At 49.8% G+C, this 57,671-nt stretch carries 45 protein-coding genes; 26 read left to right on the forward strand and 19 right to left on the reverse strand.

All coding sequences use genetic code 11. The annotated features are described in order from the left end of the window. Positions 1 to 19: 19 nt before the first annotated feature. Genes ACR9Y8_RS21245 through ACR9Y8_RS21255 form a run of 3 tightly spaced genes read right to left on the reverse strand, consistent with a single transcriptional unit; the run spans position 20 to position 5,794 of the window. Positions 20 to 1,330: a DoxX family protein gene (locus tag ACR9Y8_RS21245; protein WP_481215262.1), complete on the reverse strand. Its 1,311-nt coding sequence runs from the start codon at positions 1,328 to 1,330 to the stop codon at positions 20 to 22. A 23-nt stretch (positions 1,331 to 1,353) separates the two neighbouring features. After that, positions 1,354 to 2,703, reverse strand: a complete 1,350-nt coding sequence (locus tag ACR9Y8_RS21250; RefSeq protein ID WP_481215263.1) for a RagB/SusD family nutrient uptake outer membrane protein — start codon at positions 2,701 to 2,703, stop codon at positions 1,354 to 1,356. 22 nt (positions 2,704 to 2,725) lie between these two features. Then, positions 2,726 to 5,794 (reverse strand): SusC/RagA family TonB-linked outer membrane protein, encoded by a 3,069-nt coding sequence (locus ACR9Y8_RS21255; RefSeq protein ID WP_481215264.1) that lies wholly within the window; start codon positions 5,792 to 5,794, stop codon positions 2,726 to 2,728. A gap of 532 nt (positions 5,795 to 6,326) precedes the next feature. Between ACR9Y8_RS21255 and ACR9Y8_RS21260 the strand changes: the two genes are divergently transcribed. Further along, a complete protein-coding gene (locus ACR9Y8_RS21260; protein WP_481215265.1) occupies positions 6,327 to 7,874 on the forward strand; it encodes a right-handed parallel beta-helix repeat-containing protein in 1,548 nt (515 codons plus the stop codon). Positions 7,875 to 8,077: 203 nt separating this feature from the next. Here the strand turns inward: ACR9Y8_RS21260 and dusB are convergent, their stop codons facing one another. Continuing rightward, positions 8,078 to 9,115 (reverse strand): tRNA dihydrouridine synthase DusB, encoded by a 1,038-nt coding sequence (dusB, locus tag ACR9Y8_RS21265; RefSeq protein ID WP_481215266.1) that lies wholly within the window; start codon positions 9,113 to 9,115, stop codon positions 8,078 to 8,080. A gap of 44 nt (positions 9,116 to 9,159) precedes the next feature. On the opposite strand from dusB, the gene ACR9Y8_RS21270 reads away from it, so the two are divergent. Then, positions 9,160 to 9,672 carry a class I SAM-dependent methyltransferase gene (locus tag ACR9Y8_RS21270; RefSeq protein ID WP_481215267.1) on the forward strand — a complete coding sequence of 171 codons (513 nt, stop codon included), beginning with the start codon at positions 9,160 to 9,162 and terminating at the stop codon, positions 9,670 to 9,672. Positions 9,673 to 9,688: 16 nt separating this feature from the next. Here the strand turns inward: ACR9Y8_RS21270 and ACR9Y8_RS21275 are convergent, their stop codons facing one another. The 4 genes from ACR9Y8_RS21275 to ACR9Y8_RS21290 all read right to left on the reverse strand — a co-directional run bounded on the left by ACR9Y8_RS21275 (position 9,689) and on the right by ACR9Y8_RS21290 (position 14,239). Beyond that, positions 9,689 to 10,216 carry an RICIN domain-containing protein gene (locus tag ACR9Y8_RS21275; protein WP_481215268.1) on the reverse strand — a complete coding sequence of 176 codons (528 nt, stop codon included), beginning with the start codon at positions 10,214 to 10,216 and terminating at the stop codon, positions 9,689 to 9,691. A 12-nt stretch (positions 10,217 to 10,228) separates the two neighbouring features. Beyond that, a complete protein-coding gene (locus ACR9Y8_RS21280; RefSeq protein WP_481215269.1) occupies positions 10,229 to 10,978 on the reverse strand; it encodes an SDR family NAD(P)-dependent oxidoreductase in 750 nt (249 codons plus the stop codon). Positions 10,979 to 11,050: 72 nt separating this feature from the next. Continuing rightward, positions 11,051 to 13,192 carry an alpha-glucuronidase family glycosyl hydrolase gene (locus ACR9Y8_RS21285; protein WP_481215270.1) on the reverse strand — a complete coding sequence of 714 codons (2,142 nt, stop codon included), beginning with the start codon at positions 13,190 to 13,192 and terminating at the stop codon, positions 11,051 to 11,053. Positions 13,193 to 13,210: 18 nt separating this feature from the next. Then, positions 13,211 to 14,239: a LacI family DNA-binding transcriptional regulator gene (locus ACR9Y8_RS21290; protein ID WP_481215271.1), complete on the reverse strand. Its 1,029-nt coding sequence runs from the start codon at positions 14,237 to 14,239 to the stop codon at positions 13,211 to 13,213. Between the two features lie 403 nt (positions 14,240 to 14,642). On the opposite strand from ACR9Y8_RS21290, the gene ACR9Y8_RS21295 reads away from it, so the two are divergent. Next, positions 14,643 to 14,900 carry a hypothetical protein gene (locus ACR9Y8_RS21295; protein ID WP_481215272.1) on the forward strand — a complete coding sequence of 86 codons (258 nt, stop codon included), beginning with the start codon at positions 14,643 to 14,645 and terminating at the stop codon, positions 14,898 to 14,900. A gap of 93 nt (positions 14,901 to 14,993) precedes the next feature. After that, complete coding sequence (locus ACR9Y8_RS21300; RefSeq protein ID WP_481215273.1) at positions 14,994 to 15,497, forward strand: DUF5597 domain-containing protein; 504 nt, start codon at positions 14,994 to 14,996, stop codon at positions 15,495 to 15,497. A gap of 20 nt (positions 15,498 to 15,517) precedes the next feature. Here ACR9Y8_RS21300 and ACR9Y8_RS21305 read toward each other — a convergent pair whose 3' ends face one another. Next, positions 15,518 to 16,018 (reverse strand): DinB family protein, encoded by a 501-nt coding sequence (locus ACR9Y8_RS21305; protein ID WP_481215274.1) that lies wholly within the window; start codon positions 16,016 to 16,018, stop codon positions 15,518 to 15,520. A gap of 220 nt (positions 16,019 to 16,238) precedes the next feature. Between ACR9Y8_RS21305 and ACR9Y8_RS21310 the strand changes: the two genes are divergently transcribed. From ACR9Y8_RS21310 to ACR9Y8_RS21320, 3 genes are all read left to right on the forward strand, one after another. Continuing rightward, a complete protein-coding gene (locus ACR9Y8_RS21310) occupies positions 16,239 to 16,685 on the forward strand; it encodes a hypothetical protein (RefSeq protein WP_481215275.1) in 447 nt (148 codons plus the stop codon). Between the two features lie 149 nt (positions 16,686 to 16,834). Beyond that, the gene (locus ACR9Y8_RS21315) at positions 16,835 to 17,077 is read left to right on the forward strand and encodes a hypothetical protein (RefSeq protein ID WP_481215276.1); all 243 of its coding nucleotides are present in this window, start codon (positions 16,835 to 16,837) and stop codon (positions 17,075 to 17,077) included. Continuing rightward, a complete protein-coding gene (locus ACR9Y8_RS21320; RefSeq protein ID WP_481215277.1) occupies positions 17,074 to 17,487 on the forward strand; it encodes a putative toxin-antitoxin system toxin component, PIN family in 414 nt (137 codons plus the stop codon). The genes ACR9Y8_RS21315 and ACR9Y8_RS21320 overlap by 4 nt, the downstream gene beginning before the upstream one ends. 207 nt (positions 17,488 to 17,694) lie before the next feature. On the opposite strand, the gene ACR9Y8_RS21325 is transcribed toward ACR9Y8_RS21320, so the two are convergent. The 4 genes from ACR9Y8_RS21325 to zwf all read right to left on the reverse strand — a co-directional run bounded on the left by ACR9Y8_RS21325 (position 17,695) and on the right by zwf (position 23,018). Then, on the reverse strand, positions 17,695 to 19,866 hold the full coding sequence (locus ACR9Y8_RS21325) for a carbohydrate binding family 9 domain-containing protein (protein WP_481215278.1): 2,172 nt from the start codon (positions 19,864 to 19,866) through the stop codon (positions 17,695 to 17,697). 233 nt (positions 19,867 to 20,099) lie between these two features. Continuing rightward, positions 20,100 to 20,870, reverse strand: coding sequence for a 3-keto-disaccharide hydrolase (locus ACR9Y8_RS21330; RefSeq protein ID WP_481215279.1), 771 nt, complete (start codon positions 20,868 to 20,870; stop codon positions 20,100 to 20,102). Positions 20,871 to 20,940: 70 nt separating this feature from the next. Further along, the gene (locus ACR9Y8_RS21335) at positions 20,941 to 21,459 is read right to left on the reverse strand and encodes a DsbA family protein (protein ID WP_481215280.1); all 519 of its coding nucleotides are present in this window, start codon (positions 21,457 to 21,459) and stop codon (positions 20,941 to 20,943) included. Between the two features lie 44 nt (positions 21,460 to 21,503). Then, positions 21,504 to 23,018 carry a glucose-6-phosphate dehydrogenase gene (zwf, locus tag ACR9Y8_RS21340; RefSeq protein WP_481215281.1) on the reverse strand — a complete coding sequence of 505 codons (1,515 nt, stop codon included), beginning with the start codon at positions 23,016 to 23,018 and terminating at the stop codon, positions 21,504 to 21,506. A gap of 104 nt (positions 23,019 to 23,122) precedes the next feature. Between zwf and ACR9Y8_RS21345 the strand changes: the two genes are divergently transcribed. From ACR9Y8_RS21345 to ACR9Y8_RS21370, 6 genes are all read left to right on the forward strand, one after another. After that, a complete protein-coding gene (locus tag ACR9Y8_RS21345) occupies positions 23,123 to 23,701 on the forward strand; it encodes an RNA polymerase sigma-70 factor (RefSeq protein WP_481215282.1) in 579 nt (192 codons plus the stop codon). A gap of 82 nt (positions 23,702 to 23,783) precedes the next feature. Further along, the gene (locus ACR9Y8_RS21350) at positions 23,784 to 24,755 is read left to right on the forward strand and encodes a FecR family protein (protein WP_481215283.1); all 972 of its coding nucleotides are present in this window, start codon (positions 23,784 to 23,786) and stop codon (positions 24,753 to 24,755) included. A 260-nt stretch (positions 24,756 to 25,015) separates the two neighbouring features. After that, the gene (locus ACR9Y8_RS21355; RefSeq protein WP_481215284.1) at positions 25,016 to 28,258 is read left to right on the forward strand and encodes a SusC/RagA family TonB-linked outer membrane protein; all 3,243 of its coding nucleotides are present in this window, start codon (positions 25,016 to 25,018) and stop codon (positions 28,256 to 28,258) included. A 6-nt stretch (positions 28,259 to 28,264) separates the two neighbouring features. Then, positions 28,265 to 29,890: a RagB/SusD family nutrient uptake outer membrane protein gene (locus ACR9Y8_RS21360; protein ID WP_481215285.1), complete on the forward strand. Its 1,626-nt coding sequence runs from the start codon at positions 28,265 to 28,267 to the stop codon at positions 29,888 to 29,890. A 31-nt stretch (positions 29,891 to 29,921) separates the two neighbouring features. Next, positions 29,922 to 31,328, forward strand: coding sequence for an alpha-L-fucosidase (locus ACR9Y8_RS21365; protein WP_481215286.1), 1,407 nt, complete (start codon positions 29,922 to 29,924; stop codon positions 31,326 to 31,328). A gap of 313 nt (positions 31,329 to 31,641) precedes the next feature. After that, entirely contained in the window at positions 31,642 to 32,262 is a 621-nt protein-coding gene (locus ACR9Y8_RS21370; protein ID WP_481215287.1) for a CPBP family intramembrane glutamic endopeptidase, read from the forward strand. Here the strand turns inward: ACR9Y8_RS21370 and ACR9Y8_RS21375 are convergent. From ACR9Y8_RS21375 to ACR9Y8_RS21385, 3 genes are read right to left on the reverse strand one after another with little or no spacing between them, the layout of a single operon-like run. Then, positions 32,238 to 33,677, reverse strand: coding sequence for an MFS transporter (locus ACR9Y8_RS21375; RefSeq protein WP_481215288.1), 1,440 nt, complete (start codon positions 33,675 to 33,677; stop codon positions 32,238 to 32,240). The genes ACR9Y8_RS21370 and ACR9Y8_RS21375 overlap by 25 nt on opposite strands. A 60-nt stretch (positions 33,678 to 33,737) precedes the next feature. Then, positions 33,738 to 34,310, reverse strand: a complete 573-nt coding sequence (locus tag ACR9Y8_RS21380; protein ID WP_481215289.1) for a dihydrofolate reductase family protein — start codon at positions 34,308 to 34,310, stop codon at positions 33,738 to 33,740. 55 nt (positions 34,311 to 34,365) lie between these two features. Continuing rightward, the gene (locus tag ACR9Y8_RS21385) at positions 34,366 to 34,782 is read right to left on the reverse strand and encodes an iron chaperone (RefSeq protein WP_481215290.1); all 417 of its coding nucleotides are present in this window, start codon (positions 34,780 to 34,782) and stop codon (positions 34,366 to 34,368) included. Positions 34,783 to 34,991: 209 nt separating this feature from the next. Between ACR9Y8_RS21385 and ACR9Y8_RS21390 the strand changes: the two genes are divergently transcribed. Next, the gene (locus tag ACR9Y8_RS21390) at positions 34,992 to 35,972 is read left to right on the forward strand and encodes a GlxA family transcriptional regulator (RefSeq protein WP_481215291.1); all 981 of its coding nucleotides are present in this window, start codon (positions 34,992 to 34,994) and stop codon (positions 35,970 to 35,972) included. Here ACR9Y8_RS21390 and ACR9Y8_RS21395 read toward each other — a convergent pair whose 3' ends face one another. Next, positions 35,973 to 37,211, reverse strand: coding sequence for an NAD(P)/FAD-dependent oxidoreductase (locus tag ACR9Y8_RS21395; protein WP_481215292.1), 1,239 nt, complete (start codon positions 37,209 to 37,211; stop codon positions 35,973 to 35,975). Positions 37,212 to 37,375: 164 nt separating this feature from the next. After that, positions 37,376 to 38,572 (reverse strand): NAD(P)/FAD-dependent oxidoreductase, encoded by a 1,197-nt coding sequence (locus ACR9Y8_RS21400; RefSeq protein ID WP_481215293.1) that lies wholly within the window; start codon positions 38,570 to 38,572, stop codon positions 37,376 to 37,378. An 82-nt stretch (positions 38,573 to 38,654) separates the two neighbouring features. Between ACR9Y8_RS21400 and ACR9Y8_RS21405 the strand changes: the two genes are divergently transcribed. From ACR9Y8_RS21405 to ACR9Y8_RS21455, 11 genes are all read left to right on the forward strand, one after another. Next, entirely contained in the window at positions 38,655 to 39,197 is a 543-nt protein-coding gene (locus ACR9Y8_RS21405) for a sigma-70 family RNA polymerase sigma factor (protein ID WP_481215294.1), read from the forward strand. Positions 39,198 to 39,371: 174 nt separating this feature from the next. Continuing rightward, positions 39,372 to 40,538 (forward strand): FecR family protein, encoded by a 1,167-nt coding sequence (locus ACR9Y8_RS21410; RefSeq protein ID WP_481215295.1) that lies wholly within the window; start codon positions 39,372 to 39,374, stop codon positions 40,536 to 40,538. Between the two features lie 243 nt (positions 40,539 to 40,781). Then, positions 40,782 to 44,159, forward strand: a complete 3,378-nt coding sequence (locus ACR9Y8_RS21415) for a TonB-dependent receptor (protein ID WP_481215296.1) — start codon at positions 40,782 to 40,784, stop codon at positions 44,157 to 44,159. A gap of 11 nt (positions 44,160 to 44,170) precedes the next feature. Continuing rightward, the gene (locus ACR9Y8_RS21420) at positions 44,171 to 45,856 is read left to right on the forward strand and encodes a RagB/SusD family nutrient uptake outer membrane protein (RefSeq protein ID WP_481215297.1); all 1,686 of its coding nucleotides are present in this window, start codon (positions 44,171 to 44,173) and stop codon (positions 45,854 to 45,856) included. A 24-nt stretch (positions 45,857 to 45,880) separates the two neighbouring features. Beyond that, positions 45,881 to 47,692, forward strand: a complete 1,812-nt coding sequence (locus tag ACR9Y8_RS21425) for a DUF4091 domain-containing protein (RefSeq protein ID WP_481215298.1) — start codon at positions 45,881 to 45,883, stop codon at positions 47,690 to 47,692. Between the two features lie 10 nt (positions 47,693 to 47,702). After that, complete coding sequence (locus tag ACR9Y8_RS21430; protein ID WP_481215299.1) at positions 47,703 to 49,505, forward strand: DUF5107 domain-containing protein; 1,803 nt, start codon at positions 47,703 to 47,705, stop codon at positions 49,503 to 49,505. Positions 49,506 to 49,526: 21 nt separating this feature from the next. After that, entirely contained in the window at positions 49,527 to 50,411 is an 885-nt protein-coding gene (locus ACR9Y8_RS21435; RefSeq protein ID WP_481215300.1) for a TolB family protein, read from the forward strand. 23 nt (positions 50,412 to 50,434) lie between these two features. Then, positions 50,435 to 51,304 carry a CPBP family glutamic-type intramembrane protease gene (locus tag ACR9Y8_RS21440; RefSeq protein WP_481215301.1) on the forward strand — a complete coding sequence of 290 codons (870 nt, stop codon included), beginning with the start codon at positions 50,435 to 50,437 and terminating at the stop codon, positions 51,302 to 51,304. Positions 51,305 to 51,330: 26 nt separating this feature from the next. Continuing rightward, positions 51,331 to 52,443, forward strand: coding sequence for a serine hydrolase domain-containing protein (locus tag ACR9Y8_RS21445; RefSeq protein ID WP_481215302.1), 1,113 nt, complete (start codon positions 51,331 to 51,333; stop codon positions 52,441 to 52,443). 72 nt (positions 52,444 to 52,515) lie between these two features. After that, on the forward strand, positions 52,516 to 53,289 hold the full coding sequence (locus ACR9Y8_RS21450) for a carbonic anhydrase family protein (protein WP_481215303.1): 774 nt from the start codon (positions 52,516 to 52,518) through the stop codon (positions 53,287 to 53,289). A gap of 149 nt (positions 53,290 to 53,438) precedes the next feature. Continuing rightward, positions 53,439 to 55,241 carry a hybrid sensor histidine kinase/response regulator gene (locus ACR9Y8_RS21455; protein WP_481215304.1) on the forward strand — a complete coding sequence of 601 codons (1,803 nt, stop codon included), beginning with the start codon at positions 53,439 to 53,441 and terminating at the stop codon, positions 55,239 to 55,241. A gap of 9 nt (positions 55,242 to 55,250) precedes the next feature. On the opposite strand, the gene ACR9Y8_RS21460 is transcribed toward ACR9Y8_RS21455, so the two are convergent. Beyond that, on the reverse strand, positions 55,251 to 56,384 hold the full coding sequence (locus tag ACR9Y8_RS21460) for a terpene synthase family protein (protein WP_481215305.1): 1,134 nt from the start codon (positions 56,382 to 56,384) through the stop codon (positions 55,251 to 55,253). Positions 56,385 to 56,626: 242 nt separating this feature from the next. Here ACR9Y8_RS21460 and ACR9Y8_RS21465 point away from each other — a divergent pair, with 242 nt between their 5' ends. Continuing rightward, entirely contained in the window at positions 56,627 to 57,586 is a 960-nt protein-coding gene (locus ACR9Y8_RS21465) for a hypothetical protein (RefSeq protein WP_481215306.1), read from the forward strand. The last annotated feature ends 85 nt before the right edge of the window (positions 57,587 to 57,671 follow it).

The following is a 57,671-nucleotide window of genomic DNA, read 5'->3' on the forward strand; positions in this document are numbered from 1 at the left end:
ATATTTTTTGATGGTGGCATTATAATTTTATGGACCTGCTCCGGCCTTTGTTCGCTACTTCTTCCAGCAGGTATTTTTTATTGATCCTGTCCAGCACTGCATATATGGAATCATTACGCTGATTGGCGCCAGACAGTACGATAGTAGAATCATTGGGCCTTTCATAGCGCAGCACCCACTGTTCTTCGCGATGATGCTTATTACGGTTCTGCAGGGTCAGTAAGTGGCGTGCAGTATCTGCCTGGTAGCTGTAGTAATGCCGGGCAGCAACACCTTCCAGTTCAAAGGTCCTGTCATGGTCTGCTGTGTAAATATGATCGGTATTGGTGGAGTCCAGCACTACCGGGCGGTTGGAGCGTATACTGATGGTAGACCATTTTTCAAAGACCACATCCTGCCAGCGGATACTGTCTGTATCACTGTAAGGTAATACCTGCCTGTTGATCCGGAACTCCCGCACGTTGTAGATGCCACTGGCCTTTGCTAACCCCGGTGTGCGGGGGTACTGGTAAGGATCATGATGAGCTGCGGCATATACCTGTGCACCATAGAATCCTGCAAAGAAGATCCATACAAAGGTTTTGAGCGCCAGCCTGCCGGTTTTCAGCCAGGGCTGTGTGAATACAGGCTTGTAGGCATCAGGCGCAGTGGGACGGCCAAAGGCCAGCAAATTCACAAGCCTCGGCACATCATGTGCAAACAGCGCCAGTGCGATCAATACCAGGAAGAAACTATATACCGCTTCACCGCCTCCATAGGCCAGGTTAGACATGAACACATTACCGGTGAACAATAGCACGATGAAGGCGCCAATGCTGACCGTTTTGCGGTTCAGCAGCAATACGGCCGCCAGTATCTCTACCAGGCCCAGGAAGGTTTCATAGCCGGGAACGATGCCGAGGCTCAGGGAAAATAGTTTCCATTCGTTAAAGTCACCGTAAGGTGTATTTAAGTTACTGATAGAAGGATAGGGCGATTGCAGCGGGAAGAACTTGATCAGGCCATAGGCCAGCAATGCGATGGCCAGGCGGTACCGCAATAGTACGCGCAGCCAGTAATACAATGCGTCGTTGCTGATCTGATGGTCTTTTTTCTTCTCCAGGTAGGTCCACAGTAGCGCGCCAATGGCCGCTATCAAAAGATAAATGCCCCAGTCTGTAAAACGGGGAGCATCTCCCAGGCGTGGCAGATAATGCGCCAGCTGAAAGATGCCGCTGTAGTGGAACCCGTTAACGGAGAACAGGTCGCGATAAAACTTCCAGTCCAGCGGCACTACCTGAATGAGGAAGAAAATAAAGATCAAACGGAGCGGGTAGATGGTCCTTGTCATGATACATGTTTTTATAATGAGGTTTAGTATCCATGATTCTGTTCAAGCGATAGATCGTTCAATACCTCTGCGGCAGGGATGGGCATCACATACCTGTCAGGATTGGTAAGGCCCAGCACAGCGGCAGCGCGTTTTGTTCTTACCAGGTCAAACCAGCGATGCGGTTCAAAGGCAAACTCTATCTTTCTTTCGTTTTCTATCGCCAGTAATATATCAGCTGGGGTAGTAGCTTCGCTGGGAGCAAGGCCTGCCCTGCTGCGTACGGCGTTCAGATCACTCAGCGCACCTGTAAGGTTACCCAGCTGTGCGCGCGCTTCCGCCCTGATCAGGTATTCTTCTGCTATGCGGATCACATAGGAAGGGTCTGTGGCAGGGTTGGGACGGTAATACAGGTTGCCGTACCATAAGCCGGCAGATGTTTTGGCCACGAGTGCACTGCGGTTACCGCCGATAGCAGGGTTGTTCACCAGTGCTATAAAGGCATCATTGGGCGCCCACTGACGGGTACCATTGTTGGCAGGAGGTTGCCAACTGTTGCGATGCGTATTTGGATAGGTAGTGCTGTAAGAAAGCTCGAATACAGATTCTGTTGTTGCTACCACGCCGTTGGCAAAGAATGCACTGTAAGGCTGCACGAGTTTATAGTTAGCTGAATCGGCAATCACTTTAGTGGCATAGTTCTCTGCGTCTGCCCATTGTTCCTGGTACAGGTGATACCTGGCACGCAGCGCCCAAACGGTTTTGCGGGTAGCCCTGTAGCGGTTGGTAGTAGCAGGTAGCAGGGAGTCGGCCGCTACCAGATCGCTTAATACCTGCGCATAGGTTTGCGGCAGGGTGCTGCGCCTGATATTGTATTTATCTCCTGCAGTAACAGTTGGCGTAAGCGTGATCTGTACACCACCCCAGGTACGTGCGAGGTCAAAATAGGCCAGCGCTCTCACGAAATAACCTTCGCCCGTGAACTGGTTCTTTAATGCGCTGGTCAGCAGCGGATCAGTAACACTAGGTACTTTGGTGATGATATGGTTGGCCCGGTTAATGGCTGCGTAAATGGCAGACCAGGCACTGGCCACGTTGGCATTGTCTGCTCTTACATTATGGCTGATGAACTGCTGGATGATGGATTGAGAACCCGTCCATTGAATGTTATCGCCGGAGAGATAGCCGATAGACTGGAAAGTGGTGCCATAATAGCCATCGGCTGATACGGCGCGGTACAGGCCTCTTACAGCTGTTTCTGCAGAAGCCTTGTCGATGATCACGGGAGAGCTCTCGTCAGAAACGGCGTCCTCCGGGGCCACATCCAGAAATTTGTTGCAGGAGAGCAGCGAGGCGCCTGCCAATAGTATAAATATGTATTTACGTGTGCGCATGTTATTTATTTAGGTGGATGTATTAAAGCGTTACATTAATGCCGAACTGCACGGTCCTCGGTTGCGGCGGCGTTCCCAGGTCAAGTCCCTGCACGTTCTGCGAGGCGGTCACGTTAGACTCGGGATCGGGGCCGGAGTATTTCTTCAGGATGAGTAGGTTGCTGCCAATGAAGTAAACACGAACGGTCTGGAAGCCGGCTCTTTTGGTAAGGTCCCTGGGAATGGTGTATCCAAACGAGAGTGAGCTGAGTTTCAGAAAAGAGCCATCTTCCAGGAAGCGGCTGTTCTGTTCCAGCGTATAGTTGTTGCCGTAGGCAGTGAGCCTGGGTACGTCGGTGATGTCGCCAGGTTTTTGCCAGCGCTTCAGCTGGTTGGCGAACAATACGCGGTTGGCATCGCGGGTACCGCCACCTTCACCGAAAAAGCGGTTCAGGTTATACACATCATTACCGTACTGGAAGCTGAAGGCCAGGCCCAGGTCAAAGCCGCGGTAAGTGAAATTATTGCTGATGCCGCCAAAGAATTTGGGAATAGCGCTGCCCATGATCTGCCTGTCGGCCACCGTGATCTGGCCATCCTTGTTCACATCCTCAAACACCGCATTACCGGTTTGCGGGTCTACATACAGCTGTTTGTATAACCAGAAGGAGTACATCGAGTATCCCTGCTGCAGCCTTACCCAATCCCTGTTATAGTAAGTAACAGGCACTGGCAGCGATACGATCTTGTTATCATTACCGGAGATATTAAAATTGGTTTGCCAGGTAAAGTGTTTGTTACGGATATTGAAGGTATTGATGGCCACTTCGTATCCCCTGTTGCGGATCTCTCCTGCATTGGCATAGTAGCTGTTAAAACCGGAGATGGCGTTCACGGGTAATTGGAGGAGCGCGTCTGTGGTATTCTTTTGGTAGAGGTTAACTTCTATGCCTATACGGTCATTCAGCAATCCGAGGTCAGCGCCTACATTCACCTGGCTGGTCTTTTCCCATTTCAGGTCTGGATTAGACAGCTGCTGGGGATAGATGCCTGGCTGGTCGCTACCTGCTGTATTATCCGGATAGCCGGTGCCGCCAGACCATAGACCTTTGGAAGCAAAGTTGGTGATGCCATTCTGGTTGCCTGTCAGGCCATAGCTCGCGCGCAGTTTCAGGTCGCTGATCAGGTCTGACTCTTTCAGGAAGCTTTCCTCTTTCAATCGCCAGGCGGCGCCGATGGCCGGGAAATAACCAAACTGGTGGTTGGCGCCGAAACGGGAGGAGCCATCTGCACGGATAGAAAACTCCACAAAGTATTTGTTGGCATAATTATAATCCACTCTCCCGAAGAAGGAGGCGAGGTTAGCTTTAGTGGATGTTTGTGAAGAGGTGCGGGTGGCCGCAGCTGAGATCAGTTTGAACGCATTGCTGGGAAAACCTGTGCCCTGCGCAGCCGTAGTGGTTTGCTTGTTGCCCTGTAAGGTATTACCGATCAACACGCCGAAGGTATGGTTCGTTGCCAGCGTGGTGCGATAGGATAATGTTTGTTCATTGATCCAGGTAGTGTTCTGCGTGAGTGCAGAAGTGGCCAGGCCATTGGTTGGACTGGCGCCCAGCTGGGTAAGGTTGTTCCAGTACTCTGATTCATCATAGTGATTGTAATCCAGGCTCCAGCTGGTACGGAATTTCAGGTTGGGAATGATCTCCGCCTCTGCGTATATATTGCCGATATAACGGAGGCTGGTGGTGTTTACGTCATAGTTATTGATCAGCACATCCAGGTTGTCAAATCCTGCCCAGCGGGCTGGTGTGCCGTCGGCATTTACTTCCGGCAGGTAAGTGGGTGTGTGCAGTGCTGATTGTAAGAGGCCGCCCTGGGGGCCATCACCAGCCCTGGCCTGGTTGCGTTTGGTGCGGTAGATGCTGTTACTGGTACCTACCTGGATCTTATCGCCTATCTTCTGATCAAGGTTGATCTTCAGGCTGGCGCGGTCGAAGTTAATGGGCCGGATATCTGCTTCCTGTTGTGAAAAGCCTGCGCCGATATAGTATTTATTGGTAGAAGTCCCTCCCTGTAAAGCGAGATTATAATTATGCAGCAAACCGGTGCGAAACAGCTTGTGTAAACGGTCGTAGGTCTGTTGTTCTTCCGGCAAGCCTCTGCCTCCTGCTGCTGTTGAGCGGAAAGGTACTTTGGCGTATTTCGTAATGCCTGCCTGATCTCCCGCCGCAGTGGCGTCTGCCAGTGAATTGCTATAGAACTCATTGACCAGTGCTGCGTGTTCTGGTCCGGTGGTAAGGTCCCACAGCTGCGGCGCCCATGCCCAGCCATGAGAAGTGTTGAAGCTAACAGTAGGTTTCATGGCGTATTTACCGCGTTTGGTAGTGATGATCACCACGCCGTTGGCGCCGCGAGAACCATAGATCGCCGTGGCGCTGGCGTCTTTCAGCACTTCAATGCTTTCTATATCGGCCGGGTTGATGTCTGCGATGGGAGAGGTGGCACGGCCACCGGTGCTTACTGTCTGCAGGCTGGTGTTGTTGATGAAAACACCATCTACTACATACAGCGGATCATTACTGGCGTTAATGGAAGTGGCGCCGCGTACGCGGATGAAGACACCGTCGCCTGGCGTACCGGTGTTAGAGTTGATCTGCACGCCGGCTGCTTTACCCTGTAGCTGGGCATCTACCCCCGCCTGCGGAATATCTTTGATGTCTGCGGCATTTACTTTTGAAATGGAGCTGATCAGGCTCTTACGCTGCTGTGTGCCATAGCCCACTACCACTACGTCGTTCAGCTGTGTATTGGCGGCAGTAAGGCCCAGCACGATGCCGGTGCGCTGGTTCACTGTGATCTCTGCCTGTTTGTAACCGATGTAGGATACCTGGAAGGTAATGGGCAGCCGCTGGCCTGTTAGGAAATTAAACGCTCCTTTATCATTGGTAAGGCCGTCGTGTGTTGTGTTCTTGAGATGAATGGTAGCCCCGGCTAAGGGTGCTTTGGTTTGTGCGTCAATTACTACTCCCGATAGTGTGATGTTACTGTTCTGGTCCTGCGCATAGGTGGTAAGTGAGAGCAATGCAAGCCCCCACAAGATGGCAATCTTCATTATATTTGTATTGGTAATAAAATAATAAGGCAGGCAGCCGTTGCGTTTGCAACGGCGCCATCTTAGCTGAGCCTTGTTTTGACCAACCGGGATTGCTGCAACAATTCCGGTTTTTTTATTTTCTATTTTTCATAGGACAACATGGCCCTGCACGGCATGGCCGCCAGCAACCATTCCATTTGTTGATGTTCTTCATGTAACCCATGTATTTTAAGTGTGTAATAACAACCCCCGATAAATGTATACGCATACCGCTCATGCTGGAGGGTAGTGGTGGGCTTAGCTACAGCATTGAACCGGATAGTATTGTATGCGGGTACAATATTAGAAAATATTTATTTAGTCTACAAGAGTGGTGGACTATTTTTTTAATGATATTGTGATGAACGGAAACTTTTTAAAAAAAATCCCTCATTGCCGCGGTCCTTTGCATTCGCTGCTTCGTCTTTATTACAGATGGCCATCGATCCGAACAATGTATGTAGTGTACATACCCCTTATCCTCATTGATTAACAGTAAAATTGAAAAACTATGAAAACATTCATCACAGGATGTCTGCTCCTATTGATAGTAGTCTCCTGTAAAAAGGAAGTAGCGGAGCAATCTGCCTCGAAAGGGCGTAAAGCATCCACTGAACTGACTATTGTAAACTATTATGTTAATGGCGCTTCCGGTAATGATGCCAACGCAGGTACAAGTGCCGCCACTGCTTTAAAGACCATACAGGCTGCGCTGAACAAGACCACAGAGGGCGCGGGCGCTACCATCCACGTGTCTGCAGGTACTTACAAAGAAAGATTGTGGTGGCCGCACTCCGGCGCCTCTGCCGAAGAGCCTATCACGCTGACCAATAACAATAACGGAGATGTGATCCTGGATGGTGTAAATGCCACTAACAATGCGCAGAACGCGATGATCGCCGTTAGCAGCAGAAGCCACATCCGTATTGACGGGATAGACATCGCGAACAATATCCGCGGTTTTGCGTCAGGCATTTATATTACCGGATCAGGAACAGATGTACAGGTAGTTAACTGCAATATCTATAACATCGGCTGGACCACTGATTCTACCGCTGTTCCATCCTCTTCTGATAATGCCAATCCCCTGGTGGTGGTAGGTACATCGGCCACTTCCTATAGCCAGATCTTTATCGGCGATAACGAAATATTTAACTGCAATACCGGCTACAGTGAAGGCCTCACGCTGGCGGGTAACGTAGAGAGCTTCCTGATAGAGGGTAATATTGTGCATCATGTAAGGAATATCGGTATTGATATGACCGGTCATTATTCCTGGACAGGCGCGCCGGATAATGTGAACTTTGCACGCAATGGTAATGTAAAGTATAACACCGTACATCATTGCGTATCGCCGGTGGCTACCAATGGCGGCATCTATGTAGACGGCGGGAAGTGGATCAATGTGGAAGGCAATATCTGCTATGAGAACCGGGCAGGCATTACCGTAGGTTGTGAGAATAATAACTATACGGCTGATGGTATCAACGTACGCGATAATTTTATCTACAACAACAAAGATGCAGGCATTATCTTCGGTTCTAATCAACCCAATAGTAAAGTGATCAATTCATCGATCACGAATAATACCTTCTTTAAAAACTATACGCAAGGAGGATGGGGCGGCGAGATCAGCCTGCAGAACACCGATGTAACGGTTATTAAGAATAATATTGTTCAATCCAACAGCAATATTGCAGTGATAGCGCTGTGGGGCTATACTTCCACCAACCTGAGCATGGATTATAACCGTTATTATACTACTTCCGGAACTGCTTCCACGATCACTTTCGATTGGGGCGGTATTAACAATACCACCTATGGATCACTGGCTGCTTTTGTAAGCGCAACGGGGCTGGATGCACATTCCACCTATGGTGTACCGGGGTTGGTGAACAGCAACCTGTCAACATTGAATTTACATCTTGCCAGCGGTTCAGCCTGTGTAAACGCAGGTGACCCAGCATTTGTGGCAGGTTACCAGGAGTATGATATTGACTCACAGGACAGGAAAAGGAACGGAAGGGTGGATATAGGAGCGGATGAGACGTCTTATTAATTGTTTGAGGTTTGAGGTTTGAAGTTTGAGGTTTGAGGTTTGAAGTTTGAGGTTTGAGGTTTGAAGTTTGAGGTTCGTTAGAGGTTAGAGGTTCAACTTACTATTCTTGCCTGGCACTTGTAATCGTGCTGATAACAAATCTTGAACTTTTAACTTTTAACGAACTTCAAACTTCAAACCTCAAACCTCAAACCTCAAACTTTTTATACCGGGCACTTCTCATGATAGTTTATCAACTCTATCGGTATCCGCTGTACTTCAAACCCTGCATACGCTACTAATATTTCGTCCAGTACCGCCTCCACCTCTTCGGCTGTTTTCAGTGTTACCAGCCTGCTGCGGAACTCTTTAATATTAGGCAGCCCTTTCAGGTAATTACCATAGCAGGCGCGCATTTCATTGATCCCTACAACAGGTCCTTTCCATTCTACAGATGCGCGAAGGTGTTTTTTACAAACCGCCACGCGCTCTTCTACAGTAGGGGCGGGAAGCAGTTCCCCGGTTTGCACATAATGTTTTATTTCGCGGAAGATCCAGGGGTAGCCGATAGCGGCGCGGCCTATCATGATGCCGTCCACCCCGTAGCGGTTCTTATAGGCCAGCGCTTTCTGCGGACTGTCTATATCACCGTTCCCGAAGATGGGGATATGGATACGCGGATTGTTCTTTACTTTGGCAATAAGGCTCCAGTCGGCTTCGCCTTTGTACATCTGGCAGCGGGTACGGCCATGGATGGAAAGAGCGGCGATACCTACATCCTGCAGGCGTTCTGCCACTTCTTCGATGTTCCTGGTCTGGTCGTCCCAGCCGAGCCTTGTTTTTACCGTTACCGGCAGGCTGGTGGCCTTTACACAGGCCTCCGTCAAACGCACCATCAGGTCAATATCTTTCAGTACACCGGCTCCCGCGCCTTTAAGGGCCACTTTCTTTACCGGGCAGCCGAAGTTGATGTCCAGCAGGTCGGGATTGGTGACGTCAACGATCTTAGCCGCCAGGGCCAGGCTTTCCTCATCCCCTCCGAAGATCTGGATGCCGATAGGGCGCTCATAATCGAAAATATCCAGCTTTTTACGGCATTTGATGGCGTCCCTGATCAGGCCTTCACTGGAAATAAATTCCGTATACATCAGATCCGCCCCGTTGTCTTTGCAGACAGCGCGGAAGGGCGGGTCGCTCACATCTTCCATGGGAGCCAGCAGCAGCGGAAATTCCGGCAGCGATATGTTTCCAATCTTTATCAAACCAATATTGTAATTTCCGCCGCAAGATATTCAATTTTTAGCGGATGGAATTAAATGAAGCCATTGAATTGATCCGGTACGAGGGTATTGCCGGGCCTGGCGTTAGCACCTGGGCAGATCTGGGTTGCGGCTCGGGGCTCTTTTCCCGGGCACTGACAGGACTGTTGGCACCGGGAAGTACGGTATATGCGATTGATAAAGAACCGGTTAAGATACAGAGCAAAAACGCGGTGACAATAAAACCCCTGCAACTGGATTTTGTTGCGAATCAGCTGCCCTTGCAAAACCTGGATGGCATTTTAATGGCGAATTCACTCCATTACGTAAAAGACCAGTACGCTTTCATCAAAAAGGCGGGTGGCTGTCTCAAACCAGGCGGGAGCTTTCTTATCATAGAATATGATACGGATAAAGCCAATCCCTGGGTACCTTATCCGCTCAGCTATCATTCCTTGTTAAAATTATTTCATCGTGCAGGTTATCCCAATATTACCCGCCTGCATGAACATGCTTCCATTTATAGGAGGGCAAATATGTATTCGGTACTGATTGATTGAATACGGCGGCTTTTGCTCAACCACTGAAATCTTCCGGTTTAGGCAATAGTTTCCAGAGCTGCGCAGCAGACTGCTCCCATTTTTTGAGCACCACTTTAGCATTGATACCGCTGCCCTCTACAGTCATCACCAGGTTGGTACCGTGTGGGCTTATTTTATAATAATCTCCTTCTACCTTTACTACATCCCATTGCTGCAAAGTAGCGCTGGGCCGGATAGCAGCCTGCAATACAGGTGTGTTTTCCGTAAGGCCTGCAGTAGGTTGAATGGTTTTACTGGTAAAATAGTTTTTAAAGGTAAAGATGTTGGCATAGCCTGCGGGCGTAATGTCCCAGGTAAGGCAACGCCAGTCATATTTAGGGTATACTACGATCTGCGTACCCTCTGCATTGTTGGCATCCTTGGGGCGCAATAACAGGCGGGTAGCCTTGTTCTCTAACTGGAACGCGCCTCCTTTGAAATCCTGTGCGCTGCTTTGCTGTGCCGTGCAGAAAAGCATGCCGGATAGCAGCAAAGTGCTGATGAGTAATTTGACAGATTGCATCTACCAAAAATATCAAAATCCGATGGAATTGCCGCCATCCACGGGTAGCACTACACCTGTAATATAACGGGCAGCATCACCCGCGAGGAAGAGAGCGGCATCCCCTATATCAGCCGGTAATCCCAATACGCCCATAGGGGTACGGTCAAGCGCTTTATGCTTTCTTTCCGGATCGCTGTCCAATGCTTTGGCAGACATATCCGTGGCGATAAAGCCCGGTGCGATACAGTTTACACGGATACCCTGTGGCGACAGCTCTACCGCCATGGCTTTGGTCATGCCGTCGATGGCAGATTTGGAAGCGGTATAGGCGATTACTTTGGGAATGCCGTATTGTGCCGCCATAGAGCTGATATTGATGATAGATCCGCCCCCGTTTTCAAGCATGTGTTTGACCACCTCCCGCGAAAGGGAAAATACAGCGGTCACATTCGTGAGCAATATCCGCTGGAAGTCCTCATCTGTTACTTCCGTAAATAGTTTTTTCTGGTTGATCCCTGCATTGTTCACCAATATGCTGACAGGCCCGTACTGGCTGATAATGTGCTGTACCAGGGCGGGAATGCTGTTCAGATCAGACAGGTCGCCCTGCAGCGGTATGCATAAGTCGCCCAGTTTTTCCCTGGTGGCATTCAGTTTTTGCGTGTCCCTGCCGATAATGACCGTACGGATGCCCGCCTGTACAAATTTCTGCGTAATGGCCAGTCCTATCCCTGAGCCGCCGCCTGTAACGATCGCCAGTTTGGTTTTTCCTTGTTCCATAAATTTGGTAATTATGATAGTTGATCTATACCTTCCACATACCCCCCTCCCATAAATATGGGGTAGGCATGCTCAATGGGGAGCATAAGGGAAGGAAAGCGATTTATAGTATTCCAGTGTATGCGCCGGAGCTGGTACGCCCGGCGGTAATGGCATCTTTGAAAAGGTCTGAAAGTACGACAGGCAGGCGTCCCGCCACCAGCTGGCTTCTTGCAGCTGTATGTTCAGCAGCATCTTTACCTGCGTAGCCCTTTCTTCATCCACATACGTGGCTACACTGTCCCAGGTGCGTACCATCTGCTGCACGCCTTTCACCCCTGACTGGTAGCGGTAGCACATTTCGTTCCACAAAGTACGGCCGGAATGCAGGGTATAGGTCCATGGTACATGATGGAACCACAGCAGGTACTCATCCGGGCAATTGCGCAGGTTTTCCCAATGCCGCCTTGCTTCCGGCGTATATTGGCCCAGGGCATTGCTGCCATTGGCCGTGCGGTCAAACCCGATACCTGCGCTGTCTGCCCGGTGAAAGTACACCGGGTTCCAATCGGCCCGCGCCGCTTTATCATACCAGGGAGCCGGGCCATAATGGTGGCTGTAGCCCATAATATGATGAAGTCCCAAAGGCGTCATGTAATTTACAAGGGTTTCGTGGGAAGCGAGCATCATTTTCTTTACCGGGTTCACAAAGTCCGCGTTATTGCTAAAGGTTTGCCGCAGCCATTCATCGGCTATCTTTTCCGGGCTCAGGTGATGGTCCCATGCTAATCGGCCCAGGGCATACCAGTTGGCCTGGCCAAAGGGATGGCCTGTCCAGTTGCGGTCATTGCCGATATTAGCCACTCCGGCCATTCCGGAAAAAGTATGTCCTTCCAAGGAGCCGTCTATTACCCTGGCAACAGCAGATCCTTTACCTTTTTCATACGTATCGGCGTCCAGCACTTCCCTGAAGAGCGTAGGAAGGTATACCAGGTGGGTGGCAAAGCCCAGGTACTCCTGCGTCAGTTGGAATTCCAGCATCAGCGGCGTGTGTGGCATGGCTCCAAAGAGGGGATGGAAGGGTTCCCTGGGCTGAAAATCGATAGGGCCGTTCTTTACCTGTACCGCAACGTTTTCCCGGAACTTTCCGTCCAGCGGTTTAAACTCTTCATAAGCCTGTTTGAATCGGTCCTGGTCTGCTTTCGCATCGTATACAAAGGCTCTCCACATCACAATCCCCTTATAGGGCGCCAGTGCATCCGCCAGCATGTTGGCCCCGTCTGCATGGGTACGCCCATAGTTCTGCGGGCCCGGCTGCCCTTCTGAATTGGCTTTTACCAGGAAACCGCCAAAGTCAGGAATATAGCTGTAGATTTCTTTCACTTTATCTTTCCACCATTGCTGTACGGCGGGGTCCAGCGGATCGGCTGTTTTCAGCCCGCCTGCTTCCATGGGTGCGCTGAACCTGGCAGAGAGGTACACCTTAATGCCATAGGGGCGGAAGACGTTCGCCAGCGCCGCCGTTTTTTCCAGGTATTCTTTGGAAAGGGAGAGGGCATTGGCATTTACATTATTCAGTACTGTGCCGTTGATGCCAATGGAGGCATTGGCGCGTGTATAGTCTGTATAACGCTGATCTATATAGCCCGGTAGTTTATGCCAGTCCCATATGGAAAAGCCAGCATAGCCCCTTTCTACAGTACGGTTAAGATTATCCCAGTGGTCCAGTACCCGGTAGCGGATGCCGGGGGCGCTGACAACAGACAGCTGCTGAATGGGTTGTTGCGTTTGCAGCAGCCGCAGAAAATGGAATACGCCGTATAGCACACCCACATCAGTATTGGCGGTGATCACGATCCTTTTAAGCGGGGTGCTGCTGCTGAAAATACAAAACCCTTCTGTTCCGGCCTGTTGCAGGGAAGATACTGGAACGCTTCCAGCGACAACGCCCAGCGCTTGTGCCGTACCGGCTACCAGGGAAGCGCCCTGTGATTGTTGTAGTAATGGTACCTTTTTATCCAGCAAGGCGGGGAGCGCCGTCAGCAATTCCTGTTGGGCGGCCTGTATAGTAGGAGAGGCGCCTGCTAAGTATATACCTGTAAGGTTGTTACGATAGGTTTCTAACAAGGCGGCATCGCTCACACGCTCGTATCTGAGCCAGAGCCGGTAGCCATCTTCTGCGCGTAAGGATCCCATGCAGGATAGCAATAAAAGCAGTAAGCAGAGTTTTCGCATAACGTGGGCGGTTTAAGATCAGCTTTTTCGTAGGGAAGAGCCGCGGATGATCAATTCAGAACGTAGTAAAATGGTATTGGTGGCGGTAATGGGAGCGGCGCCATTCAGGTGGTTAATTAAGTGGCGGGCGGCCACTTCTCCCATTTCATAGCCGGGATAATTAATAGTAGTAAGGTTCGGTTCAATGACGGTAGACACAGGATCGTTATTGAAACCTGCAAAGGCGATATCCTTCGGGATGGCGATGCCTTTCTTTTTAAGGCCCATCATACAGCCCACTGCGCAGTTGTCGTTGGCCACAAACACGCCGTCCGGCAGTTGTTCCATTTGCAGCATCTGTTCTGCTGCAGCATACCCCGCTTCCTGGCTCAGGTTATTCCGGATCACCAGGTCTTCAGAGAAGGGAAGGCCCCTTTCCAGCAAGGCCGCCTTATAACCCGCCAGACGGTCTGTATAAACGTTCCGTTTAGAGGGCGCGGTAATGTGCAGGATGTGACTGCAGCCCTGGTCTATCAGGTGAAGGGTGGCTTCATAAGCTGCTTTCCGGTTATCGATACATACATTGGTCACATGCTCGTGCTCCACAACGCGGTCAAAGAACAGTACCGGCACCTCTTTCTTAAAAAAAGCGTTGAAATGATCTACGTTCTCCGTATCATATGCCAGTGATACCAGCAAACCATCTACCCGGTTATTGAACATGGTGCGGGCGCTCATCACCTCCTTCTCTGCAGATTCTGAAGACTGGCTGATGATGAGTGTATAGCCCTGGCTGTTGGCCACATGCTCAATGCCTGCAATCACAGTAGACATAAAATAACTGTTAAGCCGGGGGATGATCACCCCGATGGTGTCCGTGCGCTGGTTCCGCAGGTTCCTGGCAAAGTGGTTAGACCGGTACCCCATTTCTTCCGCCAGGTCGAAGATCTTTTTCTTCGTCTTTTTGCTCACCACCGGGTCATCTTTCAATGCCCGACTTACAGTGGCTACAGAGATATTCAGTTTTTCTGCCAGATCGTAGATAGTGACTTCTTTCTCTTTATTCATACTATATTCTTACAATCGGTTACATCAAGCTGAATAAAGATAATAGAATATTTTTGTAAAAAAATAATGTAATCGGTTACATTTTTGAATAATATTCCTACTTTAGTTAAAGATTAAGACACGCGGGTACAGATATTCCACTTAAAACTTAACATGTTATGAAAAATTCGACCTCTCTCGCAAGATGGTTACATCCTTTACCTATGCGGCTTTGGCAGTCGTATGTAGCAGCTGTGCTGTGCACGGCATTCTTCTTTTTACCGTTGCCGGGCTATTCCCAGACCAGCCCCCTCAGTGGCCGTATCCTGGACGATAAAGGCCAGCCCATTCCCGGCGCTAGGCGCGTTGGGAAGCGCAGGCTTACCCTTCAAAAGGTAGCTGGGAAACTGTTTTTGGTAAAGGATTGTCTACAGAAGAAATATTCCAGGCCTGGCATTATGCACGCTACGCCAATGCTGTGGCCGAAGCGGGTAAAAAGGCCTACCCCTTACCTATGTATGTGAATGCTGCCCTGCCACGGCCTGGTAAATTGCCGGGAGAATATCCCAGTGCAGGGCCTCTGCCGCATCTCATGGACATCTGGCAGGCAGCTGCACCAGAGATTGATGTATTCAGCCCTGATTTCTACAACCCGGATTTTAAATACTGGAATGATCTGTAAACGCGGAAAAACAACCCGCTCTTTATACCCGAGATCCGTTTTGAGCCTTCTGATGCGGCCAAAGTTTTTTATGCCATCGGTCACTATGGGGCCATGGGCTTTTCCCCCTTCTCTATTGAATCCACAGACAAGCCAGCAGAAGAACCGATCGGGAAGAGCTATCACCTGTTACAGCAGCTCAGCCCTTTAATCCTGGAGCGCCAGGGCAGCGATCAAATGGAAGGTGTATTGCTTGACAAACACAGCGGGCCACAGGAATGGAAGAGTGGAGCATATACATTGAAGATCTCACACGATTATACCCTGGGATGGTCGCCTGCAGCAAAGGATACTTCCTGGCCGCAGACCGGGGGCATTATTATTCAAACCGGGGAAGATGAATACATCATTGCAGGCACCGGACTAGTGGTCACTTTCACCGTGTCCGGTAAAAGCGACCTGGCCGGTATCCTGCAAGCGGATGAAGGAGAATATATAGACGGTAAATGGCAGCCCGGCCGTAGAATGAACGGAGACCAGGATCACCAGGGCAGGCATATCCGTATTCCTGTTGGTGAGTGGGGCATACAACGGGTGAAGCTTTACCGCTACAAATAAGCGGCCGGGCAGCCTGTCAATCAGAACTTCATTTCGTCAGCACTGGGGCCGTAGCTGCCCGGGATGGGCACATCCAGCAGGCGGAGGTAAACACCCAGCTGTGCACGGTGGTGTACGGTCTGGCAATACGCCATACGGATCACTTCCCCTTTGGGCCTGGTACTGAATATCTGCTCGCCGTTCCTTAAAGTCCAGGACTTGTCTAAATCCTCTTCAGTAGCTTTCGCAAGCTCCGCCTTACCCTTTGCCAGTTGTCGGTCAAAATAGTCCAGCAGATCTTGTGTGCTGTTGATAGGCTCCTGCTTGTAGGGGTTGGCGGCAAAGTCCAACTCATCTGTAGTAAAAGTCATTTCTACCCAACCTGGCAGCTCTGCCACGTGCGTAGCCAGCCATTTCAGCGTGCCGCTCTTGGGATGGGGCTTCCAGTCAAACTTATCTTCGGGTACGCGCTCCAGCATTTTGCGGGTGGTTTGCGCTTCATTTTCCATTTCGTTCAGCAGTGATTGGATGATCTTTGACATTGTAGTAGTTTTTGTTTGTGATACAAAGAAAGAACCGGGTTGTGACAACCCTATGTCAGCAGCTGTCGATGAACAGGAAATTTTTTCGCAGATAAGCGCCTCCCGGGCAGTACATCAAGTATTCCTTTCCTTTGGTCAAGCCACCTCTTTGGCCTAAACCAGAATTTCCTTGCTTTGGGATGAGAAAGAAGATTATTTATTCATCCTAAAACCTGAGCGTATGTTACATACATCTTTTAAAAGAACCTGGCCTGGTATGATGGGGCTGATGCTATTATGCCTGGCTTTCTTCGCCTTCACTCCGGTTGGCGTAGACAAATACGAAGTGTACCTGAATGACAAGCTGCTGCTAAAGGAATATGCCATGAAAGACATCAGCCTGAAAAGCCTGCAGCTGGAAAAAGCTCAACCGACTGATCAACTGGTGATCTATTACACGCATTGCCATGGAAATGCTGCTGGTACAGGCAGAACCATTTCCGTGAAAGACGCGAAAGGACAGGTGCTGAAAGAATGGAAGTTTGCGGATCCCAGCGGTGGTAAAACAGGGATGACAATATCCGTGAAAGAACTGCAGCAGCTGGAAAAGGATCATGGGAACAGCCATCTTACTTTGTATTATGCTTCTGCGCAATTACCGGGTGGACAATTGCTGGCGGCATTGTAAACACAAAATGTAAAGCCGGTGAAGAAGATAAACAAACCGGCTTTACTTACTAATTTTCTCAATTTCAGCCAGTTATGAGTATGGTGTTACCGTGGCACTTTTTTGTTCTACCACCATAAATCATATATATTTGTAAAAATGCAACAATTATGGGAGCGCCCGATTATATATCAAACCATCTGAACGATCAACAAGTAATGATGTTGCGATTGTTAAAGAACCCTTTGCCGGAAGAAGATTTTATTCAAATGCGCAGGTTGGCTGTTAAATTATTGTCCAAGCATTTGGATGAGGCTGTTGATAAGTGGGAACTGGAAAATGACATTACAGAAGAAACATACGAAAAATTAAGTAAAGCTCACTTCCGGACATCATCCAAAAAATCCGAATGAAAGTTGTATTGGATTCGAATGTTCTGTTGGTTGCAATTGGAAGGAGAAGTAGGTATAGACCAATCTGGGAAGCATTCATAAATGGAAATTATCAACTTGTTATTTGTGAAGAAATTATCCATGAGTATGAAGAAATTCTCAAGGAGCATGCAGCTCCCGGAGCTGCCGAAATAGTAATGGAGATCTTCATCGAATCACCCGATGTTATTTTTAAGCGAATCTCTTACGCCTGGAATGTGATTTCTAAAGACCCTGATGATAATAAGTTTTTTGACGTAGCCGTCGCAGGAAATGCCGATTATCTGGTGACGAATGATCTTCATTTTAATGAAGCAAAAAACGAGCAATTCCCCAGAGTTAACATAATTTCTGCAGATAAGTTCTTAGAAATAATACAAGCGTTGGTTTGATGCAAGAAACATCTCCTCAATAACTACTCCAAACCCTTCTTCGTTCAAATATAACTCCTGAATACTAACTCCACTTCTCCCGGCACGTGCATCTATTTCATTAAGATGGAAAGCCGGAAAAATAATACTACACTACGATTGTTGAAGCAATAGTCAGAAGTACATAGATCAAATCCCAGGTGCCATCCACGCATCCGGGATTTGTATTTACAAATTCAGCCAATACACCAGCTTCACCACCAGCGCCCTGTTCTTTACATAAAAAGGCTCCGGCAGATAATTATCTGTATATACAATAAAGATGTCTGAAGCAGGACGGTAACGCCACTGAAAGCGGGTGTTCAGGTTCATGTTCTTCAGCTGCTCATTATACTGCATAAAGCCGGTAAAGAACAAAGTATTGGTCATGGTAACATCCAGTCGAGGGCCCACCAGCCAGAAGGCATTATGCCCCCAGGGCTGGGGTAATCTTATATCATTATAAGTAGTGCTGAGTGCGATGCTCACATAGGGCTGAAAGCGGTATCCCAGCTCGCTGCCCATGGTCAGGCGTTTGCCATCTGCATAGTAACCGCCATAGCGGCCAGAGAAAGACCAGGTGAAAAGGCTTTGCGGTTTGGATACATAGTCTACACCAACGGTGTTCCAGTTATGTTGTGTTCCTGTGGACAGGCTATCCTTACCGCTATTGGTAGGATCAAAAGGCGCCAGCAGTTTAATATAGCTGTTGGATGCCCAGGCTGTCAGCGTATTCCGTTTGCGAAAAACAAAGGCGTAAGACAACAGCAGCTCATTGTCTGTACGCCGCATATCTTCATCAAAGAAATTGGTAGAAGTGATCTGCGGGCCATGGCTCAATATAGCGCCGCTTTTAGGAAAGAACAGGTGCGTGATCTGCGGCACCAGTTTAATGTATCCCTGCCTGGGCACATAACCTACTTCTGCGTTATAATTATGGCCTACGTATTCATGCTGCCAGCTAATGTTCCAGGTACGGCTGGTATATTGCAGGTTGGCGGCATGCACCCAATCATGGCCCGTCTTACCCGGACTGGCAGATTTTAACAGCAACGCCTTGCCTGTCCAGAAGTTATTGGCGGAGGCCAGGTTATATTCCAGTCCCAGGTTGCGGTTGTAGCGGGAATATATGGGCTTGTCCCGTACTGTCTCCGGGTCGTAGTTCAATGATTCTTTATTAATGAAGATGAAGCCCACATTGGAACGTGCAAATACGCGCCGTTGAAGGGCGGCTACGGTAAAGTTCTGTGCAGGTAATCCCAATGCTTCCTGCCGGGCTGTTTGCATATTCATCAGTCCCATGCGCCAGTTACGGTTCAGCTTACCGCTCAGGCGTGCGCCAAAATCAATATTGGCGCCCAGTCCTATGCGCCTGGAAAAGAAGGGGCGGATAGTGGAATACCCGAAATTGGTGAACTGGTCGCCATTCTCCAGGAAGAACTGCCGCCTTTCGGGGTAGAACAATTCGAAGCGGTCCAGGTTCGTCACCTGCTTGTCTACATCTACCTGCGAAAAATCAGGGTTCACCGTCAGGTCCAGGTTAAGAGAAGAGGTCACCGCTATCTTGGCGTCTACCCCCGCTGTTTTACGGTAATGCGTGCCCGTACCATTTGTATAGTCTTTATTGATGCCGCCCAGCAGGTAGGGGATAATAGAGATATTAGGCCCCGGGTCAGGTGGAGGCGCATCCCATACCAGCACTCCTGTATACGCCAGCGACGCGGAAGGGAATTGCCGCGGCACGGGCGCCCAGCTGCTTTTCTCGGTTGTCTTCAGGTCGTTGCGGCCAAAGTTGATGCCCCATCTGCTGATCCCTTTTTTATAGCGGATGGTCTTAAAAGGGATGGCTGCTTCAAATACCCATTTATCGGGATAGTTCTTTACTACGGAAGTCCACTTGTTATCCCAGCTCAGGTCTACCTTGCCGCCATCGTACATCAAGCCGTCCCATTGTGCACCGGCTGCATTGGCCCCGAAGGAGAAGCCGTTGGTCTGGTCGTCAAAGGGGTCCATGAAGAGAAGGAAATTATCATTTTTCAGGAAGGCAAAGTCGCGCCGCAGGGATTCTACCATATAAGGCCCCGGTGCGCCGTTATAATTGACCACCAGCAGGTAAAGATGCTTATCGTCATAGGTCATCTGTACATCTGTGCGCACTTTGGCATAGCTGGTATCCATCGGCAGGATCATAAAGAAATCGGTAGCGGTATCCGCTGCCTGCCAGCTGGAATCAATAATGCCATCTATTTTAACAGGAGAGCTGGCCCTGCGTATATGCAACTGGTATGCCTCATTCTTTTTCTGCGCTGCCAGTGGCAGGCTTAAGAGACAACAACAGAGCAGACGTGGAAAAAAGCGCACAGTTGTCTGGATTTTGGTTCGTCCGGACAAAATACAAACAAAAGTTATCAGTTGTTAGTTGTCAGTTACCAGCGGTTACCTGGTATTATAAAAACTATATATATAGCGTCAATCACTGACAACTAACAACTGACAACTATTAAGATCGCCTCCCCCGATCGCTTTGAAGAAGGGACAAAAAAAGCCGGGCGACGTATACAGTCGCCCGGCTTTTCAGATTAAAATATCATTGATTATAATTCGCGTACCCAGATGTTACGGAAGCTGAGCGGCTCGCTCTTGTCTCCGTGCGCCTGTAACTTGATCGGGCTGGGCCCATGAGCTTTCTCATAAGATGCCTTGCCGATATAGCGGGTAGGGCCTTTTAATTCGGTGTTGTTCTGTACCAGCACGCCGTTGTGGAAGACAGTAACCCGGGCAGGAGATTTCACAGAGCCATCGTCGTTAAAACGGGGCGCTGTCCATATCACATCGTAGGCCTGCCATTCTCCCGGCTTTTTGCATGCGTTCACCAGGGGAGGAGTTTGTTTATAGATACTGCCTGCCTGTCCGTTCACATAGGTGGCGTTGTTGTAATTGTCCAGCACCTGCAGCTCGTAACCGTCATCGCCTTTGCCAATGGAGGCCAGGAAGATGCCGCTGTTGCCGCGGGCCTGACCGGTACCGCTAATGTTGGCCGGAATGCGGTATTCTATGTGCAATTGATAATCGGTAAATTTCTTTTTGGTCTGGATATTGCCGGTACTTTTATCAACGGTGATAACGTTATCGGCTACCTTCCATTTGGCCGGTTCTCCCGGATTGTTCACAGATTCCCATTCGTCCAGGTTCTTGCCATTAAATAAAAGCACTGCGTCTGCAGGGGCATCGCCTGCGTTTTTGCCTGGCGTTACCACTTTAGGTACAGGCGTCCATACTTCCGTGTCTTCCGGTTTGTTTTGCGCGAATGCAGTGGTGGTTAAGAAGGCTGCACCCGCCGCTACTACGAGGATTCTCTTGAGCATATTCACTATAGTTTAATTCTCTAAATTAAAAATTGCTGCGGGAAAACAAGGGAAATAGGATGAACGGCGCTTATACCATCATGACAGCATGTAAAAGTGAACTGTAGCTGCCATCAAAGAAAAGGCGCTCATTGTTCACAAAGAAGGTGGGAGTGCCGCTCACACCGCTGCGGAGACCGCTCTCAAAATCTCCTTCCACTTTCCGGTGGGTGAGGGGGCTTTTCCAGTCGGCTGCAAAGCGGCGCAGGTCTAGTGACAGGCTGGCGGCCAGGTCCAACAGGAAACTGGTGTTCAGGTATTCCTGCTGCTCAAAGACCAGGTCATACATCTCCCAGAATTTACCCTGCTTTCCTGCCGCTTCTGCGGCCAGCGCCGCCGGGTATGCTGCAGGATGTGCTTCCTGCAAGGGAAAGTGGCGATAGGCAAAAAGAAAATGATCGCCTTCTTCTGCCAATAATCTTTTTACCAGCGGGTAGGCGCGGCCGCAATGCTGGCATTGAAAATCACCATATTCCACGAGGATAATGGGAGCATCCGGGTTGCCCGCCACCTGGTCCCTGCCTGATACCGGCGGATATAATCTGCCCATGCTACTGCTTTAGCCTAGTTGCCACGAATATCATACCAGCTTTATCAGCAATCATCTTTGGCCTGCGTAACACCTGTCCAGGTGTGTCCCTGCCGCGCGATCAATGCCTCTGCATTCTCCGGTCCCCAGGTGCCTGCATGGTAATTGGGAAAATCGAGTGAGTCATGTGATTCCCAGTTATCGAGTATAGGGGTGATCACATCCCAGGCAGCCAGTACCTGGTCTGAACGCATGAACAGGGTTGCATCGCCTCTCAATGCATCCAATAGCAAAGTTTCATATGCTTCTGGTGTTTTGGCCGATGCGTTCTTTTCATAGTTGAATACCATCTCTACCGGGTTCAGGGCCATTTCAAGGCCCTGTTTCTTGGCGGTAAAACGTAATCGTATATCCATGCGCGGTTGTATGTTTATGATCAACCGGTTGGGTGGGTTTTCTGAATAGTTGTCCGGGAAAGTAGCGTGGGGCACGGGCCTGAACTGGATGGTGATGGAAGATGTTTTTTCCTGCATCCTTTTACCCGTGCGCATATAAAAGGGTACATCCTGCCAGCGCCAGTTATCCAGGTAGAATTTAATAGCTGCATAGGTTTCCGTATTGGAATCCGGTTTAACGCCCGGCTCTTCGCGGTATGCGGGGACTTTCTTGCCCTGCATCCATCCCGGGCCATACTGGCCTCTTACCGCGTATTTATACACTTCATCCTGCTTTAACGGACGGATAGCGCGCAGCACATCCACTTTCCGGTTACGGATCTCTTCTGCTTCAAAAGATACCGGCGGTTCCATCGCGATCATACAGAGCAGCTGCAGCAGGTGGTTCTGGATCATATCCCGTAGAGCGCCTGCACCGTCATAGTAGCCGCCCCTTTGTTCTACGCCTACTTCCTCTGCCACGGTGATCTGTACATAGTCGATATAGCTGCGGTTCCACAAGGGCTCAAACAGTGCATTGGCAAAGCGGAAGGCCAGGATGTTCTGTACAGTCTCTTTTCCCAGGTAATGATCTATCCGATAGATCTGGGTTTCCTGGAAGGTTTGGTTCAGCAGCTCGCTCAGTTCAGCGGCGGTAGCCCTGTTATGACCAAAAGGCTTTTCCACAATGATCCTGTCTGCCTGAACGTTGGCGGCAATACCGGTTCTGCCCAGGTTAAGGGCCACCGGTGCAATAAAGCGCGGCGCAACAGAGAGATAGAACAGGCGGTCTGCACGGCTGCCCCGTTCCTGGTCCATGGTGTCCAGCTTTGTAGCCAGCAGCTGGTAGAACTCCGGATCATTAATATCAGATTCGAGATAATGTACCCGTGATTTGAAAGCTTCCCATTTGTCGGTTTCCGGTATTCCGCTGCGCGAGAATGCCGACAGCGCACCCAGTAAATGCTGGTGATAAGCTTCATCATTGTATTGCTCTAGTCCCAGGCCGATGATATCAAATGTTTCCGGCATCCAGCCTTCAATAAACAGGTTGTAAAAAGCCGGTATCAGTTTCCGTTTAGATAAGTCCCCGGTACCTCCGAAGATGACGATCACGGAGGGGGACGTTTTTTTGACTGGTTTCATTCCATTCTTGCTTTAGGGCATGGAAAGATACTAATTATAATCTCTATATTTATGCCCAGGGTACAATGACCGTGGTTTTCCCATAAAATTATAAACGTCGATTAATGTCAGCCAACGAAGGGCTCAGTGATGAAGAATTGCTACTGATGCTGCAGCAGGGAGATGAGCAGGCCTTAACCCTGCTGTACCGGCGGCATTGGCAGTCATTATTCCTGGCTGCCTACCAGGTACTGAAAGACAGGGAAGCCTGTAAAGACCTGGTACAGGAGCTCTTCACAGAGATCTGGCAACGCGCAGCCAGCATTCGTTTAAGCGGTTCATTCAAAGCTTATCTCGCCAACAGTATCCGCTATAAAGTGTTCCGTTATATCCGTCAGCATCCCGTGCGCGAAGCATGCTTTGACGATCTTACAGAAAGAATGCAAAGCCCTTCTCCTGAAAGTGAGCTTGCGGTTAAAGAACTGCAGGCCCGTTTAAATGCTTTGGTGGATACGCTGCCGGAGAAATGCGCGCAGATCTATCGCATGAGCAGGGAGCAGCAGCTGTCTTATAAAGAAATTGCAGGACGCCTCAACGTATCTGTTAAAACCGTCGAGAACCAGATCAATATTGCCCTCCGCCGTTTACGTATAGCCTTGCAATACACCCTCGGACCGCTATTGCTGGGTATCTTTCTCTTATAATATTTTCTCTCTTTACGGTATTTTTTTAACCTCCTTTGGGGGCATGCTTCCGCATTTGTCACTATCCTTTAAAATACCCTCTATGAACCGGCAGGAGTTTTTTGATCTGATCGATAAATGGACAAAAGGCGAAGCAACAGAACAGGAGCTGAAAGCGCTGATGAACTACTATTACAGTTTCCGCGGCGCCCGGGAATGGGACGAGCTGGAAATGGGCAACCGTCTTCAATTAGAAGCAGAAATGGAAGAGCAGCTGCTGGCAAACATCCGGCAACAGCCGCAGGAAGAAACGCCGGTGCGGCCTATCTGGTGGAGACGTATAGCAGTAGCCGCTGTGCTGCTGATCATAGCAGGCGGCCTGTGGATGTATTTTGTTCGTCCGGAAAGATCTGCTGTCCGGTTAACACAAGGCCTGCTGACTGCATTGCCGGGACAACAACGCTTTGCTACCTTGCCAGATGGCACACAGGTATGGCTCAGCCCTGCTTCCACCCTGCGATACACGCAACGCACAGACAACGGCGCTATGAACCTGCAGCTGGAAGGAGAAGCATTTTTTGAGGTACAAAAAGATGCGGCTCACCCTTTCACGGTAGTCACCGGTACACTATCCACTACTGTACTGGGTACTTCTTTTGACGTCCAGGCCTATCGCGATCAAGCCGCTGTAGGAGTAACGGTGGTGACAGGCAAAGTAGCCGTAAAGGAAGCGAAGGACGCCATACCTGTATCTCCCAGCCAGCGCGCTGTGTTTAATAAACAGACCAAAGCCATCAGCATCACTGACCATGTAGATACGGAACACCTGCTGCTGCGGCGTAACGGCATCTTAAAATACAAAGGTGCTGCCTTAGCAGAAGTGACCAATACACTGGCTAACTATTACAAGGTAAGGATCAACATAGAAGGGCCAACAGACGATTGTTTCTATTTCGGCGATTTTGAAATACAAAAAGGATTGGATAAAGCATTACAGCAGCTCTGCCTCACATTGAATGCCACTTTAGTGAAGAAAGACGCTACCACGTACATCATCAGGAAAGGCCGTTGCTGACATCTGTCAAAAAACACTACAATCTCTACGCTATGAAGAAAAACGCACCTACATAAAAGATCCTCCCCGTAATGGGGAGGATCAGAAAAAGTCAAGTTGCCGCCGGGCATGCTATAAGGCCTCGTAAACCACAGCATACCGGCTTTTTACTCAACCTTAATCTGGATAAAAGTATGAAAAAATGTGTACCTGTAACACGCATGCTTATGAAATGCTCGTTGTGTATACTCACGCTTATTTGTTGTACCACCCTCACATTAATGGCTAAAAGATCGGCGGCTCAGCTGCTGGAGAAAAAGATCTCCATCAGGTCGGAGCAGGCTGCCCTCTCAGAGGTGCTGTCCCGTATTGAAGCTACTGCCAATGTTTCCTTCAGCTATGCCGTAAACCGGGAAGTACTGAACAGCAAAGTTAGCATCAACGCCCGCAACCAAAGGGTAGGCGATATCCTGAGAAAAGTGCTCGCGCCTTTCTCCCTGGTCTATTTTGTGGCCGATGATAAGATCATTATCCGCCAGGGACCTGGAACGATCGCTGAACAGCCGGCCTTAACATCCACTGTGGTCGCAGACCTGAAACCCATTAAAGGCCGTGTGCTCACGGCAAAAGGAGAACCGCTGCCCGGCGTATCTGTACAGGTAAAAGGCAGTAACCTGGCCGCCGTTACCAATGAGCGCGGCGAATTTGAGCTGAAAGAAGTACCACAGGACGCCGTACTGGTAGTATCCTTTATCGGCTTTGTAAGTCAGGAAATACAAAGCGGTAATCAACGCGAGCTGAGTATTACCTTACAGGAAGACACCAAAAAACTCGGTGAGGTGGTAGTGGTAGGTTATGGCACCCAGCAAAAGGCCAGCCTCACCAGTGCGGTGGCTTCCATAAAGGGAGCCTCGATCGCTGAAAGACCGGTGCCCAATGTGGTGAATGCCTTACAGGGCCAGGTGCCCGGTCTTTTCATTCAGCAAACAGACGCCATGCCCGGTGCAGGGTCTACCAAGCTGAATATCCGCGGTATCAGCACACTCTCTAACAACCCGGTGCTGGTACTTATAGATGGTGTAGCCGGTCAGCTGGAAACACTGAACCCACAGGATATTGATAATATCAGCGTACTGAAAGACGCCTCCGCCACAGCCATCTATGGCGCCCGCGCCTCCGGTGGTGTACTGCTGGTTACCACCAGGAGGGGAAAGCTCAACACTAAACCGGTATTGTCATACGACGCTTATGTTGGCACGCAGCGGCCCACCTATTTACCCAAGCTGGTAGATGCAGTGTCCTTTATGCGCAAATGGAACGAGTCGCAGCTAAACGATAATCCCGACGCCAATGTTCGTTTTGCGGATGCAGATATTGAAAAATATGCCAGCGGTCAGTTACCCAGCACAGACTGGATAGACGCTATCTTCAAAAGCAATGCACTGCAAACCCAGCATAATGTCGGCGTATCCGGCGGCAGTAAGAACACCGATTACCTCATCTCCCTGGGATATCTGCGGCAGGAAGGTTTGGTGAATGGTGTGCTGAACCAGCGTTACAGCTCACGCATCAACCTGAACACACAGCTGCTTGATAACCTGAAACTGGGTATTAATACCGTGTACATGAACGCGCCTAAGAGCATGGCGGGCGCAGGGATCTATGGTACCGCTATGCACTGGGCCTATATCCTGAACCCAACGGAATGGGCATATACGCCCCAGGGCCGCAACCGGCATTACCGCGGTGGCTCACAGCCGGTGGCCATTATCAACGATGGCGGCTTTGAACATTATAAGGACCATTATCTCAACACTAACATGTCACTGGAATATGGCATCACGAAGAACCTTACCCTCAAAGGACAATATGCATATACCAGTCGTGATATCAGGCATAAGATCTTCCGGGCCACCTACCGCCTGTATGATGATGACGAGAACCTGGTCACTACCCAGCAATCGCCAAATGAATTGAACGATGATCAGAACACGGAGGAGACGCAGACTTTTATTGCAACCCTGAACTATAATTTCCATCTTGGTCAGCATGATATCAAAGCGCTGGGCGGCTATAGCCAGGAAAAATCGGTGTACGAAAGCCTGGGTGCAGGCAGAAAGAATTTTCTGAACAACAGCATCTCAGTAATAGATGGCGGCGCTGCGGATAAAACGCAATGGTCTACCAGTGGCAGCGCATCAGCATGGGCTATTCAATCATTTTTCGGACGGCTGAACTACAGCTTTAAAGACCGCTACCTGCTGGAGATGAGTGCCCGCTACGATGGCTCTTCCCGCTTTAAGAATAAGCGCTGGGGCTTCTTTCCTTCCTTCTCCGCCGGTTGGCGATTGTCGGAAGAAGATTTCCTGCGCAATTCCGGTGTGGTCAGCAATCTGAAGCTGCGTGCTTCCTATGGCAAGGTGGGTAATCAGAACGCTACCGGCCTTTATCCCTGGGCCAGCATTATTGGCACAGGAGCTATCTATTTTAATGATAAGGCGCAAACCACTACTTACTATAACAACACGCCCAATCCTGACCTTACCTGGGAAGAAAAGCTAACAGGCAACATCGGTATAGACGCCGGTTTCCTGGATGATAAATTTACCCTCACCGCAGATGTGTTCCGGGAGAAGACCACCGGTATCCTGCTCACGCCCAGCGTACCTTCCACCTTTGGCCGTGATGCTCCCATCATGAACCTGGGCCGCATGAGGAACTGGGGATGGGAGATCAGCGCCGGTTACCAGAACAGGGACCGCCTGCTGAAATATGGCGTACAGGTGAACATCTACGACGCCCGCAACAAGATCCTGGACCTGGGCGGCACTGCAGACATACTGGGCACTAATCCTGTGATGGTAGGCCAGTCCCGCTGGACCTGGTACGGTTATAAAGCAATAGGATTGTATCAATCCGAAGATGATGTAAAAAGCTCAGCTACCTATAAACCACAGAACAAACCTGGCGATATCAAATACCAGGACCAGAACGGCGACGGCAAGATCACACCCGAAGACCGCGTCATGCTGGGCGATGCAGACCCGCACATGATGTTTGGAATAGCCGCTAATTTCAATTATAAACAGTTTGATCTGAGCCTGCTCTTCCAGGGCGTGCTGCAAAACAAAACCTATCTCACTGACTATGCGGTAAGGCCATTTAACTACGGCGGCACCTTTACACAGGACCTCATGGACTCGTGGACGCCTGATAACAAAGACGCCCGCTATCCGCTGATGCGCCAGGACCTGAGCGTGAACTATGAGTTCTCCGACTGGTGGCTGTTCGATTCCCGGTATATGCGCCTCAAGAACCTGCAGCTGGGATATAATGTGCCCCAGCACATCCTGCAACGCGTAAAGATCGGGCAGATCAGGATCTACGCCATGCTGGAAAATGCATTCACCATCAAGTTCGGCAAGTTTCCCAAGAGCTTCGATCCTGAGATAGACAACTGGCAGCCGGGCGTGAACTTCCCGCAGCTGAAAACATTTACACTGGGCCTTAACCTGAAATTCTGATCAATCATGAAAAGCATTCACCTATACATTATACTGGCGCTGACCATAGCATTGAGCGCCTGCAGCAAGAACTTCCTGGACAGGGCGCCGCTGGACCAGTACTCCGACGAAACCTACTGGACCAGTGAACAGGATGCCGTGAAATTCGCCTCCCGCGTGTATGAATTCATGCCCTCCGCAGATTTCTTTGTGTGCTACGAAGGCATGAGCGATAACGCATTTTCCAAAACAGCCTCCTGGGGCAATACGCTCCGCAATGCACAGCTGATCGGTAACAGCACATTTGTAGTCACCACCGGTAACCTGGGCGATGAATGGAAATATGACCAGGTGCGCCATTGCTTTGAATTCCTGCAGAACGTAGATAAAGTACCGGACATGGATGCAACGCTGAAGAAACGCCTGGTCGCTGAAGTAAAAGTGGCGCTGGCGTACCGGTATTTCATCATGGCTACCCTCTATCGTGATGTGCCGCTTGTAATGAAAGTGTTCACCGATGTAAAAGATGCAGATGTGGCGCAGGACAAGAAAGCCATCGTAATAGCACAGGTGTTGAAATGGCTGGATGAAGCAGCAACAGACCTGCCCACTACTTACACAGGTGACGACAGGGGCCGTTTTACCCAAGGCGCTGCACTGTCCCTGAAAGCCAGGGTACTGCTTTATAATGGCCGGTACCCCGAAGCAGCGGCTGCTGCTAAAGCCGTAATGGACCTACATGTATACAGCCTCTATCCTGACTATTATAACCTGTTCCAGGTAAACGGCGACTACTCCGCAGAAGACGTGATCAGCTACATCCATGTAAAGGAAACGAAGCCTAATGGCTTACGTGATATCGCCGGCATCAACTCAGTATCCGGTGGAACCCTGTACCTTGATCCCCTGCCTTCATTGGTAGATGATTACGAAAGTGCGAATGGCTATTATCCATACACCAACGATCCTGCCTACGATGTGCACGCGCCCTGGAAGAACCGGGACCCGCGTTTAGGCGCGACCATTTTCTATCCCGGCAGCATCCTGCCTAATAACAAGGTATACGATCCTATCAACAACACGCTGGATAAAATAAACGGAGACAAGGCCACCTACACCGGTTACGCTTTTAAAAAGATCTTCGACAAAACAGACCTGGAAGTACGTGATAACGGTGCTAACGACTGGAAGATCCTGCGCTATGCAGAAGTGCTGCTCACTTATGCAGAAGCAGCGAACGAAGCGACCGGTCCTTCTGCTGAGGTGATCAATGCCCTTAATGAAATAAGGGCCCGTGCACATATGCCGGGGGTGAATGAAACTTTTGCGCTGAACAACTGGGTATTGAATCAAACCACCCTGCGTACCTTCATTCGCCATGAGCGCAGAATAGAGCTGGCAGGAGAGGGCCATCGCTATTTTGATATCCTGCGCTGGAAAATAGGGCAGCAGGTGTTAAAAGGGCCTATTTATACACTCGATGCTTCACAGGGGCTTTCCGATATTGACAACACTAACGGCAAAACCAACAAATATCCTAAGACAAAGCTGGAAGAACGGTATTTTAATAGTGATAAATTCTATGTATGGCCTGTTCCGCAAAGCATACTGGACCAGGCCCGTAACCTACAGCAGCAACCCGAGTGGAAGTAACAATGAAAAAAAACAAAAGCACACATATTAAATGAAAAAGAACCGGATCATGGCCATGCTGGGCAGCCTGTTGCTGCTTGCATGTATGGCAAAGGCGCAATCGCCTGCCACACCAAAAGGAACAGACCTGTTTGCACTACAGCAGAACTTTGTGAACCTGCGTTTCGGGATGTTCATTCACTTCAACATTCCCACTTTTATGGAAGATGATTGGGCAGACCCCGATGCTTCGCCCGCTATCTTTAACCCGCTGAAGCTGGACTGCAACCAATGGGCACAGGCGGCGCAATCGGCTCACATGTCTTACGGCTGTCTCACCACCAAGCATCACAGTGGTTTCTGTATATGGGATACCAAAACAACAGATTACAATGTGATGAACAGTCCCCTGAAAAGGGATGTGGTGAAAGAGTATGCAGACGCCTTCCGTGCCAAAGGCCTGAAAGTAATGCTATACTATTCCATTCTCGATACGCATCATAAACTGCGGCCGGGATGGATCACGCAAAAGCATGTTGAAATGGTAAAGGCGCAGCTGACAGAGCTGCTCACGAAATATGGGGAGATCACGGCATTGATCATCGACGGCTGGGATGCCCCCTGGTCTCGTATATCCTATGACGATGTGCCCTTTGAGGAGATCTATGGCCTGATCAAATCCCTGCAGCCCAGGTGCCTGGTAATGGACCTGAACGCTGCCAAGTACCCGGCAGAAGGCCTGTTCTATACAGACATCAAATCTTATGAGCAGGGCGCTGGTCAGCATATTTCTACTGCTACCAATCATCTGCCTGCGCTCTCGTGTTTGCCTATTAATAACGCCTGGTTCTGGAAGCCCTCCTTCCCTTCGCAGCCGGTAAAAGACGCGGCTAAACTGGTGGATGATAACATTGTTCCTTTTAATAAGGCATACTGCAATTTCATCCTCAATGTAGCGCCTAACCGTAATGGCCTGATAGACGACAATGCCCTGGCTGCCCTGAAAGCCATCGGGCAACGTTGGCAGGCGCAGGGAGCGATGCCTGCATTGCCTGCAGCTGTTCAACCCATTATTTCATCCAACCTGGCTAAACACAAACCTGCTGCGTCCAGCTGGAGTGATGATATGAACATTATGGATTTTGCAAATGACGACAGCTTCAGAACCACCTGGCAGTCTAACCGGGCCGTAAAAAACCCCTGGTGGGAAGTAGACCTTGGTAAAGAACAGGCCTTTAACACGATCACCATCGTAGAAGATAAAGCCCGTATCAAAAAGTACAGGTTGGAATACTATGTAAACGGCAAATGGGAACCTTTGGTCAATGGAGAAGACCAAGGCCTGGTAAAAGTGCATCGCTTTAATCGCGTATGGGGCAACCGCGTACGGATCCTGATCGATTCATTCAGCGAGCCGCCCGCGATAGCGGAGTTTGGGGTATACAACGAGCGGAGATAAGGGGAGATCCTAATAAAGGGCTGACCAACAGTGGATGTTCATACTATTTTAACAGGTTTCTCCTTGCTTTATCCTTGCAGTATCCTTGCTCTATCCTTGCAGTTTCCTTGCTCCGGGCACTTTTTGTTAAAATAGTATTACTCTTCTTGGTTAGCCCTTCTTTTCAGGTTTTACTGGCGGAAGTAAAAGTACGTGTGAAAACGACATTATCAGGGGGGCTGCGACAAACTGAAAATTTTGTGACCTCAATAGAATTAAGTACCTTTTATCGCGGCTCAAAAAAAGCAGTTAACCACAAAACATAATATGCCAAATGTTCAATGAAATACTTGCCACCGCTTTTCAGGTGTTGGTGGTAGTACTTGTTCCATTTCTGTTCTATGTAATAAAGTATAAGACAACAAACGGTTTTTTCGATTATATCGGTCTGAAAGCAACCACCTCACGGGCGGTAGCCTTGTCCTTCATTGCCATGCTGGCTGTGTTGGCCGGTATCCTGGGCATCGCGTTGCTGAACCACGATATTAAGGAAGCGTTAACGAGCCAGTACGCCCTGGCTGGTAAGCTGAAACAAATGGGACCTCAGCCGCTGAGCATTACCTTACTACTGGTCATTGCGCTATTCAGAACATCGCTGGCAGAAGAGATCTTTATGAGGGGATTTATTGCCAAAAGGCTGATCAACCGGCTGGGTTTTCAATGGGGTAACCTGGTGCAGGCGCTCCTGTTTGGCTTGTTGCACCTGATCATGATGTTCATGCTTTCAAGATTAAAAGCATTCTCACTGATCTACTCTTTCGTTGTACCGGCTGTGGCGGGATATCTCATCGGCTACATCAATGAGAAAGCGGGGAAAGGAAGCATTATACCGGGGTGGGTAGCACACGGTGTGGGCAATGTGATCTCCTATTATTTACTGGCCTTTGTGCTGTAAGCGATCTTCCCACGTGTTGCTGATATAAAAGCCGCCGCCAATACCAGGCAGCTGGTTATCCGGTACACCATCCGCATGCCACTGATCTGTGCGTTGACAGCAAGCGGATCTGTGAGGTGCTGCTCCGCAAAGTTATTACGGGTGGTATACCATACCGCAGCGCCCAATGCAATGCCCAATACCAATCCAAGATTTCTTACAAAGGCGATCAGGCTGCTGGCAATGCCACGCATCATTACCGGCGCTGCATTTAATGCGCTGCTGCTGTTGGGCGACTGGAACAGGCCGAAGCCCAGGCTAAGCAGCGAGCTTCTCCAGATCACGTTATGCCAGCTCCAGTCAGCGGCTACAAAAGAGAAGAGAAAATACCCCGTGGCGGTGATCACTAAGCCAGTACTGGCTAACAGGCGTGTACTGATCTTGTCTGAAAGATAACCACCCACCGGTGCTGCCACGCTTAAGGTAAGCGGCCCCGCCAGCATGATCAGGCCTGCTTCCTGCGGACTGAAGTTGAGCAGCAGCTGCAGGTAGAAGGGGATCACATAAATATGCGCGCCGCTGGCCACAAAGCCCAGCCATGAGGCACTGATGGCGGAGCTGTAAGGTTTAATGCTGAAAAGGCTGAGCTTTAACATGGGCGCGGTATATCTTTTTTCCCAGAGCAGGAAGAACAGTAATAACAGCAGTCCCGTTGTAAGGAGGATGATCACCGTCTGGTTTCCCCAGCCAAAGTCAGGATCCGCGCCGAAGTCGATACCTATCAGCAGGGTGGTAACGCCAATGGAGAATAAGGCGGCGCCGATAAGGTCAAATGGCTGCCTTGGAAGGCGTGGCGAAGCCGGTAATACAACAGTTGCCCTCCAGATAGCTATCAGCCCGATAGGAACGTTCACATAAAATATACTGGGCCATCCGAAATGCTGTAGCAGCAAGCCGCCTGCCACCGGGCCGGTACTACTGCCTGCGGCTACAATAGTGCCGATCCATCCCAGGGCCTTGCCTCTTTCCTGCGGTTCAAAGGCGTCGCCTATAATGGCAGGGCCAATGGCAAATATCATGGAGGCGCCTAATCCCTGCACCACACGAAAAGCCACCAGCGACCAGATATCCCAGGCCAGGCCGCACAGGAAAGAACCGAGCACAAAAGTGGAGAAACCTGCAATGTAGATGCCTTTCCTGCCCAACATATCAGACAAGCGCCCCATGATCAGCAAGGTACTGGTGGTTACCAGCAGGTAGCTGAGCACCACCCATTCCGTATTATCGCCTGCATGCAGTTCCTTCCGGAGGGTGGGCAATGCGATATTCACAATGCTGCCATCCAGTGTTGCCATGAAAGTGCCAAAGGCGACGGTAAATAGCACGGCCCATTTGCCGGGGGCAGCAACAGCTGCAGGGGTGACTGTTTGTTCCATTTGATCCGGTTCTGTAAAGAAGATCAACGCAAAGAAAATGCCTGGACCAAATTAGCATAATTATGCGGCCCCGTAATACAGGATGACTACGCCGGAATCAAAGGGGATGGTCTTTAACAGCTTTAATGTATGCATATCCCGGATGCCCTTGAATAAGGCTTTGCCATCGCCTAACAGTACAGGGTGCACCCATAGCTCATATTCGTCTATCAGGCCAGATTGCATCAGGCTGCTAACCAGCTTGCCGCTGCCGTAAATGATAATATCCTTTCCCTCCTGCTTTTTAAGCCGGGATATTTCAGTGCTGAAGTTCCTGTTAATGAGACGTGAATTATTCCAGCTGGCGCGTTGCAGGGTCTTCGAAAGAACGATTTTCAGGTGGCTGTTCATCATATCTGCAAAGGCGATATGCTCACGCGGAAATGAGAGGTTGCATGCCTGGTAGGGCCAGTATTTTGCCATTGCCACATAGGTAACCCTCCCCAGCAGGATGGTGTCTGCCTTACTGAGCTGCTGACAGGCATGTTCGGCCATCTCTTCATTCCAGTAATTAAAATGCCAGTCCAGCTCACAATTGCTTCCTGCCATGTAGCCGTCTAACGTAACATTCATCGATACTATAACTTTTCTCATAATTATCCTGGCCTTAATGGTTATAAAAGACTGCCCGTGCCCTTCGCTCCATTTTTTACTTTTTAATTTTTTCTTTTTTCTTTTTCTTTTCGTCCATTTCCTCCCGGTGCAGGGTATTTTCTTCTACACGGGCGGTAACGATCTTTTTCACCAGTGCAGGGGGCAAAGGTTTCTCAGGCAGGAAACGGATAGTGGCCGTGGCGGTATCATAAGGCGCCAGCTCATCTTTAAGCTCCTTCATAAGGCCGGGGCTCATTACATAGAAGCCGCAATGGTTTTTAGCAGCGCCAAATCCTACCAGCATACCTTTCCACTTATAGGCAGGGATGCCGTAGCTGAGCACTTCTTCGGCCTCCGGTACCAGGGTGCGGATCTGCTTTCGTAAAAGCTCCAGCGCCTTGCGCATGTTGGCCGGTACACCTTGCAGGTAATCGTCTACCGTAGTGGGTTTAGTAGCAGTTGTTTTTTGCATAACAGGTTGATTTATGCGGTATTACCAATGCTCCGTGAAACGGGAGGATGTCAATACAAAGGTACCTGTGGCCCGTCATCTGCATCATGCCTGATCCGGACTTTTAGGGGGGTGGATTATGACATTTTGATCTGGTAAGCCGCTGATTTGAAGTTGTAGCCCAAAGCGCTTACATTTGGAGTCGAAACCTGCAACCCGATTGTACACGTATGAAACACTTATCCATTTTAATACCAGAAGAAGCTGTACCGGCCAGCATTGTAGACCCCCGGTATATGTTCACCGCTGTTAACCAGTTCCTGGAAGCCCAGGGAGAAGACCCCCTGTTTAAAGTACAGCTGGTAGGGCTGTCAAGAGAAGTACGGCTGATCAACGGCATTTTTTCCGTGCATACCGATGCGCTGATAGATGAGATCAAACATACTGACCTGATACTGATCCCCGCCCTCAGCGGCGATATGCAGCGCGCCCTGGAAATAAACAAACCTTTCATTCCCTGGATCATCAAGCATTACAGCAAGGGCGCCGAAGTGGCCAGTCTTTGCCTGGGCGCTTTTCTCCTGGCCTCCACAGGCCTGCTGAACGGAAAGGAATGTTCCACCCACTGGCTGTTTGCGGAGCAGTTCAGGAACATGTTCCCGGATGTAGAACTGGTAGACGGCAGGATCATATCAGAAGAGCAGGGCATCTACTCCAGCGGAGGCGCTGCCTCTTACTGGAACCTTCTCTTACACCTGGTGGAGAAATACGCCAACCGCGAAATGGCGATCCATGCCGCGAAATTCTTCGCCATAGAGATAGACCGTAAAAGCCAGTCGCCTTTCATCATGTTCAACGGGCAGAAGAAGCATGAAGACGAGCCGATAAAAGAAGCGCAGGAGTATATTGAGAAGAACGTATCCGCCAGGATCTCTGTAGAAGACCTGGCCATTAAGTTTGCCATCGGCAGGCGGCACTTTGTACGGCGCTTCAAGAAAGCTACCAATAATACCCCCCTGGAATACATACAAAGGGTGAAGATAGAAGCTGCCAAGAAGTTCCTTGAAACCAGCAGCAAGAACGTTACAGAAGTGATGTATGATGTAGGCTATAATGATACGAAAGCCTTCCGCGCAATTTTCAGGAAGATCACCGGTATGTCGCCGGTAGACTACCGCCACAAGTATAACAAGGAAGCTGCCTATGCCTAGCTAGCGGTTAAACAGCAGTTTCAGGTAGAACAGGGGATTCGCCAGTTTTTTCCGGAGATCCATTTCATTGAACATACAGGACAGCAATTCCTGCAGCTGTTTGCTGCGGCCTGCTTTTCTCATGAGCCAGTTGAACAGCCAGGGATACCTGATCAGCTTTTGTAAGCGCGCGCTCATCTGCAATTCAGGCCCCAGTACACGATATATATGCGCATCATAGCTGGCCAGCGCAGCCGCAGAATAATCATTGGCGGCAATCGCCGCAGCCGCATGTTCAGCGGCTATACGCCCCGAATAAAGCGCATTGCCGATGCCTTCACCGGTAAAGGGATCGATCAGGTAAGCAGCATCTCCCGTCAGCATATAGCGTTCTCCATAAAGGGGGCGGCGCTTACTGCCCAACGGCAGTCCATAGCCCAGTATATTACCCACCAGTTTTGCGTCCTTAAAACGCTCCCGCAGGCTGGGATCCGTTTGTATCGTTTCCAGCAGTAGCTTCTTCAGGTTCACTTTTTTCTTCCTGGCGGTTTTGCTTAACATACCTACGCCCACATTGGCCTGGCCACCAGGCAGGGGAAAGATCCAGAAGTAACCGGGCAGCATATTGCGAAGGAAATGAAGTTCGACAAAATGATCGGGGTGCAGGTCTTTGACGTTTTGATAGTAGGCCCGGATACCGGCTACATAATGTGCCGGTTCCATATTGAAGCCGGCCACTTCCTTGGTAAAGCCTGAATACGCGCCGTTGGCGGCGATCACCAGCTGTGCCTTCACCTGGAAATCTCCCTGCGCATTAGACAGCAGGTAGCCGTCTGCCTGCAATTGGTGATGGGAAATATCCGTTCCTTCAAACAGCTGAATGGCAGGACAGCGCCGTAGTTCCTCCACCAGGAAATTATCGAAGTCAATACGCTTGCATACAAACCCATGCGGCTCGCCGGGCTGTTTACGGTAATGCAGCTGGTAGGGAACATCAAGGTTCATCCTGTTAGGCGCTATAAAGCGCACGCCCCAGCTGTCTGCCTTAAACAAGGACTGTTGCAGCCGTTCGCCAATACCTTTGTCGATACGCGATAATATCGTCAGCACTTTGCCGCTGAGGCCATCACCACATACCTTATCACGGGGAAAAATGGCTTTATCCACAATAACGCAGGGAATACCCATGTAGCCAAGTTGCAGGGCCGTAGTAGCGCCAGCAGGCCCTGCACCAATAATACAAACGTCCGCATGGATCATACTCAATAAGCTTCGGGTTTGAGGTTTGAAGTCCGACGTTTCAAGTACGTTAGAGGTTAAAAGTTCAAAATTTGCTATTGGGCTATTACAAGTGCCAGGTAAGCATAGTGGGTTGGACCTATAACCTGCAACGAACTTCAAACGTCGGACTTCAAACCTCAAACTTATTTCATGAATTGTTTCACAACGCTGTTCTTTCCCAGCGTAAAGGCAAAGTTAAAGAGGAAAGGCATTTTAGCAAGCGATTTCAGAATGGTTGCTTTTTTCTTCATGTCTGCCCCTACTGCTTTGTATAATTGTTGTTCGTATGTTTTCAGATAAGCGGCGCTGAAGTCTCCGGCAGTAAAGCAGCGGATCACCTGTTCTGCCGCCAGCTTACCGCTTAATACGGCATTTCCGATACCATCGCCGCTAACAGGGTCTATCAGGCAGGCGGCATCGCCGGTGAGCAGGAAATGATCGCCGCTCATAGTGACCCACCTGGAGCCCAGTGGCAGCCCGCAACCCTGCAGCGCTCCGGCTGGTTGCGCATCCCTGAATTTCCTTCGCAGGATGTCTGAACGTTCAATGAAATCGTAAAAGCCCTTTTTTACGTTCATGTTCTTTTGCACCACATCGTCAGACAGGATACCCATGCCCACATTGGCAAGGCCTCCTTTTATCGGGAACACCCAGAAGTACCCGGGCAGGTATTTTTTATCGAAGTATATTTCAGTGCAATCCTCTTCCAGTGCGGTTATGCCAGTGTAATAGGCCCTTACGGCGGCAACATGATGTTTCCTGTTCATTAAGGTACTGGTCAGCTTTTTAGCGCTGAGGCCATTGGTACCGTCGGCGCCTATCAGCATGGTACATTCAAAACGCTTGTTGCTGTTGCGGATGCTGACAGAAAAGCCCTGTGCAGTCCGGGTAATATCGTTTACCTCCGTGCTTTCCATCACATCAAAATCAGTTTGCTGCTTTACCAGGGTAAAAAGAAAATTATCAAAGCTCATCCTGGTGGCGGTATAGGCTTCCAGGCTCCAGGAGAAGTCCAGCTCCCTGCCGTTAAAATAGCAGACTGTTCTTTTAGTAGGCAGTTTTTCAGTAAAGCGGGAGAGAGATTCCTTAAACGCCGGATCGATGGCGACAAGTGATTTAATAGCGCGGCCAGGTATGGCGTCGCCGCAGACTTTATCACGGGGAAAGGTATGTTTGTCAAGAACAGCTACCCGCAAACCTGCATTTCGTAAAGCCAGCGCACAGGCACTGCCTGCTGGTCCTGCACCCACAATGATGACATCGTAATGTTTGGGGCTGTTCTGCTGTTCCATATAGCTGACAAAAGTGTATACTAAAGATACCGGATTTATTTCGAACATTTTGTGTTATAATTGCATAGGTACTATATTCAGGAGCAGAGATCAACCAAAACAACAACCACACTGTACACGGGCTCAGGGAATGTATGATAAAACCAGTTTAGAGAATGAACGGGCATTACTGCAATTGATAGCAGGGGGAGACGAAAATGCCTTCGCTACTTTATTCCACCATTACCAGCAGCCGCTGTTGCGGGTAGTTTACCAGTTTGTAAAATCACAGGCACTGTCTGAAGAGATCGTGCAGGATGTTTTTCTCAAGATCTGGACAGGCCGGGAAAAGTTGCCGGAGGTACAGCAGTTCCGCTCCTGGCTGTTCATACTTACCCGTAATTATATTCTCAATTATCTGAAGAAGATGGCCCATGAGCAGGCCGTACGCCATGCCTGGATGGCCGAAGTGCCCTACACTGGCAACGACGCGGATATCGGCGTGCGTAACCGCCAGATGACCGAATTACTACATGAAGCCGTGAGCCGCCTGCCGGAACAGCAGCAGAAAGTATTCCGGCTTGCCCGGGAAGCCGCTCTTACCTATGACCAGATCGCAGCAAGATTGCAGCTTTCCCCCACACCGTCAGAACCCATATGTCTAAAGCCCTGGAGAATATCCGCCGTTTCCTGAAAAATTTTTAAAGCGGATACGAGGCTGCCTGTTTTCAGCTGTCTTTACTTATATAGACGGACAGTTTTAAGATTGAATTGACAAAGTGGTCAGTTGTCAGTTGTAAGTTGTCAGTGATGCCAACCACCAACTGTCAACTGCCAACTGTCAACAGATCACTTTAATCGATGAACTATGGATGGTAACCAGGAAGAACGCTTTTGGCAGCTGCTTAATAATTACAGATCGGACAATATCTCAGCAGAAGAAGAGCAGGAATTATTCAGGATGATCGCTTCGCCGCAGTATCATTCCCTGCTGGAGGATTTCATACAGGCATCGCTGGAAACAGCGCCGGAAACAGGTATCTCTATGGACAGCGAACGGCTGGGTACTATGCTGAATGCTATTACAGGCCCTCAGCCTAAGGTACGTACCATTCCTTTCCTGCGCCGCTATCGCTGGATAGCAGCCGCCATGCTGCTGTTATTGGGCACCGGTGCTTACTTCCTGTTACAACGGTCTCCCCGGCAGGTAAAAGTGGCTGTAAAGCTGCCCGATGTGCCGCCGGGCGGCGCCCGGGCCATGCTTACCCTGGCCAATGGAAAGACCATACCATTAGATAGTACCGGTAACCAGGTAATACAACAGGGCCGGGTAAATGTTTATCAGCAACACGGACAGCTACAATATCATCCTGCAGCACAAAGCACAGCGGCGGCAACCTCATATAACACGCTTACAACGCCCAGGGGCGGCTTTTTCAGCATCACGCTGCCGGATGGTTCAAAAGTATGGCTCAATGCAGCCAGCAGCCTGAAATACCCTCTTGCCTTCCAGGGAAAAGAGCGCGTAGTGGAGCTACAGGGACAGGCATATTTTGAGATCGCGGCTGATCCGCAACAACCCTTCAGGGTCAGGTTAAGCAAGGGCGCAGAAGTACAGGTGTTAGGTACCAGCTTCGATGTGATGGCTTATGCAGACGAGAAAATCGCACAGGCTACCCTGGTGGAAGGCGCGGTAAGGATTCAGCAGGCAGCCGTACAGGCGGTGTTGAAGCCGGGCCAGCAGGCCGTGTTGGACCAGTCGGCCCACACGCTGGAAGTACAGCCCGCGGACGTGAACCAGGTGATCGCCTGGAAGACCGGCTTCTTTGAATTTGCTAATACAGATCTTCACACCATCATGCGCCAGGTAGAGCGCTGGTACGATGTGGAAGTAATATATGAGTACCCGCATGATAAAGAGCGTTTCCTGGGGCGCATCAGCAGGCATCAGCCCTTATCGCGCATATTACAGCTCCTGGAAGATAATGGCGTGAAGTGCAGGGTAGAAGGAAGAAGAATAACAGTACTTCGCTGAGATTGTGTTAAAAGATTGCTTCGGCCAGGCTGCGCGCGAAGCCCTTCCGGCCTCGCAATGACGCGTGGGGGTACCTCAGACCTCAAACTTCAAACATAAAAAAACCGGATCCCGATGGGGGTCGGGGCCCGGTTGAACTGTTGGGGCACACGGAAAAACAATCTGCTCAAGACTATTGATCTGATAACCACCAAACATTGCAAAAGTATGCCATTAAACTTTAGCAGGAAACTATTCCTCGTTATGAAGATGACAGCATTTCTGTTACTCATTGCCTGCCTGCACATCAGTGCTGCAGCACTTTCACAGGGAGTAACGCTTTCCATGAAACATGCGCCGCTGGGAAAGGTCTTTATAGAGATCTCCCGGCAAACCGGCGTATCCATCATCTGCAATGAATCCCTGCTGAAAGGCACTAGCCCCGTTACCATTAATGTACAGGACGTGCCGCTGCAGCAGGTGCTGGACCTTTGCATCAAAGGACAGCCGCTTACCTATTCCATCCGGGACAACAACGTGGTCATCAGAAGCACGGTTCCTAAGATCGTGCCGCTGCCAGCATTGCCTGCGTCTTTGCTGCAGGCAGATACTACGGTATATGTTTCGGGCCTGGTAACCGATTCTGCAGGTGGGCCGATACCCGGGGTGACGGTATTGGTAAAGGGCCGGCAGCAAGGCACGCAAACAAATGCAGCCGGCCGCTATACCATCCGTATACCGCCGGGCAGCATACTGGTATTTTCCTTTACAGGCTATGTTACACAGGAAGCGCCGGTAGCCGGGCGTTCCAGCCTGGATATAAAGCTGGTAACAGACATAAAGGTGCTGGAAAGCTTTGTAGTGGTGGGCTATGGCACCAGGAGAAGGCAAAATCTCACCGGCGCAGTTTCCTCTGTTTCTGCAGACGTGATCAAATCCCGCCCTATCGCCAATGCGCTGTCTGCACTGCAGGGCGAGATCCCCGGCGTGGTGATACAACGCGGCTCCGGTAAACCGGGTACAGAAGATTTTGACCTGAACGTAAGAGGGCTTTCTTCTACCAATGGCGGCAACTCGCCGCTGGTATTGATAGATGGTGTGCCGGGAGATCTGAACCTCCTGAACCCGGATGATATTCAATCCATCGATGTGCTGAAGGATGCCGCTGCTTCCATCTACGGTGCACGTGCTGCCAACGGCGTTTTCATCGTCACCACCAAGAAAGGGGTTAAAGGCAGACCGCGTATCAGCTATAGCACCAACCTGGCTGTTACCAAACTGTCCGGCATGATGAAAAGCCCTACAAATTACGAGATGGCCATCATGGATAATGAAGCGAACATCCACAACGGCGCGGCGCCCATGTATACACCTGAGATGTTGCAGAAGATCCAGGGTAACGATCCCAATCCTGTTCCGCATCCCTTATATGATGGATGGATGCTGTTCTTCACCAATACCAACTGGATAGATGAAGTGATGGAGAACGGTTTCCAGCAAAAGCATAATGTCAACGTCAGCGGTGGCGGAGAAAGTTCCAGCTATTACCTCTCCGGAAGCTATACAGATCAGCGGGGTGTGATCAAATATGCGCCGGATAATAACAAGCGCTATAACCTGCGCCTTAATTATGATTACGACTTCTCCAAACGGATCAGGCTTGAAACCAAAGTAGCCTTCGAGAACCAGCAACGGACAGACGTTGGCGGGGTAGGAGGCTGGTTGATCACCGAGGCGGTATTCGGCATGCCTAATCACCCGGTGTATGCAAAAGACGGGAAGTTCTTCGCACAAGGCGGATGGGGAAATGCCGTAGCAGAAGCAAAAGAAGCAGCTACCGCTACTTACAATACCCGTAACCTGAACACTAACTTTAAACTGATCGCCGAAATAATAGATGGACTGAAGCTGAACCTGCAAACAGGTATTAACCACAGCTCCCAGAACAATAAGGATATTGCCAAATCTGTTCCGCTGTACAACTGGGATGGCGCATTGGCCTACTACGCCATTGCTAACCCAAATGAAACGGCTGTTGCACAGGAGAATGCGGAGAACAGCTATCGTAACTATACCGGCTATCTGCAATACGCCAAAACCTTTGCAAAGCATGATATAGAGGTCATGGCCGGTGGCTCTCATGAGAATAACGATTATGATTATTTCGGCGCCCGGCGTATGAACTTCGTGGTGCAAGGTCCCTGGTCGCTGAACCTGGGCTCCACCACCAACATGACCAACCAGGGCGGTGGCTACAAATGGGCCATTAGTTCGCTCTTTTCAAGGATCAGCTACAGCTATGATAATAAATACCTGGTGGAAGCCAACCTGCGCTATGATGGTAGTTCCAGGTTTCAGCCAGACAAGCGCTGGGGACTGTTCCCGGGTGTATCTGTTGCATGGCGCCTTTCTAAAGAAGCATTTCTGAGAAACGTTAGTATACTGAACGACCTGAAGCTGCGGGCCTCTTATGGCCAGACAGGCAATCAGGAAGGGATCGGTTATTATGATTATTTAAAACTGATCCAGCTGGGTCGGCCTGATCCATTTAATTACCCCTACCCCTTTGGCGCCGGTCTGCAAAGTCAGGCCGCGTCATTATCGGGGATCGTATCTACAGACAGGACCTGGGAAACGCTGATCAACCGTAACATCGGCGTAGATGCCACGCTCCTGGATTCGAGACTGAACTTTTCATTCGATTATTTCATAAAAACAAACCGCAACCTGCTGATACCCGTTACATATCCCAGCGTACTGGGCGCCGTAGCGCCGTACTCCAATTCAGGAGAGCTGAGAACAAAGGGATTTGAAACCTCCATTGGCTGGAAAGACAGGATCGGTAACCTGGAGTATAACGCCAGGATCCTGCTCAGCGATGCCCGGAATGAGGTAGTATACTATGGCGGAGCAGATACTTATGTACCCGGACTGAACCGCATCCGGGAAGGCTACCCGGTATATACTTATTTCGCTTATGTTTTTGATGGTGTGATCAGAACACAGGCAGAGCTGGATGCGTACAAACAGCTGGGCGGTGTGCCTGCTGATATCAGCATTGGCGATGCCCGCTTCAAAGATTTGAACGGCGACGGCAAGATCAGCCCTGTAGGAGATAAGGCAGGTGACGACGGAGATGTGATCAACGCCGGTTCCATTACGCCGCGGTATAATTTCGGCGTAAACCTCGGGGCTAAGTTTAAGAACTTTGACATCAGTGTTTTTGTACAGGGCGTGGGCAAACGCACATTGTTCAGGGAAGGGGAGTATGCCATACCCTGGAGCGATTGGTGGAGACAACCGCCCCAATTCTATTACGGGCAAACCTGGAATGAAGACCGACAAGATGCGTACTATCCCCGGCTCAGCCATGGCAGCATCCGTTACTGGAATTATCAGCCTTCCACTTTGCAGCGTATCAATGCGGCCTATGTCAGGCTGAAGAACCTGCAGCTGGGCTATTCGCTGCCAGCAGACCTGCTGAGGAAGTGGTCTGTCTCCCAGGCCAGGGTCTACTTCAGCGGACAAGACCTGGCAGAGCTGCACCATGTAAAAGGCGGATGGGATCCTGAAGCTGCCGCCAATGGCTTCAACTATCCCTTTCAGCGCTTCTATTCATTCGGTATTGACCTCACCTTTTAACGCCCATGATCATGCTACGTATCATCAACTACTGTAAATACCTGCTGCTTCCGCTTATCTGGATAAGCTGCAATAAAGAGCTGGACCTTACGCCCAAAGAACAGATAGCAGATACATTGTTCTGGCAAACCCCTGCTGATTTTGAACTGGCAGCCAATGATTTTTATTTCGACCTGCAAAGTGTTCCACAGTATATAGATAACAATTCCGATATCGCTTTTGGCTCCTATATAGGCTCCGGTGTGATCGCCGCCAATGGTACCGATACCCGGGCCATCAGCGCGGGCAACTATCTTCCTACGTCCACTTCGCCCTTGTGGGATAGTTCCTATAAACGCATCAGGGGCGCCAACTATCTCCTGCAAAAGGCGCGTTCATCCAGCCTGGGCGCTGGTATAGACCGGTGGGTTGGTGAAGCGCTTTTTTTCAGGGCTTATCATTACTGGAACCTGGTGAGAACATTTGGCGGCGTGCCCCTGATAGAAAAAGTACTGGAAGTGAATTCTCCTGAACTGTATACACCCCGCTCATCCCAGGCAGAGATCATTGATTTCATGATCCGGGACCTGGATAGCGCGGCAAACAAGCTGCCCCTGCAAAGCGGGCTTACAGAAGATGAATCTGGCAGGGTAACCCAGGGCACAGCACTGGCATTCAAAGCCAGGGTAGCCCTCTATATGGGTACCTGGGCTAAATACCATGGTCAGGGTGATGCCGCTAAATATCTTTCCATGGCAATAGATGCTGCCGGTAAGGTGATCAGCTCCGGAGAATATGCGTTATATACAGGCAGCGGCGATAACAGCTATAAATACATCTTCATCCAGCAGGGCGATGATAGCAAAGAAGTGATACTGGCCAGGAGATATTACCTGAACCGCATTGTACACAACTGGACAAGAGAGCTGTGGTTCAATTTCATGGTGCCAACGAAGAATATGGCAGATATGTACCTGTCTAAAGACGGCCTGCCCATCAGCAAGTCGCCGCTCTTCCAGGGATACAATACCCTCACCAGCGAATTCCAGGACAGGGATCCGCGTATGGCCATGACCTTCATCATGCCCGGCAGCACTATCTTTTTCGAAGGCGGTCTCTGGAAAGCCACCTATCCAGGTTTTACCGGAACCAATGCCACCCGTACGGGTTACATGCTACGGAAGTTCATGGATGAAACCCTGGACGCCGCCACTTTTCGCGGGCAATATGATTATAAGGAATTCCGCTATGCCGAAGTGTTGCTGATACTGGCCGAAGCCTTATATGAAAAGAACGGCGTCATTACCGACCAGGATCTCACCCGTACCATTAACGTACTGAGAAGCCGCGTAAATATGCCGCCGCTCACCAATGGTTTTGTAGCTGCCAATGGTCTTAACATGCAGCAGGAGATCAGGCGGGAACGTACCGTAGAACTGGCCTTTGAAGGCTTCAGGAGAGATGACCTGAGAAGGTGGAAAACTGCTGAAGCCGTGATGCCGCAGGCCCTGAAAGGTGTTAAATTTGTGGGTACGGAATTCCAGCAGCGCTACCCCGACCTGAAGGTTGGAACAGACATACAGGTAGACGGCGAAGGGTTCATAGTAGCAGAACCATCCACCGCCCGCAGATTTATTCCCAGGCATTACCTGGATCCACTGCCGCTGCAACAGATACAGCTCTCGCACGGCTCATTGACGCAAAATACAGGATGGTAATTTCTTTTATCCAAAAACAGTTTAATGAAAAGAATAGCTTTGCTCTTCAGCCTGATCCACGTCATTTCAACAGGCGCGCTTGCACAGTACAGCGCATCCATCACCAACAGCATGCTACCCGTATTGGATGCACACTACCAACCGGAATACACATTCGATAAACCAATGGATGCAGCTGCCTGGGCCGCCCTGCAACCTGGTTTGCACAGCGCATTTGGTTCAACAGACCGTTTATATTTCAGAACAGAAGTGCCCGCGCAGCACACAAGTACTTCCTGGGAAGCCACTGCATGGAAAGGCGAGCGGCTGAATATACAACTACTGGTTTGGTCGCCGGACACCTTGCAGCAGGTACGCTTTACTGTGAGCAAGCTAATAAACGCCGAAGGTAATACGATCGACAGCAAACAGGCAAAGCTGCAGATGGTTCGCTATGTGGTCTCCAATTATCCATATGGGGCCAAAGATGCAGTATGCGGCGAGTCGCCCTACAAAGAAGGTTATCTCATGCCCGACCGCTTCGAGGCATTTGACCGCTTTGACCTGCCCGGCCGTACGGTAAGGCCTGTGTGGCTTTCCCTGGACATCCCTGCGGATGCCGCAAAAGGTACCTACACCGGAACCGTGCTGGTAAACACGGCCCGTAATACAGATACCCTGCAGGTAAAAATAAAGGTACAGCAACAGGTACTGCCCCCTCCGCGCGACTGGCAGTACCGCCTGGACCTGTGGCAGAACCCGTGGGCAGTGGCCTGGTACAATCATCTTATACCCTGGAGCCCTGAGCATAAAGCATTGCTGAAACAACATCTGCAGCTATATGCAGATGCAGGGGGTAAATACATTACTACCTATGGGGTTCATTCTCCCTGGGCCGACAATTCCTACATGATAGAAGGCGGCATGATAGAATGGATCAAAGAGAAGAACGGCGCCTGGAAATTTGATTACACCATATTTGACGAGTATGTGCAGATGGCTATGGACCTGGGTATTGATAAAGCCATTACACTCTATACGCCCATTCCCTGGGGTAACCGTTTCCGTTATATGGATGCTGCTACGGGCAACTACATATATGAAACATGGTCACCTGGAACAGACACCTACACCGCCCGCTGGAACACCTTCCTTACAGACTTCAAGGCGCATCTTGAACAGAAAGGATGGTTCAAAAAGACGTACCTGGGCATCAATGAAAATGAGATGCCACAAACCCTGGCCGCCATTAAAGTAATGAAGGCACATTCTCCCGAATGGCGCATTACCTACGCGGGTAACTGGCACAAGGAACTGGATACCTTACTGGATGATTATTGTTATCTCTACGGCAAGGAGCCAACGAAGGAAGAACTGCAGCAGCGTATTGCCAGGGGCAGTACTTCTACCTTCTATGTTTGCTGCAATCCTGCCAAGCCTAACAACTTTGTGTTTTCTCCTCCTATAGAAGGTACCTGGATAAGTTGGTATGCCGCCGCCCGTGGCTACGATGGATTTCTTCGCTGGGCCTATGATGCATGGCCTGAAGATCCCGTGCGGGACGCCCGCCATGGCTCATGGCCGGCTGGTGATTGCTACCTGGTATACCCGGGCGGAAACAGCTGTATCCGGTTCGAAAAAATGAGGGAAGGTATCGCTGACTACGAGAAAATTCGTATATTAAAAGCACAAGCAGCTGCATCGGCCAATAAATCTGTCAGCAAACTTTGGCAATCTTTAGAACAGCACTTAAAAACATTTACACAGGAGCACAATTTTGATGAGCAAAAGATCACGGCCGATGTTGATAAGGGAAAACAATTGGTAGCTGCGCTGAGCGATGCAATGATCCCCTAAAACCTACAATATGATAAAGCGTGTTGCACTTTTGCTGCTGCTCACAGGCAGTATGATCGCCCCTTGCATGAGCCACGAAAAGCCCGGTAAAGTGGTTTGTAACGAGTATGAGGACTATCTGCTGACTGATGTGTTGACACCTGCTGGTCCTGTACCAGCTGCATTAGACCCCAATGGCGTGTACCCCTATATCAGCTATGTGGAAACATCCAACCGGCCGGTGGTAAAGAAATACCAGCTGGTAGTGCTGGAGAACGAGCTGGTAAAAGCCACCATCTGCCCGGATCTTGGCGGTAAGGTGCTCTCACTGGTGCATAAGCCTTCCGGAAAGGAAGTGTTGTATGCACCCGACGTGATCCGCTACACGCGCATTCTGCCGCGCTTCTATTTTGTGGCCGGTGGTATTGAAGTAAGCTTTCCTATTTCACATTCCCCTTCGCAGAACGAACAGGTATCCTACCGGATAGACCGGATGCCGGATCGTACCTATGTTACCTGCGGTGAAAGAGAGCTGCGCTTCGGCATGCAATGGTCTGTTGAATATTCACTGGGGCCGGATGATCCTTTTCTCACAGAGCGGGTGAAGTTCTATAATCCCGGTAAAGACGCCTATCCCTGGATGAGCTGGTCTAATGCAGCCTTGCCTTCAGCGCCGGATACCCGCTATAATTTTCCCAAAGGCAATGTGCTGGTGCATGCTTCCAGTATGGACACGATCGATTGGGCCAGCCAGGGGCCCCGTACGGAAAGTAATATCCGGGAGATGACCGGTTACTTCTGGAAAACAAAAGACGTCAACGCTTTCGGCGCCTATACGCCTTCGCTGGGTGTGGGACTATATCATATTGCAGACAACAGCGCACCGGGCATTAAGCTCTGGAGTTATGGCGTGGGCGAAGACAGTGCATGGTCTACCTTGAGCACAGCCCGTCATCAGTCGTATATAGAACTCCAGGGAGGCCCTGCAGGCGACCAGTCTGTTAAACAGGAGCTGGGCTCCAAAGCCACTCATTCACATGTTGAGTATTGGATCCCTTCAGATAAAGAGCTGGATATTTATGCCTTGCAGCTGCCTCATACCGTGTTGCGGCCTGTAAGCGCCATTCCTTTATTTGACTGGATTGGCAGACGGGAAACAGATATATGGAGATCCCTGCGGAAATCTTATGAGGACAGGACCTCTCTGCCAGCTCCACCGCGTATAGATGAATGCATCTGGGCGCCTTCGGGTATGGAAGACCTGGATGGTCCTTTCCGTTCGGCAATTGGCGCCTCTAACGGTGAAGAGCATGCGCTGTGGGAGTTCTACTATGGCGCCTGGTTGATGGGCAGGGGCAGAAATGAGGATGCAGTCAAAGCACTGCATGCCAGCAAAACAGGCGTAGCAAAAGTACTGCTGGCCAGGTTGCTGAAACAGCAAAATGATATGCAGGGCGCCAGGCAAGCTTTTAATGACATCAACGAAAAATGGCTGCAGCTCCATCCGCAGGTAGTAGTGGAAAGAGATAAGGTATTGCGCAGCTTTGGCGCCCAGACCATACCGGAGCGGGAAGCCTGGCTGGCCCAGGTTGCGGCGCTACCGGATGAATGGCTGATAGAACGGCGGGTACAGCTGCTGATCGATAAAGGAGAGCTGCAGCAGGCAAAAGCATTGTTATTGTCAACCCCCTTCCAGAAAGTACATCAAACCTATACCCGCACTGGCTTATGGATGCAGCTATGCCAACAGCTGAAAGAGCCCTGTGCGCCTGTTCCGCGGCAGCTGGGAGAAGACCGGCTTGCCAGGTTTGGCGCTTACAGGGAATATGAGTAGATTGTGGGATAAGCCGTCGCCATGAGATCTATTCTCTACTGTTGCCTCTTGGGTAGTTGCCTGCTAACTACCCGCTGCAATACTGTACCTGAGACCAGCATTCCTTACCCTGCGCCGCTGCCTGATTCTGTAGCCCTGCCTTTTTTACCGGGCATTGTTTCAAAGGATTCGCTGGACTTCAATGCCGCTTTTTCGCCGGATGGTAAAGCGTTTTATTTCGGACGCTCCTTTAAGGGCGGCTGGCAGATCCTCGTCACAAAATATGATGGTAAGCAATGGACCACGCCACAGGTGGCTCCCTTTTCTGAAAACAATTACTCACAGGCTGATCCCTTCTTTGGACCAGACGGCGCCCTGTACTACATTTCCAACCGCCCCAGGGATGCCGCAGATACTATCCCGGATTATGATATCTGGTTTGTGAGACCGCTGGCAGAAGGCAGCTGGTCTGCCCCGGAGAACCTGCGGGCTGTTAACTCAGACAGCACAGAGTACTATGTTTCACTGGCTGATAACGGCAATATCTATTTTGCTTCCAACAGGGCAGGGGGCCTGGGCGATCATGATATTTATGTAAGCCGCCTGGTGCAGGGGCATTATAGTGTGCCTGAAAATCTGGGTCCTGCTGTTAACTCGCCTGCTATGGAACATGATCCCTGCATTGCTAAAGACGATCGCCTGCTGTATTTCACCTCCGTTGAAAGAAAAGACAGCCACGGTTCTGCCGACATCTACTACACCCGTAAAGATACCAGGCAGCAATGGGCGCCTGCCAGGAATGCGGGCCCGCGCGTGAATACCGATACCTATGAATATTGTTCTTACCTGACGCCGGATGGGAGGTATCTTTTCTTCAGCAGCAATTTTGACGTAAAGTGGATTGATACACGCTATCTGCCAGAATAAAACGTTTACTAATATAACCGCTTATGGAAAACAAACCTGCCCAATCACAAACCCGGAAAAACATTGCCACTTTCCTGGTAATTACCACTATCCTGTGTCTGCCCATATATTATATGTGTATCCGTACCGGTAATATCGGCGCCGGTTATCCGCCACTAAGCTATGTGATAATGATCATGTGGTGCCCTGGGCTGTCGGCATTGCTTACCTGCCTGATCAGGCGGATTCCGATCGCTTCTTTGGGCTGGAAGTGGGGGGAGAATAAATACCAGGTCTGGTCTTATGCGATCCCGTTTTTATATGCGTTGGCCGCCTACCTGGCTGTCTGGATCAGTGGTAAGGGCGGTTTCTATAACAAAGAGTTTGTAACGAAAGTGGCCAAAGGTCTGAGCTGGAACCTTCCGGATGGAGTGGTGATCATGCTGTTTGTATTGCTCACCGGCATTTTCGGTATGGTGCGCTCTATGGCTTCTGCGCTAGGTGAAGAGATCGGCTGGCGCGGTTTTCTTACACCACAATTGTCAAAGATCAATTCTTATACAGCCACTTCGTTATGGATGGGATTGATCTGGTCAGTTTATCATTATCCCCTGTTGGTGGGCGCCAACTATAACACAGGCGGGTCCAAACTATATGCGCTTATCTGCTTTACCGTGATGGTATTCGCAAGCTGTTTTGTGTATACCTGGATGCGCATGAAATCAGGCAGCCTGTGGACCGGCACCTTGCTGCATGCCAGCCATAACCTGTTCATACAGATGGTATTCACGCCTATAACAGTGGATACAGGAGATACCATGAAGTATATTGACGAATTTGGGATCGCCTTACCCATTGTTTCTGTAATTGTGGGATTTATCTTCTGGAGAAAAAGAAAAGAGCTGGTAATTTAATTCATCACTGTATAGCATTTACTAAAATGAAAAATGTAGCCTTATCCTTTTTACTTGTGCTCGTCGCACACATGGGTTTTTCGCAACAGTCAACAGAGGGCATCGCCACCACTACTATGTCAGCAGAAAAGGTGAATGCCGACAAGATCCAGGCATTGGCCGCTGAAATTGAAAAAGGTACTTATCCCAACATCCACAGCTTGCTCATCAGCCGTCACAATAAGCTGATATATGAAAATTACTGGCCGGGCAAAGATGAACATTGGGGCAATTCCATCGGCGTAGTACCGCATAGTAAAGATAGTTTGCATGATCTGAGAAGCATTTCCAAAAGCATTGTATCTGCCTGTGTAGGTATCGCCATTCAACAGGGCAAGATCAAAAGCGTGCACCAGAAGGTGCTCGATTTCTTCCCACAGTATGCCGCGCAGGATACCGGCCTCAAATCAGCCTTAACGGTGGAACACCTGCTTACCATGAGCTCCGGCCTTGTATGGAATGAAGATGTGCCCTATGACAATCCTGAGAACAGTGAAATACGGATGATCCAGAGCCCTGATCCGGTGGGCTTTGTGCTGACCCAGCCCATGGAAGCGCCGCCCGGACAGATATGGAAATACAACGGCGGTACCACTCAACTGCTGGCCGCTATCCTGGAACGCACCACCGGCAAAAAAGTAGACCAGTTTGCAAAGGAATATTTGTTCGCTCCATTAGGCATCACGCAATTTGCATGGACGAAATACCCCGGCACTGATATGCCAGCCGCCGCTTCAGGATTGCGCCTCCGCTCAAGGGATCTCTTGAAATTTGGTCTGCTGTACAATAATGAGGGGCGCTGGAATGGCAAACAGGTGGTGCCTGCCTCCTGGGTAAAAATATCCATGGAAGACCATGTGCCGCTCCAGGGACATGGCAAGGGAGCCTATGGCTACCAGTTCTGGATCTGGTACGATAAGATAGGCGACAAAGAGATCAGGGTAGTGAACTGCGTGGGCAATGGCGACCAGCGTATCATCTTCGACAAGGAGCATCAGCTGGTAGTGGTGATCACTGCAGGGAATTATAATAAATGGGATATCAAAAAGAACTCTGCTGCCATCATGCGTGAGTATGTTGGTCCGGCGATAGAGCAGTAGATCCGTGATCTTGCCCGGTATGGCAGAACAAAATAACGGACAGCGGTGTTAAATACCAAACAATGAATGTGTATGGGAACCGCTAAAACCAACCGTTTTTCCCTGGCTGCCTTGCTGCTCATGCTCTGCGCCTGCGGCGGACCACAAACCCCCAATGCCGCAACGCCTTCCGATACTGCCATTACCGGGAAAGGAACCATTGAAATAGATACAACAGAAATATTGGAAAGCCCTGTGTTAACACAGGAGCAGCAGCGTGCGCTGACACCGCAACAGGTGCTGGACTTACTAAAAGAAGGGAATGACGATTTTGTGAACGACCGGCTGACTATCCGTAACAGCTCTGCACGTATCCGTAAGGCGGCCCTTGGGCAGTATCCCAAGGCCATGATCCTTTCCTGTGTAGATTCACGCGTGCCTGTGGAAGATGTTTTTCACCGCGGCATCGGCGATATCTTTGTAGGCAGGGTAGCCGGTAATGTGGTGAATCCCGATATGCTGGGCAGTATGGAATTCGGTTGTAAAGTATCCGGTGCAAAGCTGGTCCTGGTATTGGGCCACGAACATTGCGGCGCTATTAAATCAGCCATTGACGATGTGAAGCTGGGAAATATCACTGCTTTACTGGCCAGGATCAGGCCCGCGGTCGCCAGTGTATCCTTTAACGGCGATAAAGACGCAAAGAATGATGCTTTCGTGCATGCGGTATGCGAACAGAATGTGAAGCTGACAGTGGAGAATATTCGTAAAAACAGCCCAATACTGGCAGAGATGGAGAAAAAGGGGGAAATCATGATCATCGGAGGAGTATATGATATGAATAGCGGAAAAGTAGTTTTTTTCTAAGATCCGCACAGCTAAAATGAACAACCTTTTATCGCGGTCATATTCAAAAATAAACTTAAATTAGAAGTGGAATATTAAAAAATCCCGTAGCGTAACCTGTGAGTGATGCGGATTTTTTACACCTAAAACCCAAAAACAGATCGCTTAACATGCATATGAGTTTGCGGCAGGTGCTTATTTCCCTCAATGCAGCCGGTGATGGTTTTAAAAAAGTAATCACATCCCTGAAAAGCAAGCTGGCATCAGTTGTCTGGCAACTGCGAAAAATCGGGATCGAAGGCACAGAGGACGAAGTGCTTGTTTCCAATATAATCATGACGAACACGCTTTCACTGGCTATCGGTGCTGCCATGCTGGTTATCGCCCCGGTAGTATATGCCCTCACAGGAAAGCTGTCTATACTTATTGCCATTATTGTAGAACTGACGATCAACGCCTCTGTGCTGCTGATCAACCATTACAGGCAGCGCGTAGCAGCCAGCCTTACCCTCTACTTCCTGCAATGCGTGGCTATCTCGTACTACTGTTTGTTGTTTGGCGGCATCATTCAATTGCAGTTCATGATCACTTTCCTGATCTCTATTATCTGCCTGATATTCGCAGACAGGAAACTGAGAAAGCTCTGCTTCTTTGCTGCCGGGCTTACACTGGCCTTTGTGCAGGTGGGATACTATTTCAATTTCGTGGCGCACATACCGGTAGACCGCCAGACAGGCTTTATCATCCAATCCATGGCCATAGCCGGTGTGCTGGTGATCATTGCCGTGGTGAGCCAGCCCTACATCCGCTCCAATGATCTGAAGTATGAACTGATCAAGACCAATAATTTCAAACGTGTTTTCGTTGCAGAAGTAACGCACGAACTGCGCACTCCATTGAACACCGTATATATGTGTGCGCAGATGATTAAGCGCGACATCAAGCTGAACGGGCAACTGAAGATCATTGAGCCGCTGATAGATCAGCAGCTCTATGCCTGCGAAAATGCCCGCGGCATTATCAACAACGTGCTGGACCTGGCCCAGATAGAAGCCGGTAAAATGTTTACGCTGGAAGAAGCAGCCGGGAAGCCACAAGACTTCTTCGGGCGCCTGATAGATGGCAACCGCTTCGTGGCAAAGATCAAAGGCATCAAATTGCAGCTGCAGATAACTGGGATGCCCGATGTGATCCTGGCCGACTGGCAGCAGTTACAACAGATAGGCGCCAACCTGCTCACCAATGCGATCAAATATTCTCATAAAGGCAGCACGGTATATGTAGATGTAACCAGTGCAAATGATGAATGGACGATAATCGTAAAGAACCAGGGCAGCATCAGCGCTGATAAGCTGCCGCATATCTTTGATCCGTTTGTACGCGATGATGGAAGCTCGGGCAAAGAAGGCCGCGGACTGGGCCTGTACATCGTACGGAATAAGGTGACCGCCATGGGCGGCGTAATTGATGTGAGCAGCAGCGATAATACAACTGTCTTCACGGTATGCCTGCCACTGGTACAAGGCCGGATGGAAGATATTGTGCAGGAAGAAAGCGATCTATACAACCTGTCTAATGTTGACATACTCATTGCAGAAGATAATGCCATGAATGCCCTGCTGCTGGCAAGGTTCCTCTCCAAGAACGAGTGCCGCGCAACCGTCACCGGCAACGGGCAGGAGCTCCTGGATAAGCTGGAAGAATACACCACAGCCGGGCACCTCCCGGATGTTATCATCCTCGATCAACAAATGCCTGTTATGAGCGGCATGGAGGCTTTGATACGATTAAAGGCCGATACCCGCTTTAAAAATATCCCCGTAGTATTCACCACCGGCGAAGGGCTGGAACCGCAGATGGAAGTCAAGGCCGCCGGGGCGGCAGACGTTATCGTCAAGCCGATCAACGAAATACAGCTGCTTAACGTGTTAAGCAAACACGTAAGGCACAGCAGTGAAATACTACGGGAATAACCTACCCCACTATACCGCCTTCAATATAGCCGGTTCAGGCAATTGTGTTTCTTCCCATATGGAATTGACACGTTTGTAACGCTGCGTATGTACCTGCCACATCCAACTTGCCTGTACACATCTTTCAACGCAGTCAAGATGCCGCGTCATCCCGGAGGTCTCCGCAGGGAATGCAGCAGCGAGCTGTCTTACCTGTTTCCGGATACCGCTCAGCAGGTCGAAGTACTCCCGGAGAATATCCTTTACCATCGTTGCCGCATGATAGATTACTTCTGTAAGCTGCCAGGAGGGCTCATTCAAGGCAATGGCCGCCAGCAGGTTGGCATCAGCGCCATTGTCGATCACTTCTTTTTCAAAGGAGAAAAGATCGTTAGACAGGCAGCCAAATGCGGCGATCAGCCAGTGCAAACGTTGCAGTGAAGGCGCAAGGGCCGTGTCGTTCAGCCAGCCCCAGTCAAGGAAATTGGCTTCTGCATACTCCAGCAGCAGCACAATATGCGGCATGCCGCTGGTGTGATAACGCATATCCACATACTGCGCAACATCCGGTACATAACCCAGCGCAGAAGTATTGCAGTTACGATGCGTAACTTCAAGGTGATAGTTATACAGGCGAAGAAATTCTGAGAACCATGCTTTAGGTGAGCTATCACGTATCTTAGCCAGCATGCTGGCGTTAGCCCGTTCTATAGGCTGAGCATCCGCCGTCAGCTGCATATTTTCGTCGAGGTGTGACATACGTTCAATAACCGCAGCCGCAGCTGCCTGCTGTTCCTGGCTGAGCGACTTGAACAGATCCCGGCCATAGGTGTCGTTCAGGTAATAATCAATCGCATTGTTCTTGGTCATTACCAGCATTCGTTCATAGCTGGCCGTTGGATACAGGAAAAGCTGGCAGGTAATATAATGCTGGGCGTTATCCAGCCAGATGCCGTGATCGATACAGAACTGCCGGGCGGCATGTATGATCGCTTTACTGGCCGGATGGGGCTGAAAAGGCTGGCAGTAATCACTCAGCGGATTCCGCCTGTCGTCAATCAGCCGGATAATAGAGCTGCTAAACCCTACTTTCTGAAGCAATTGGTAGTCGTGCTGCAGTTTTTTTAAGGGACGAGGAAGGCCTCTTAAGGTCTTGATGGTCATAAAACATCGATTTTAGGTTAATAATGCATAGGTTAATCAGTCGTTAACCATATAAAAATTACACCTAAAATCGTCATGCCCCATCGGCTGCAGACGGATTGCAGTAAAGATGGCTTAAAATGCCCCTTTTTACCCCTTAATCTCCCCTTGTGCGATTATATTAAAATGAGTTTTATTTTTAATGTAAATAAATGCTAGGTTTGCGCCTTATTTAAACCCAAACAAAACCCGAACCCTGATCTATGAAATCAAGAGTACTGTTGCTGGCCATTGTCCTGGTCACAACTTTTTCATGTAAAAAAAGTAATGAGAACGAAGCTGTAACGCCTCCTGCTATAGATGGGCAGCCGCTGACGGTTCAGTTAAACTTAACCGGCGATATTACTACTACAGAATCCCCACTGGGCAGAAAGACCGGTGGTGTTTCCGAAAACGCCAAAACAATAGCGGATAGCACGATATATGCTATTGTCGTGCTTAAAAATGGCCAGGCTGTTTATGAAGGCATCTTTAGCCGTACCGATTCCATGTTCCTGAAAATTCCTGCTAGCGGATCGATCACGGTGAGCGCAGTGGCGGTTAAGAAAGGTACCGGCGGCGGATTATCTTACACCATGCACAGTGGTTATACCTGGTTCGGTACTCCGTTTCGTGGACCCCTGACGAACAGGATGGATACTGTCATTGGCTATCCTGCTTCTACAGACACATTGAGCTATATCAACCTCGTGGATCCTTTAAATCCTCCCAGCGGTATACAAAGCCCCCATTCCGAGGCAGACAGCTATATTGGTAAGGTTTCCTTTGCAGCATCAGCAGCTCCGTCTGTTGTTAACCTGCCAATGAAAAGGATAGTGTATGGCATCAAATACAATGTAACCAACTTTAGCGCCGGTAAACTGAAAGCGGTATACTCGCAAATGTTTCCGGTATCCCTTACACCAGCCGAAGCTGCATCCAGGCAGTTCATTTATACGGCGAATGAATTACAATACCGTGATTCGTTATTCGTCGACCCTCTTAATGTAACACTCAGCTGGGAGAAACCGGATGGTAGTATCGTTCCGCTTGGATCAAAAACCATCGCATTCAAACGTAATGTATTAACAACCTTGAATGTAACGATCCCCGCTACAGGTGCAGTGGTAAACCCGGTACCAACCGATACCACTTTCACCGGTAACCAAAGCGTTAATTTCTGATAATATTGTTTTAAAGATACAGGAGCCGGAAAGCATTTTGCCTTCCGGCTCTTTTTTACCTCTTCTTTAAGGGGTTGGGTTAAAA

It is taken from the genome of Chitinophaga sp. SVR4-12A, assembly GCF_056754765.1.

Coding starts and splice junctions, on each gene's coding strand:
- ACR9Y8_RS21245 (WP_481215262.1), bottom strand. CDS start 1,330: ATGACAAGGACCATCTACCCGCTCCGTTTGATCTTTATTTTCTTCCTC.
- ACR9Y8_RS21250 (WP_481215263.1), bottom strand. CDS start 2,703: ATGCGCACACGTAAATACATATTTATACTATTGGCAGGCGCCTCGCTG.
- ACR9Y8_RS21255 (WP_481215264.1), bottom strand. CDS start 5,794: ATGAAGATTGCCATCTTGTGGGGGCTTGCATTGCTCTCACTTACCACC.
- ACR9Y8_RS21260 (WP_481215265.1), top strand. CDS start 6,327: ATGAAAACATTCATCACAGGATGTCTGCTCCTATTGATAGTAGTCTCC.
- ACR9Y8_RS21270 (WP_481215267.1), top strand. CDS start 9,160: ATGGAATTAAATGAAGCCATTGAATTGATCCGGTACGAGGGTATTGCC.
- ACR9Y8_RS21275 (WP_481215268.1), bottom strand. CDS start 10,216: ATGCAATCTGTCAAATTACTCATCAGCACTTTGCTGCTATCCGGCATG.
- ACR9Y8_RS21280 (WP_481215269.1), bottom strand. CDS start 10,978: ATGGAACAAGGAAAAACCAAACTGGCGATCGTTACAGGCGGCGGCTCA.
- ACR9Y8_RS21285 (WP_481215270.1), bottom strand. CDS start 13,192: ATGCGAAAACTCTGCTTACTGCTTTTATTGCTATCCTGCATGGGATCC.
- ACR9Y8_RS21290 (WP_481215271.1), bottom strand. CDS start 14,239: ATGAATAAAGAGAAAGAAGTCACTATCTACGATCTGGCAGAAAAACTG.
- ACR9Y8_RS21300 (WP_481215273.1), top strand. CDS start 14,994: ATGGGCTTTTCCCCCTTCTCTATTGAATCCACAGACAAGCCAGCAGAA.
- ACR9Y8_RS21305 (WP_481215274.1), bottom strand. CDS start 16,018: ATGTCAAAGATCATCCAATCACTGCTGAACGAAATGGAAAATGAAGCG.
- ACR9Y8_RS21310 (WP_481215275.1), top strand. CDS start 16,239: ATGTTACATACATCTTTTAAAAGAACCTGGCCTGGTATGATGGGGCTG.
- ACR9Y8_RS21315 (WP_481215276.1), top strand. CDS start 16,835: ATGGGAGCGCCCGATTATATATCAAACCATCTGAACGATCAACAAGTA.
- ACR9Y8_RS21320 (WP_481215277.1), top strand. CDS start 17,074: ATGAAAGTTGTATTGGATTCGAATGTTCTGTTGGTTGCAATTGGAAGG.
- ACR9Y8_RS21330 (WP_481215279.1), bottom strand. CDS start 20,870: ATGCTCAAGAGAATCCTCGTAGTAGCGGCGGGTGCAGCCTTCTTAACC.
- ACR9Y8_RS21335 (WP_481215280.1), bottom strand. CDS start 21,459: ATGGGCAGATTATATCCGCCGGTATCAGGCAGGGACCAGGTGGCGGGC.
- zwf (WP_481215281.1), bottom strand. CDS start 23,018: ATGAAACCAGTCAAAAAAACGTCCCCCTCCGTGATCGTCATCTTCGGA.
- ACR9Y8_RS21345 (WP_481215282.1), top strand. CDS start 23,123: ATGTCAGCCAACGAAGGGCTCAGTGATGAAGAATTGCTACTGATGCTG.
- ACR9Y8_RS21350 (WP_481215283.1), top strand. CDS start 23,784: ATGAACCGGCAGGAGTTTTTTGATCTGATCGATAAATGGACAAAAGGC.
- ACR9Y8_RS21355 (WP_481215284.1), top strand. CDS start 25,016: ATGGCTAAAAGATCGGCGGCTCAGCTGCTGGAGAAAAAGATCTCCATC.
- ACR9Y8_RS21360 (WP_481215285.1), top strand. CDS start 28,265: ATGAAAAGCATTCACCTATACATTATACTGGCGCTGACCATAGCATTG.
- ACR9Y8_RS21365 (WP_481215286.1), top strand. CDS start 29,922: ATGAAAAAGAACCGGATCATGGCCATGCTGGGCAGCCTGTTGCTGCTT.
- ACR9Y8_RS21370 (WP_481215287.1), top strand. CDS start 31,642: ATGTTCAATGAAATACTTGCCACCGCTTTTCAGGTGTTGGTGGTAGTA.
- ACR9Y8_RS21375 (WP_481215288.1), bottom strand. CDS start 33,677: ATGGAACAAACAGTCACCCCTGCAGCTGTTGCTGCCCCCGGCAAATGG.
- ACR9Y8_RS21380 (WP_481215289.1), bottom strand. CDS start 34,310: ATGAGAAAAGTTATAGTATCGATGAATGTTACGTTAGACGGCTACATG.
- ACR9Y8_RS21385 (WP_481215290.1), bottom strand. CDS start 34,782: ATGCAAAAAACAACTGCTACTAAACCCACTACGGTAGACGATTACCTG.
- ACR9Y8_RS21390 (WP_481215291.1), top strand. CDS start 34,992: ATGAAACACTTATCCATTTTAATACCAGAAGAAGCTGTACCGGCCAGC.
- ACR9Y8_RS21395 (WP_481215292.1), bottom strand. CDS start 37,211: ATGATCCATGCGGACGTTTGTATTATTGGTGCAGGGCCTGCTGGCGCT.
- ACR9Y8_RS21400 (WP_481215293.1), bottom strand. CDS start 38,572: ATGTTCGAAATAAATCCGGTATCTTTAGTATACACTTTTGTCAGCTAT.
- ACR9Y8_RS21405 (WP_481215294.1), top strand. CDS start 38,655: ATGTATGATAAAACCAGTTTAGAGAATGAACGGGCATTACTGCAATTG.
- ACR9Y8_RS21410 (WP_481215295.1), top strand. CDS start 39,372: ATGGATGGTAACCAGGAAGAACGCTTTTGGCAGCTGCTTAATAATTAC.
- ACR9Y8_RS21415 (WP_481215296.1), top strand. CDS start 40,782: ATGAAGATGACAGCATTTCTGTTACTCATTGCCTGCCTGCACATCAGT.
- ACR9Y8_RS21420 (WP_481215297.1), top strand. CDS start 44,171: ATGCTACGTATCATCAACTACTGTAAATACCTGCTGCTTCCGCTTATC.
- ACR9Y8_RS21425 (WP_481215298.1), top strand. CDS start 45,881: ATGAAAAGAATAGCTTTGCTCTTCAGCCTGATCCACGTCATTTCAACA.
- ACR9Y8_RS21430 (WP_481215299.1), top strand. CDS start 47,703: ATGATAAAGCGTGTTGCACTTTTGCTGCTGCTCACAGGCAGTATGATC.
- ACR9Y8_RS21435 (WP_481215300.1), top strand. CDS start 49,527: ATGAGATCTATTCTCTACTGTTGCCTCTTGGGTAGTTGCCTGCTAACT.
- ACR9Y8_RS21440 (WP_481215301.1), top strand. CDS start 50,435: ATGGAAAACAAACCTGCCCAATCACAAACCCGGAAAAACATTGCCACT.
- ACR9Y8_RS21445 (WP_481215302.1), top strand. CDS start 51,331: ATGAAAAATGTAGCCTTATCCTTTTTACTTGTGCTCGTCGCACACATG.
- ACR9Y8_RS21450 (WP_481215303.1), top strand. CDS start 52,516: ATGGGAACCGCTAAAACCAACCGTTTTTCCCTGGCTGCCTTGCTGCTC.
- ACR9Y8_RS21455 (WP_481215304.1), top strand. CDS start 53,439: ATGCATATGAGTTTGCGGCAGGTGCTTATTTCCCTCAATGCAGCCGGT.
- ACR9Y8_RS21460 (WP_481215305.1), bottom strand. CDS start 56,384: ATGACCATCAAGACCTTAAGAGGCCTTCCTCGTCCCTTAAAAAAACTG.
- ACR9Y8_RS21465 (WP_481215306.1), top strand. CDS start 56,627: ATGAAATCAAGAGTACTGTTGCTGGCCATTGTCCTGGTCACAACTTTT.